At 35.8% G+C, this 51,012-nt stretch carries 42 protein-coding genes, 2 tRNA genes and 1 pseudogene; 23 read left to right on the top strand and 22 right to left on the bottom strand.

Features of this window, described 5'->3' with window-relative positions; all coding sequences use genetic code 11:
- Nucleotides 1-47 precede the first annotated feature (47 nt).
- From RV17_RS11285 to gor, 7 genes are all read left to right on the top strand, one after another.
- Nucleotides 48-121: transfer RNA gene (locus RV17_RS11285), tRNA-Pro, on the top strand.
- Nucleotides 122-176: 55 nt separating this feature from the next.
- Nucleotides 177-250, top strand: a tRNA-Arg gene (locus tag RV17_RS11280).
- A gap of 145 nt (nt 251-395) precedes the next feature.
- Entirely contained in the window at nt 396-863 is a 468-nt protein-coding gene (locus RV17_RS11275; RefSeq protein WP_067484428.1) for a CtsR family transcriptional regulator, read from the top strand.
- A 6-nt stretch (nt 864-869) separates the two neighbouring features.
- The gene (locus tag RV17_RS11270) at nt 870-3,356 is read left to right on the top strand and encodes an ATP-dependent Clp protease ATP-binding subunit (RefSeq protein ID WP_071869258.1); all 2,487 of its coding nucleotides are present in this window, start codon (nt 870-872) and stop codon (nt 3,354-3,356) included.
- A 172-nt stretch (nt 3,357-3,528) separates the two neighbouring features.
- Nucleotides 3,529-4,452 (top strand): peptidase U32 family protein, encoded by a 924-nt coding sequence (locus RV17_RS11265; protein WP_067484434.1) that lies wholly within the window; start codon nt 3,529-3,531, stop codon nt 4,450-4,452.
- A gap of 19 nt (nt 4,453-4,471) precedes the next feature.
- Entirely contained in the window at nt 4,472-5,716 is a 1,245-nt protein-coding gene (locus RV17_RS11260; protein ID WP_071869257.1) for a peptidase U32 family protein, read from the top strand.
- Nucleotides 5,717-5,752: 36 nt separating this feature from the next.
- Nucleotides 5,753-7,099 (top strand): glutathione-disulfide reductase, encoded by a 1,347-nt coding sequence (gor, locus tag RV17_RS11255; RefSeq protein WP_071869256.1) that lies wholly within the window; start codon nt 5,753-5,755, stop codon nt 7,097-7,099.
- Between the two features lie 64 nt (nt 7,100-7,163).
- Here gor and RV17_RS11250 read toward each other — a convergent pair whose 3' ends face one another.
- From RV17_RS11250 to RV17_RS11235, 4 genes are all read right to left on the bottom strand, one after another.
- Nucleotides 7,164-8,150, bottom strand: a complete 987-nt coding sequence (locus tag RV17_RS11250) for a polyprenyl synthetase family protein (protein ID WP_071869255.1) — start codon at nt 8,148-8,150, stop codon at nt 7,164-7,166.
- A 21-nt stretch (nt 8,151-8,171) separates the two neighbouring features.
- Entirely contained in the window at nt 8,172-8,738 is a 567-nt protein-coding gene (locus RV17_RS11245; RefSeq protein WP_071869254.1) for a Gx transporter family protein, read from the bottom strand.
- 11 nt (nt 8,739-8,749) lie between these two features.
- Complete coding sequence (locus RV17_RS11240) at nt 8,750-9,160, bottom strand: NusG domain II-containing protein (protein ID WP_067484449.1); 411 nt, start codon at nt 9,158-9,160, stop codon at nt 8,750-8,752.
- A gap of 99 nt (nt 9,161-9,259) precedes the next feature.
- Nucleotides 9,260-11,194 carry an NAD(P)/FAD-dependent oxidoreductase gene (locus RV17_RS11235; RefSeq protein ID WP_067484452.1) on the bottom strand — a complete coding sequence of 645 codons (1,935 nt, stop codon included), beginning with the start codon at nt 11,192-11,194 and terminating at the stop codon, nt 9,260-9,262.
- A 276-nt stretch (nt 11,195-11,470) separates the two neighbouring features.
- Between RV17_RS11235 and pplA the strand changes: the two genes are divergently transcribed.
- The 3 genes from pplA (at nt 11,471) to menA (ending at nt 14,591) form a co-directional block, all read left to right on the top strand.
- Nucleotides 11,471-12,403: an extracellular electron transfer flavoprotein PplA gene (gene pplA, locus RV17_RS11230; RefSeq protein ID WP_067484454.1), complete on the top strand. Its 933-nt coding sequence runs from the start codon at nt 11,471-11,473 to the stop codon at nt 12,401-12,403.
- A gap of 126 nt (nt 12,404-12,529) precedes the next feature.
- Nucleotides 12,530-13,627, top strand: a complete 1,098-nt coding sequence (locus RV17_RS11225) for an FAD:protein FMN transferase (protein WP_067484456.1) — start codon at nt 12,530-12,532, stop codon at nt 13,625-13,627.
- Nucleotides 13,628-13,637: 10 nt separating this feature from the next.
- Entirely contained in the window at nt 13,638-14,591 is a 954-nt protein-coding gene (gene menA / locus RV17_RS11220; RefSeq protein ID WP_071869253.1) for a 1,4-dihydroxy-2-naphthoate polyprenyltransferase, read from the top strand.
- Between the two features lie 53 nt (nt 14,592-14,644).
- Here menA and RV17_RS11215 read toward each other — a convergent pair whose 3' ends face one another.
- The 4 genes from RV17_RS11215 to RV17_RS11200 all read right to left on the bottom strand — a co-directional run bounded on the left by RV17_RS11215 (nt 14,645) and on the right by RV17_RS11200 (nt 18,411).
- Nucleotides 14,645-15,613 carry a biotin--[acetyl-CoA-carboxylase] ligase gene (locus tag RV17_RS11215; RefSeq protein ID WP_067484461.1) on the bottom strand — a complete coding sequence of 323 codons (969 nt, stop codon included), beginning with the start codon at nt 15,611-15,613 and terminating at the stop codon, nt 14,645-14,647.
- A gap of 98 nt (nt 15,614-15,711) precedes the next feature.
- Nucleotides 15,712-16,515 (bottom strand): ABC transporter ATP-binding protein, encoded by an 804-nt coding sequence (locus RV17_RS11210; RefSeq protein WP_067484464.1) that lies wholly within the window; start codon nt 16,513-16,515, stop codon nt 15,712-15,714.
- The gene (locus tag RV17_RS11205; protein WP_067484466.1) at nt 16,512-17,417 is read right to left on the bottom strand and encodes an ABC transporter permease; all 906 of its coding nucleotides are present in this window, start codon (nt 17,415-17,417) and stop codon (nt 16,512-16,514) included. The genes RV17_RS11210 and RV17_RS11205 overlap by 4 nt, the downstream gene beginning before the upstream one ends.
- Nucleotides 17,418-17,439: 22 nt before the next feature.
- Nucleotides 17,440-18,411 (bottom strand): ABC transporter substrate-binding protein, encoded by a 972-nt coding sequence (locus tag RV17_RS11200; protein ID WP_071869252.1) that lies wholly within the window; start codon nt 18,409-18,411, stop codon nt 17,440-17,442.
- A gap of 718 nt (nt 18,412-19,129) precedes the next feature.
- Here RV17_RS11200 and rpoB point away from each other — a divergent pair.
- The 3 genes from rpoB (at nt 19,130) to msrA (ending at nt 27,345) form a co-directional block, all read left to right on the top strand.
- On the top strand, nt 19,130-22,747 hold the full coding sequence (gene rpoB / locus RV17_RS11190) for a DNA-directed RNA polymerase subunit beta (RefSeq protein WP_082904101.1): 3,618 nt from the start codon (nt 19,130-19,132) through the stop codon (nt 22,745-22,747).
- Nucleotides 22,748-22,826: 79 nt separating this feature from the next.
- Entirely contained in the window at nt 22,827-26,483 is a 3,657-nt protein-coding gene (gene rpoC / locus RV17_RS11185; RefSeq protein WP_067484475.1) for a DNA-directed RNA polymerase subunit beta', read from the top strand.
- Nucleotides 26,484-26,799: 316 nt separating this feature from the next.
- A complete protein-coding gene (gene msrA / locus RV17_RS11180) occupies nt 26,800-27,345 on the top strand; it encodes a peptide-methionine (S)-S-oxide reductase MsrA (RefSeq protein ID WP_071869251.1) in 546 nt (181 codons plus the stop codon).
- Between the two features lie 65 nt (nt 27,346-27,410).
- Here msrA and RV17_RS13700 read toward each other — a convergent pair whose 3' ends face one another.
- Together RV17_RS13700 and RV17_RS13695 are read right to left on the bottom strand one after the other, a co-directional pair.
- Nucleotides 27,411-27,590 carry a hypothetical protein gene (locus tag RV17_RS13700; RefSeq protein WP_231885459.1) on the bottom strand — a complete coding sequence of 60 codons (180 nt, stop codon included), beginning with the start codon at nt 27,588-27,590 and terminating at the stop codon, nt 27,411-27,413.
- A gap of 252 nt (nt 27,591-27,842) precedes the next feature.
- A pseudogene (locus RV17_RS13695) lies at nt 27,843-28,091 on the bottom strand (prepilin peptidase); the annotation flags it as partial.
- A gap of 234 nt (nt 28,092-28,325) precedes the next feature.
- On the opposite strand from RV17_RS13695, the gene RV17_RS11170 reads away from it, so the two are divergent.
- Nucleotides 28,326-28,793 carry a Dps family protein gene (locus RV17_RS11170; protein ID WP_067484481.1) on the top strand — a complete coding sequence of 156 codons (468 nt, stop codon included), beginning with the start codon at nt 28,326-28,328 and terminating at the stop codon, nt 28,791-28,793.
- Nucleotides 28,794-28,909: 116 nt separating this feature from the next.
- Here RV17_RS11170 and argH read toward each other — a convergent pair whose 3' ends face one another.
- Both argH and RV17_RS11160 read right to left on the bottom strand, forming a co-directional pair.
- Entirely contained in the window at nt 28,910-30,304 is a 1,395-nt protein-coding gene (gene argH / locus RV17_RS11165; RefSeq protein ID WP_067484484.1) for an argininosuccinate lyase, read from the bottom strand.
- An 86-nt stretch (nt 30,305-30,390) separates the two neighbouring features.
- Complete coding sequence (locus tag RV17_RS11160) at nt 30,391-31,605, bottom strand: argininosuccinate synthase (RefSeq protein WP_067484487.1); 1,215 nt, start codon at nt 31,603-31,605, stop codon at nt 30,391-30,393.
- 378 nt (nt 31,606-31,983) lie between these two features.
- On the opposite strand from RV17_RS11160, the gene rplM reads away from it, so the two are divergent.
- Nucleotides 31,984-32,412, top strand: a complete 429-nt coding sequence (rplM, locus tag RV17_RS11155) for a 50S ribosomal protein L13 (RefSeq protein WP_306294856.1) — start codon at nt 31,984-31,986, stop codon at nt 32,410-32,412.
- Between the two features lie 15 nt (nt 32,413-32,427).
- Complete coding sequence (rpsI, locus tag RV17_RS11150; RefSeq protein WP_067484493.1) at nt 32,428-32,820, top strand: 30S ribosomal protein S9; 393 nt, start codon at nt 32,428-32,430, stop codon at nt 32,818-32,820.
- A gap of 174 nt (nt 32,821-32,994) precedes the next feature.
- On the opposite strand, the gene RV17_RS11140 is transcribed toward rpsI, so the two are convergent.
- The 6 genes from RV17_RS11140 to RV17_RS11115 all read right to left on the bottom strand — a co-directional run bounded on the left by RV17_RS11140 (nt 32,995) and on the right by RV17_RS11115 (nt 38,629).
- Entirely contained in the window at nt 32,995-34,230 is a 1,236-nt protein-coding gene (locus RV17_RS11140; RefSeq protein ID WP_071869248.1) for a tyrosine-type recombinase/integrase, read from the bottom strand.
- Between the two features lie 68 nt (nt 34,231-34,298).
- On the bottom strand, nt 34,299-34,574 hold the full coding sequence (locus tag RV17_RS11135; protein WP_048603186.1) for a helix-turn-helix domain-containing protein: 276 nt from the start codon (nt 34,572-34,574) through the stop codon (nt 34,299-34,301).
- 16 nt (nt 34,575-34,590) lie between these two features.
- Nucleotides 34,591-35,622 (bottom strand): replication initiation factor domain-containing protein, encoded by a 1,032-nt coding sequence (locus RV17_RS11130; protein ID WP_071869247.1) that lies wholly within the window; start codon nt 35,620-35,622, stop codon nt 34,591-34,593.
- Nucleotides 35,597-36,109: a hypothetical protein gene (locus tag RV17_RS11125; RefSeq protein ID WP_071869246.1), complete on the bottom strand. Its 513-nt coding sequence runs from the start codon at nt 36,107-36,109 to the stop codon at nt 35,597-35,599. Before RV17_RS11125 ends, RV17_RS11130 begins: the two co-directional genes overlap by 26 nt.
- A 532-nt stretch (nt 36,110-36,641) precedes the next feature.
- Nucleotides 36,642-37,892 carry a sensor histidine kinase gene (locus tag RV17_RS11120; protein ID WP_071869245.1) on the bottom strand — a complete coding sequence of 417 codons (1,251 nt, stop codon included), beginning with the start codon at nt 37,890-37,892 and terminating at the stop codon, nt 36,642-36,644.
- Complete coding sequence (locus RV17_RS11115; RefSeq protein WP_071869244.1) at nt 37,889-38,629, bottom strand: LytR/AlgR family response regulator transcription factor; 741 nt, start codon at nt 38,627-38,629, stop codon at nt 37,889-37,891. Before RV17_RS11115 ends, RV17_RS11120 begins: the two co-directional genes overlap by 4 nt.
- A 172-nt stretch (nt 38,630-38,801) precedes the next feature.
- On the opposite strand from RV17_RS11115, the gene RV17_RS11110 reads away from it, so the two are divergent.
- The 5 genes from RV17_RS11110 to RV17_RS11090 all read left to right on the top strand — a co-directional run bounded on the left by RV17_RS11110 (nt 38,802) and on the right by RV17_RS11090 (nt 45,138).
- Nucleotides 38,802-40,214 carry a radical SAM protein gene (locus RV17_RS11110; protein ID WP_083571990.1) on the top strand — a complete coding sequence of 471 codons (1,413 nt, stop codon included), beginning with the start codon at nt 38,802-38,804 and terminating at the stop codon, nt 40,212-40,214.
- Nucleotides 40,215-41,894: an ABC transporter ATP-binding protein gene (locus tag RV17_RS11105; RefSeq protein ID WP_071869243.1), complete on the top strand. Its 1,680-nt coding sequence runs from the start codon at nt 40,215-40,217 to the stop codon at nt 41,892-41,894.
- A 554-nt stretch (nt 41,895-42,448) separates the two neighbouring features.
- Nucleotides 42,449-43,153 (top strand): hypothetical protein, encoded by a 705-nt coding sequence (locus tag RV17_RS11100; RefSeq protein ID WP_071869242.1) that lies wholly within the window; start codon nt 42,449-42,451, stop codon nt 43,151-43,153.
- 42 nt (nt 43,154-43,195) lie between these two features.
- Complete coding sequence (locus RV17_RS11095) at nt 43,196-43,876, top strand: ABC transporter ATP-binding protein (RefSeq protein WP_071869241.1); 681 nt, start codon at nt 43,196-43,198, stop codon at nt 43,874-43,876.
- Nucleotides 43,876-45,138 (top strand): ABC transporter permease, encoded by a 1,263-nt coding sequence (locus tag RV17_RS11090; protein WP_071869240.1) that lies wholly within the window; start codon nt 43,876-43,878, stop codon nt 45,136-45,138. Before RV17_RS11095 ends, RV17_RS11090 begins: the two co-directional genes overlap by 1 nt.
- Nucleotides 45,139-45,601: 463 nt before the next feature.
- Here the strand turns inward: RV17_RS11090 and RV17_RS11085 are convergent, their stop codons facing one another.
- A complete protein-coding gene (locus tag RV17_RS11085; RefSeq protein ID WP_071869239.1) occupies nt 45,602-47,245 on the bottom strand; it encodes a reverse transcriptase domain-containing protein in 1,644 nt (547 codons plus the stop codon).
- A gap of 550 nt (nt 47,246-47,795) precedes the next feature.
- On the opposite strand from RV17_RS11085, the gene RV17_RS11080 reads away from it, so the two are divergent.
- Together RV17_RS11080 and RV17_RS11075 are read left to right on the top strand one after the other, a co-directional pair.
- Nucleotides 47,796-48,011 carry a hypothetical protein gene (locus RV17_RS11080; protein ID WP_083571989.1) on the top strand — a complete coding sequence of 72 codons (216 nt, stop codon included), beginning with the start codon at nt 47,796-47,798 and terminating at the stop codon, nt 48,009-48,011.
- Nucleotides 48,004-48,612, top strand: a complete 609-nt coding sequence (locus RV17_RS11075) for a Fic/DOC family protein (protein ID WP_071869238.1) — start codon at nt 48,004-48,006, stop codon at nt 48,610-48,612. The genes RV17_RS11080 and RV17_RS11075 overlap by 8 nt, the downstream gene beginning before the upstream one ends.
- A 287-nt stretch (nt 48,613-48,899) precedes the next feature.
- On the opposite strand, the gene RV17_RS11070 is transcribed toward RV17_RS11075, so the two are convergent.
- The 3 genes from RV17_RS11070 to RV17_RS11060 form a co-directional block, all read right to left on the bottom strand.
- Complete coding sequence (locus RV17_RS11070) at nt 48,900-49,949, bottom strand: tyrosine-type recombinase/integrase (protein WP_002406008.1); 1,050 nt, start codon at nt 49,947-49,949, stop codon at nt 48,900-48,902.
- Between the two features lie 105 nt (nt 49,950-50,054).
- A complete protein-coding gene (locus tag RV17_RS13690) occupies nt 50,055-50,252 on the bottom strand; it encodes a hypothetical protein (RefSeq protein ID WP_002372025.1) in 198 nt (65 codons plus the stop codon).
- Nucleotides 50,253-50,341: 89 nt separating this feature from the next.
- Nucleotides 50,342-51,012: replication initiation factor domain-containing protein (locus RV17_RS11060; RefSeq protein WP_143139941.1), on the bottom strand; the 671-nt coding region annotated here is incomplete at its 5' end.

Raw genomic sequence — 51,012 nt, 5'->3', positions numbered from 1 at the left:
AGGTTAGGGGTTCGACTCCTCTTGGGCGCGTAGTCTTTTTATTTTTTCGGGAAGTAGCTCAGCTTGGTAGAGCACTTGGTTTGGGACCAAGGGGTCGCAGGTTCGAATCCTGTCTTCCCGATTTTTTTTATTGATTTTTTATTAAATTTGTTTTATAATTTTTATTAATTGAATATGCGCCCATAGCTCAACTGGATAGAGTGTTTGACTACGGATCAAAAGGTTAGGGGTTCGACTCCTCTTGGGCGCGTTAATACGGAATAGATTATTCCGTATTTTTTTTGTTCTAAAATAGTATTTTATTGAAACTTTTATTAACTAAAGGCATTCTCCTTTCATTCTTTGTTTAAATTAGCTATAATTAAGGTCAATATTAGTCAAAGGGAATGAAGAAGATGGCACATCAAAATACCTCGGATTTAATTGAGTCATATATAAAAAAAATTCTAGAAGAAAATGAAATGATTGAGATTCGAAGGATTGAAATGGCAGACCTCTTTAACTGCGTTCCTTCGCAAATAAATTATGTTATAAATACTCGTTTTACTATCCAACGCGGTTATTTAGTAGAAAGTAAACGCGGCGGTGGAGGCTATATTAGAATTGCAAAAGTTCGAATTTCTGATAAGAGACATATGTTGGACCAAATTAATCAGCTATTCGATGAAACGATTAGTGAAAAAGATTCATTTTCAATTATCCAAAAACTATATGAAGATAAGATGATTACAAAAAAAGAAGGAAACTTAATGCTTAGTGCTATTGCAAAAAGTACTCTAAATTACAGTGACTTAGAAGGTCATATTCGTGCTAGAATTCTACGATCTTTTTTAGAACGGTTAAGTTATGAAGATGGGAAGTGAAGATTGATGGAAGAACTTTTTAATGAACGGGCCCAAGTAGTTTTAGAAATTGCGCAAGATGAAGCAAAAAGATTAAAACACCAATCTGTTAGTTCTGAACATATTTTGTTAGCTTTAGTTTTAGAACCTAATGGAATTGCTGGAAAAGTGTTACGTGAATTAGGTGTAAATGAAACAGATATTTATGAAGAAATCGAACATTTAATTGGTTATGGTGGCGTAAATAAGTATGCAGAAGGAATTTATCTCCCATACTCACCACGAATGAAACAAATTTTTGCATTAGCTAATAGCGAAGCAAAAAAAATGAATATTCAAAAAATCGGAACAGAACAGATTTTAGCTAGCTTACTAAAAGATGAGAGTATTATGGCTACACGCATTCTTATTAATCTAGGGGTCGATGTTTCTACTGTTCGCCAAATGCTTAAACGAAAAATGGGTATGAATGAAGGACCTAAAAATAATGCTAGTCGTCGGAGAAGTCCGCAAGACAAACGTCAGACCGTTAAAGGAACACCGACCTTAGATTCATTAGCACGTGATTTAACTAAATTAGCGAAAGAAAATAAATTAGACCCTGTTGTAGGTCGTTCAAAAGAAGTGAAAAGAGTAATCCAAGTATTAAGTCGACGAACAAAAAACAATCCTGTTCTTGTTGGAGAACCAGGCGTTGGTAAAACAGCCATTGCTGAAGGATTGGCTCAGAAAATTATTTTAGGTGAAGTACCTGAAGAAATGCGTTCAAAACGCTTGATGATGCTAGATATGGGTTCTTTAGTGGCAGGAACAAAATATCGTGGCGAATTTGAAGATCGTATGAAGAAAGTAATTGACGAAATTTATAATGATGGCCAAGTTATTTTGTTTATTGATGAGCTACATACATTGATTGGCGCTGGTGGTGCTGAAGGCGCGATTGATGCATCAAATATTCTAAAGCCGGCATTGGCGCGCGGTGAACTTCAAACAATTGGTGCGACAACCTTAGATGAATATCAAAAGTACATCGAAAAGGATTCTGCTTTAGAAAGACGTTTCGCACGTATTCAGGTAGAGGAACCTTCAGCTGAAGAAGCAGAAGAAATCTTGCGTGGGTTACGTTCACGTTATGAAGAACATCATGGTGTAGCAATTACTGATGAAGCTTTACGCGCTGCAGTTATCCTTTCTATTCGCTACATCAATTCTAGACAGCTTCCAGATAAAGCAATTGATTTGATTGATGAATCGGCAGCAAAAGTTCGATTAGATCAAACGAGTGATGTAAGCGAGTCAGTTGTAGTTAAAGCTGAGATTGACCGTTTAATTAGTGAGAAAGAAAGAGCAATTCAAAAACAGGATTTTGAAACTGCAGCTCATTTGCGCAACCAAGAAAAGAAAGCTACACAAAAGCTTGAAAAACTTTTGTTGATAGAAGAAAAAAATACAAGTGGTTACGCTAATCGAGTAACGGATGAAGATGTTGCAACAGTTGTGTCTGAATGGACAGGTGTCCCATTACAACAACTGGAGAAAAAAGAAAGCGACCGTTTGTTAGAGTTAGAAACATTATTACATGAACGAGTAGTAGGACAAGACGAAGCGGTTAAAGCAGTATCTAGAGCAATTCGTCGAGCACGGAGTGGGTTGAAAGATCCACAGCGTCCAATTGGTTCATTCATGTTTCTTGGCCCAACAGGTGTTGGAAAAACAGAACTTGCAAAAGCTTTATCCGAAGTAATGTTTGGTAGTGAAGAATCATTAATTCGTGTAGATATGTCTGAATTTATGGAAAAATATAGTACTAGTCGATTGATTGGTTCGCCTCCAGGCTATGTTGGTTATGATGAAGGTGGACAATTAACAGAAAAAATTCGCCAAAAACCGTATTCAGTTATCTTGTTAGATGAAGTTGAAAAAGCACATCCAGATGTTTTTAACTTATTATTACAAGTACTTGATGATGGTCATTTGACGGATTCAAAGGGTAGAAAAGTTGATTTTAGAAATACAATTCTAATTATGACATCGAACATTGGAGCGACACAAATTCGAGAAGAAAAAAATGTTGGATTTAACGTTCAAGATTTAACAAAAGATCATAAAGCAATGCAAAAAAGAATTTTGGAAGAATTAAAGAAAGCCTTTCGTCCCGAATTCTTGAACAGAATTGATGAAACAGTAGTCTTCCATTCTCTGAACAAAGAAGAAATTCGTGAAATTGTTCAAATTATGAGTAAAGCGATTGTAAAACGTTTAGCAGACCAAGATATTGAAGTGAAAATTACCCAAGCTGCAATTGATATCATTGGTAAAGCTGGATTTGATCCAGAGTATGGCGCTCGTCCAATCCGTCGTGCTCTTCAAAAAGAAGTCGAAGATCGATTGAGTGAAGCTTTGCTTAGTGGGGAGATTCATCTAGGTGATCGAGTAACTATTGGTGGTTCGAAAGGGAAAATCACTTTGAATGTTAGAGAACCGAAAGTTAAAAAGGAAATCGTTTCTGTCTGAATTTACATTGGATAAATGACACAAAAATCAATTTTGATTTTTGTGTCATTTTTTTTACTTTCTAACTAAGAAAACCAAAATATATTTTCGAAAATCCAACTTTAAATATAACGGACTATTGGAAAGTTTTTAGACCTATGCTACTATTATGAGGTTGTAGAAGGAGGTAACTATGATCGAAATCATAACTACTGTTGAATCATTTAACCAAGCAGAAGAATTACTAAAAGCAGGTGTTGATACTTTATATTTTGGTGAAGAACAATTCGGGTTACGTTTGCCGGCTTCATTTACTAGAAAAGAACAGCGCGAATTAGTTGAATTAGCACATAAATATGGAAAAAAAGCGAATATCGCTGTTAACGGTATTATTCATCCAGAAAAAATGAAAAAGGTACCAGAATATCTTCAATTTTTAAAAGAAATTGGAACAGATGTCATTACGGTAGGCGACACTGGAATTATTTATACAATGAAGAAAAATCCAGAATTACGTTTGCCGTTTATTTATGATGGTGAAACACTGGTAACGAGCTCACGCCAAATTAATTTTTGGAGTAAAAAAGGAGCTGTTGGTGCTGTTTTATCGAGAGAAGTTCCTTTTGATGAGATGAAAGCAATGGCAGAATCACTAGCAGTTCCAACAGAAATTTTAGTATACGGTGCTACTTGTATCCATCAATCAAAACGACCACTATTACAAAATTATTATAACTATACACAACAAACAGAAGAAGTTGGACGTGAAAGAGGTCTTTTTATTTCTGAACCTAAGAAAGAAGAAACTCACTATTCGATTTACGAAGATAGTCATGGCACACATATTTTTGCAAGTAATGATTTGAATTTAATGAACGAGTTGGAACAATTAAATACTTATCATTATCAAACTTGGAAACTAGATGGTTTATTCACTTCAGGAGAAGCTTTTGTTGAAATTGCTAAGTTATTTGTCGAAGCAAAAAATAATATTTTAGCAGGAAATTGGAACGAAGGAATAGCAAACGAATTAACAGAGAAAGTTCGCAAGTTACATCCAGAAAATCGAGAATTGGATACAGGATTCTTTTATATTGATCCTACTTCAATCAAATAAGGAGTATGACGAAAGAAAAATGACAACCAAAAAGAAATTAAAACGTCCGGAAGTCTTAGCTCCGGCTGGAACATTAGAAAAATTAAAAACGGCTATTCATTATGGTGCTGATGCTGTTTATATCGGTGGAAATGCTTATGGTTTACGAAGCCGCGCGGGTAATTTTACTTATGAAGAAATGGCTGAAGGTGTTGCTTTTGCAAAAGAACATCAAGCAAAAGTTTATGTAGCTGCAAATATGGTTACGCATGAAGGAAACGAAGAAGGAGCGGGAGAATTTTTCCGTAGTTTACGTGATGTTGGTATTTCTGCTGTGATTGTCTCTGATCCAGCATTAATTGAAATTTGTGCAACAGAAGCACCCGGGTTACCAATTCATTTGTCAACACAAGCTTCTGCTACCAATTTTGAAACTTTGGAATTTTGGAAAGAGGAAGGCTTGGAACGAGTTGTTTTGGCTCGTGAAGTATCAATGGAAGAAGTTGCAGCTATTCGTGAAAATACGGACATTGAGATAGAAGCATTCATCCATGGAGCTATGTGTATTTCGTATTCTGGTCGTTGTACGCTATCTAATCACATGTCGATGCGTGATGCAAACCGTGGTGGATGTTCACAATCATGTCGTTGGAAATATGGCTTGTTTGATATGCCGTTTGGTCAAGAACGTAATAGTTTAACAGATTCTGGAGAAATCGAAGAAGAATTTTCAATGAGTGCTGTAGATATGTCAATGATCGAACATATTCCTGAACTAATCGAAAACGGCGTAGACAGCTTTAAAATCGAAGGTAGAATGAAATCAATTCATTATGTTTCTACGGTTTCAAATGTTTATAAAGCTGCGGTAGATAGTTATATGGCTGATCCAGAAAATTATGTATGTAAACAAGAGTGGGTTGATGAATTGTGGAAAGTTGCACAAAGAGAACTGGCAACTGGATTTTATTATGATACGCCGAGTGAGAACGAGCAATTATTTGGTGCGCGACGTAAAATCCCTGTTTATAAATTCGTTGGAGAAGTTTTAGCTTATGATACTGAAACGAAAATGGCGACAATTCGTCAAAGAAACTTATTTTCTATTGGGGATGAAATTGAGTTTTATGGTCCTGGGTTCAATCATTTTTATCAAACGGTAGAAGTTATGTATAATGAGGACGGCGAATCAATTGACCGTGCACCAAATCCAATGATGATTTTAACAATGCCGGTTGAGCAACCAGTTAAACCAGGTGATATGATTCGTAAAAAGAAAGAATAATGACCGAGGCAACTCGTCTTTTCTAGGAGGAACAAAATGAAAACCTATGATTATATCGTGATTGGTGGAGGATCCGGCGGGATTGCTTCTGCGAACCGTGCGGGTATGTATGGCGCGAAAGTTTTATTGATTGAAAGTAATGAACTTGGCGGAACTTGCGTAAATGTCGGTTGTGTACCTAAAAAAGTGATGTGGCAAGCAAGCACGATTTTAGAAACAATTGAGCGAGATGCATCAAGCTATGGAATTCAAGCAGATGTAACGAAGGTTGACTTTTCCGAATTAGTAGAAAAACGTCAAAAATATATCGACTTTTTACATGGAGCTTATCAACGAGGATTAGACAGTAATCAAGTAGATGCAATTAAGGGATATGCAACATTTATTGATAGTCAAACAGTTGAAGTAAATGGTGAACAATACCAAGCACCTAAAATTTTAATTGCGACAGGGGGTCGTGCAAGTCAAATGAAAATCCCTGGTGGTGAATACGCAATTGATTCTAACGGTTTCTTTGAATTAACTGAGTTACCAGCTCGAACAGTTGTACTAGGTGCAGGATATATTGCTGCAGAACTTTCTGGCGTGTTGCAAGGGTTTGGTAGTGAAGTGATGTGGGCATATCGAAAAGAAAGACCCTTACGCACATTTGATAAGATGCTATCAGATAACCTGATTGAAATATACCAATCAGCAGGAATGAAGACTTTTGCTAATCATACAGCGGTTGAGATTATCAAAAATGAAGAAGACTATACAGTTGTTTTTGAGAACGGTAATACGTTAACGGGTGATTGTGTGCTTTTTGCGGGTGGTCGTGTACCTAATACTGAAAATCTTGGACTAGAAAATACAAATGTAACACTTACAAAAAAAGGTTTTGTTCAAGTTGATAAGTATCAAAATACAACAGATGAACATATTTTTGCTGTGGGTGACGTCATTGGGAAAATCGATCTAACACCAGTGGCAATTGCTGCTGGACGCCGGTTATCAGAGCGTTTATTTAATGACAAGAAAGATGAACATTTGGATTATAACTTAGTTCCGACTGTGATCTTTACACATCCACCAATTGCTACGATTGGTTTGACAGAAGAAGAGGCATTGAAAAAATATGGTGAAAAAGAAATCAAAGTTTATCGCTCACGTTTTACTCCAATGTACTTTGCACTGAGTGACTATCGTCAAAAATGTGAAATGAAACTGATTTGTGTTGGAAAAGAAGAAAAAATCGTTGGGCTACATGCTATTGGTGTAGGTGTAGATGAAATGTTACAAGGTTTTGCTGTTGCCATCAAAATGGGTGCAACAAAAGCAGATTTTGATGACACAGTGGCTATTCATCCAACTGGTGCAGAAGAATTCGTAACTATGCGCTAGAAAATTCATAAAATAAAAAACGTTCAAGCAAAAAATCACTATTGATTTTTTTGCTTGAACGTTTTTAATTTGTTCTAGTCAAAATTGTTTGTGTTAAAGTTAATAAATTTTCTTTGGTTTGTTCAGTTGTTTGAGGTAATTTTTGAATATCTTTCAAAGCAGCATCGGTATATTTAGCAGCTAATCGTTGTGCGTGTTTAACACCACCAAATTCATGAACTAATTGTCGGACTGTGTTGACGTCTTCAAGAGTCATATCTCCTCTTTTTTCTAAATAAGGAAGTAAGGCAGCCTGTTCCTTTTGCAAAGAATAAATCAATGGTAGTGAGTAGACACCTTGACGCATGTCTTCCAAAACCGGTTTACCAATTTCCTCACTGTCTTGTGTGTAATCTAAGATATCATCAATGATTTGAAAAGCAAGTCCGATATTTTTGCCAATTTCACCTGCTTTTTTAGCAAAATATTCAGATGTACCACTTTCATAGGCACCAATAAAACAACTCAATTGGAAGAGTTCAGCGGTTTTTCCTGAGATATTTTCTAAATATTCTTTTACAGATAAATTGTAGTGATAACGGTCATCCATTTGTCCAAGTTCACCATCGAGTACTTTTTCCATACTTCTTGAGTTTAGTTGTAAACTTTTAAGTGATGTTGAGTAGTCTGATAATAACTTGAAACAACAAACAAATAAATAATCGCCCGCGTATACGGCAACGGTGTTCCCAAATTGATTACGTAAAGTGGGCTTTCCGCGGCGTAAATCTGACTCATCAACGATATCATCGTGGATGAGTGTTGCTGTGTGTAACATTTCAATTGACGCAGCAAGCGAAATTGCTTTGTCACGATCACGTTCTGATCCAAATTGTGAAAAAAGTAATTGATAAGCTGGTCGTAATAACTTCCCACCAGCATGAATTGTTTCACGAATTGCTTGCTCGACAGGTTTATTTTTAAGATTGATGATTTGTTCCATTTTGGTTAACGTAGCTTCTAGTTCTAAAGCTAAAGTTGGGTAATTTTTCCACATTGGATGTAGATTCATAAAAAACTCCTCGTATAACGATTATTTTTTTAAAAACACTGGGCTCCATTTTTGTTTGGTTTCCCGTTCATAATCCAGTTGGAATCGTTGAAGTGTTTGGACATGCTGTAATAAATAATTTGCGGCAATACCAATTGCGATTCCAGATAAAATGCCAAAAATTGAAAGGACAGGTAGGTACAGCATAACTGTCCAAGATTGAGCAATAAAGGATGCAGTGACTAATTGACCTACATTATGCATAAAACCACCTGTAGCACTGATTCCAATAATGCTGACGCGTTTTGGCCCTAATTGTTTTATCAAAAGCATTCCAAAGTAACTCAATAAAGCACCGCTCATACTATAAAGAAAAGTTGAAATCGTTCCGCCAAGTAAAGTTGTTAAAAATAAGCGCAACCAAATCAAGAGGAAACTATCTCTTTTTTTCATTGTAAAAATGGCTACAATGGTAATTAAATTTGCTAATCCTAATTTTGCACCAGGAGCAAAAGCAAACGGGTAAGGAATCATATTCTCTAATAAACCAATAATGACTCCTTGAGCCACGAGTAAGGAGATATAAATTAATTTTTGTAGTTTGCTCATAATTTTTCCAGCTAGTAAATCAAGCTGTCTGCCTCACTCCCGTCTGTTGATCGAACTTCAATCACTAATTTATGAGGTAAACAAACAATTGTCTCGCCGTTTTTCGTTACCCATCCACGACGAACACAAATTTGATCCCCACAATCTGCTTCTTTCATTCGTATTTTATCACCGGCAATCTCAATAATATTGTAGTCGCCATCTGCATCTGTATATGTGTAAGTATAGCTCTTATTTCCACTGATTAAAGGAAACGTTTTGATTTCTGTTCCATCTACGCGTAAAACAGCTTCTTTTTCTGCAACAGACTGACTTTGTTGACTCCCAAAAATAATAATTGGTAGAAAAGAAAGGACAATCAAAAGCATAATGATGAAAATATCCCATGGTTTGAGTAAACTTTTCTTGATAAAATCTTTCATTCTGTAATTGACCCCCTTGTTCCAGAATAACTGCTCCAATTTTAGCATAGGAACAAAAGAAAGTCCTAGGTTCCCCTAGAACTTTCTTCTAAAATCATTTTATTTTTCACCGTAGCGAGCTTTTGGTCTACCATACCACCAACTACCTAGTGTACGTTGTAACCATGGGATAACCCAACGATCTAAACCAATTGCGCGACCAGAACCATTCATAAGTGCGAATGCTACAAAGATAAACCAAATGTTTACCCAATAGAACATACCTGATAGACAGAAAGTAATGACAAGAACGATTGTTGTTGCACTACATAACCATGTAAATAATCCTGCAATCAATGCTAATGCTAAAGCAATTTCGAAGAAGACCATGAATTTTTGGAAGAACATTGCAACGTCATTATTGGGCATAATAAATTGCATGATTTTTGTAAACCAATTTGGTGATTTTTCGATAACTGCCATTGGTTGTTCGCCATAAGCGTAACTTAAACCAAAGTGTGCAGCTTGTGTAGCTGTTTCTGCTGTTGCTTCACCAGCACCACTCGCAGCTGTTGTTGCATCACCGGCTGCTGATGCGCCACTTGCAACATCTGCAACGTTGTATTCCCATGTCCAAGGGAATACGCTATTTCCTTGGAACCATGAACCTTCACCAAACCAAGTGCTAGGTTTTAGTACTTCACCATCACCAACAATTTTCTTACCAGCTTCTATAAACCATACCAGTCCGTAGAAAACACGAAGAGGAACACTCCACAAAACATTTCCGTAACGTGAAGAATGTCCGCGGGCAACATTACGATCATCTTTAATGTGGAAGAACTCATGCATCAAGTATTGGAACATATAGTAACCAGAACGAATATCGAAGAAATATTTTAAGTTAACGATATGTTTCATAATGATAGCTAAAAATCCGCTTAAATGAATTTTATCAAATAAGTTTGCAACGCCCCATTTGGCTCCAATTGAAACCATAAATCCTTGATAATTTCCTTTGAATTTATGTTTCTCGCCGCCTTTAATAGAAGCGACGATGTTTGCAGCAGCAGTATGACCTGTTTGTTCAGCCGCTTGAACGATTTGAGGAGTTGGTGTATTTGGAAATTCTTCGTAGAATACTAAATCACCAATGATATAAATGTTTTTATCTTCATATCCTTTAGCTTGCATGTATTCATTAGCAACTAGACGTTGGCCACGTGCTGTTTCAAGACCAAAGTCAGCAGCATCCGTTGTACCTTTGACACCAGCAGTCCAAATTAATGTGTGTGTTGGAATTTGACGTCCGTCTTTTAATTTAATGTGATCCGCATCCACTTCAACGATTGGTGAATTTAACAATAGTTCAACGTTGTGCTTTTGTAAGTAACGTTCTGCTTTAGCAGCGTCGTTACGATCAAGCATATTTAAAATTGTTGGCATTGCTTCAACAACCATTAAAGTAATTTCGTTTGGATCTAATTTATAGTCTTTTGCTAAACGAGCTTTCCAATCGATTAACTCACCAATCATTTCAATCCCAGTGAATCCAGAACCACAGACAACGAATGTTAGCATTGCTTTTCGTAAGGCATCATCTGGTTCAATTGCTGCTTTAGCAACAGTTGTTTCAATGTGTTCACGAATTTTTACTGAGTCTTCAAATGACCAAAGTGTGAATCCATGTTCCTTCACTCCAGGAGTTCCGAAATCATTTGGTTCACCACCCATACCTAAAATCAATTGATCAAATGGATAAGTACCTAGTTTTGTTTTAACAATTTTCTTTTCTTTGTCGATACCAATTACTGTATCGGTAACTAATTGCACATTTTTTTGGCGAGAGAATAAGTGTTGTAAGTCATATTGAATGGCTTCTGGTTCAACACGTCCTCCGGCAACTTCATGTAGTTCTGTCATCATAGTGTGATAAGAATGGCGATCAATCAAAGTGATCGTTACGTCTTCTTTTTTAAGTTTTTTTGCCAGTAATTTTGTTGCTGACACACCGGCATACCCTGCACCTACAACGACAATGTTTTGCTTTGTCATTGATAATCCGCTCCTTAGTAAACATTTCAGTTTGATAATTATTACACAATCATTTTACATTATATATACGTTATGTAAATTTGTCTAACTCCTTTTCCATTTTTTAATCAAAAGATTATTAAGCGCTTTTTTAACGAAAGTTACTGAAAGAAAACGATTTACATATTCATGTTATTTTTTTAAGAAAACGGTTGACTTATTGGTGTGATTCATTAGAATGTATAATGAATCACAAATTATTTATAAGAATTATAAAAAGGGATTGGTGGGTTAATAATGAAAAAGAATCGTTTTGTAACTGGATTTGCTGTTTTAGCGTTTTCAGCCTTGGTATTAGGAGCTTGTGGAGCAGACAACAACAGTAGTTCAGAAAGTTCAACTTCAGAATCTTCAGTTGCACAATCTTCACAAAGTTCAACAACTGAATCAACTGCAACTGTAATCGCAGGTGGAGAATTACAAGATGGCACATATAAATTAGAAGAAAAAAATTATTCAAATGGTTATCGTACCGTGTTCACAATCGTTGTTAAAGATGGAAAGATCACTGAGTCAAACTATGACAATGTAAATGAAGATGGAAAATCAAAACAAGAAGATGCTGATTACAATAAAAATATGAAAGCAAAATCTGGTACAAATCCAGAAGCATTTATTCCTGAATTAAATGAAAAATTTGTTGAAGCACAAAACCCAGGTGATGTAGAAGTAGTAACAGGAGCAACTCATTCATCAGAAAGCTTCCAAAATTACGCTCAACAATTAGTCCAAGCTGCTCAAGCTGGAAACACAGAAACAATTGAAATTGATAATGGTGCTGACTTGAAAGATGGTACTTATACTTTAGAAGAAAAAAATGAAAAAAATGGTTACCGTACAACATTTGAATTAACTGTAGCTGATGGTAAAGTTACAAAATCAAACTTTGATTACATCAATGCAGATGGAAAATCAAAACAAGATGACGCTGAATACAACAAATCAATGAAAGAAAAAAGCGGAACTGCTCCAGAAACATACATCCCAGAACTAAACGAAGAATTAGTTAAAGTGATGAGTGAAGAAGACGGTTCACCAGCTGATGTAGAAGTAGTAACAGGTGCTACACATAGCTCACATTCATTTATTATGTATGGTCAACAATTGATCAATGCTGCTGAAAAAGGCGATACAACGACAATTGAAGTTGACAACATCGTAACTAAATAATTAAACAAGAAATGATGACGGGCTGATCACTTAATTGGGATCAGCCTCTTTCTTTTTGGTGTCGACCTTTTCATTTAGAAAAAAAGAAGGTATGATAACTTGAGAATAAGTAAAAAGGGGAAAATTATGCGTAAAAAATTACTACTTTCCTTAATAGCCGTATGTACCTTAGTTGCACTGGTTGGTTGTGGTTCATCATCTGAAAAGACAGCTGATAGCGATAAACCAGCCAAAGGAATTTTGAGTGAACCATATGCACAAGAAAAATTCTTGTTAGGAACTTATGTACGAATACGAGTGTATGATGAAGGAAAAAAATCTGTATTAACACCAGCCTTTGATCGAGTAAAAGAATTAGGCGACAAAATTACAATCAATCAATCAGGTTCCGAGATTGATGAGGTCAATGCACAAGCAGGTATTAAACCTGTTAAAGTTTCTGATGATGTTTATTCACTTGTGAAGAAAGCATATGAATATAGTGAAGATTCTCGTGGCGGTTTTGACATGGCAATTGGTTCAGTAACACAACTGTGGCGCATTGGTTTTGATGATGCCAGAAAACCATCACAAGAAGAAATTGATCAAGCTTTAAAATTAGTTGACTATCATAAAATTGAATTGAATGATGAAGAAAAAACTGTTTACTTAAAAGAAAAAGGAATGATTATTGACTTAGGGGCAATTGCTAAAGGATACATTACGGATGAAGTTGTCAAGGTACTAAAAGATAACGGCGTAACAACAGCAATTGTTGATTTAGGCGGAAATGTATATGTTTTAGGACACAGTCCTCGTGGAGAAAATCAAGATTGGAATGTCGGCATTCAGGATCCTAATCTTGCTCGTGGTTCGGTTTTAGGGACAATCAAAGAAAAAAATAAAACGCTCGTAACCTCTGGAATTTATGAACGCTATTTGGAAGTAGATGGTGTGAAATACCATCATTTATTTGATCCTCAAACAGGATATCCTTTTGACAATGATATTGCTAGTGTGACAATCATCACAAATAAATCAATTGATGGTGACGGCCTTTCAACAGCAGTTTTCTCAATGGGTGTGAAAAAAGGGTTATCTTATGTTGAAGAATTAGACAATGGAACAAATGCTATTTTTGTTACCAAAGAAGGAAAAGTCTATGTGACTGATCCAATCAAAGATGAATTCAAATTAGCGGAAGACTCAGATTACTCAATGGGTGATCGTTCGAAGCTAGAATAGGAGTAAGCAGATGTCACTGAACATTTTTTTAGAAGTCGTTGAGATTCGAACAAAAGTGGCAAGTGTATTTCCTTTTGCGATAGGGGTCTTATTCTCTATCGCTTTTTTTCATGAAGTACACTGGTTAAGTACACTTTTATTTTTTATAGGAATGTTAGTTTTTGATTTAGCAACGACAGCAATCAATAATTATATGGATTATCAAAAAGCGCATTCGGAAGTCTATAAATATCAAGAAAACGTAATTGGTCGAACAAATACTTCACCAAAAATTATTCGAAATATGATTTTGGGGATGATTGCATTTGTTTTTATTATCGGTATCATTTTGACAATCCAAACGGGCTGGTTACTGTTAGTGATGGGAGCGGTTTGCTGTTTTATTGGTGTGTTTTATACTTTTGGTCCCATTCCTTTATCACGTATGCCATTAGGAGAAATTTTTAGTGGATTTACGATGGGGCTGGGGATTTTTGCAATGGTTGTTTATGTCAATACTCATAATACGAATGTCTATGATTTAATGATTGATTTCCAAACTGGTAATTTTGCGTTGGAAGGAAATTTTTGGGCAGTTGCGGCTATTGTTCTCGCTTCTTTACCATTAGTTTTTACAATTGCCAATATCATGCTAGCCAATAATTTAAGAGATCTTGATCGAGACATTGAAAATCATCGTTATACGTTAGTGTTTTATATTGGTCGCCCAGTGGGAACAGTTCTTTTTCAAAGCTTGATGTATGCTAGTTATGTAGCGATATTATTAGGATTGTTGACGGGCGTATTTGAATGGCCAATCTTGATTATCTTAGCAACTTTTCCGAAAATTCACGGGAACTTGCAAGCATTCAAAAAAAGTTTGCCACAACCAATTAGTTTTAGTTATTCCATCAAAAACATGATTTTGTTTAATGGTAGCTATGTTTTAGGATTATTGTTAACTATTCTTTGTCAAAACATCTAATAAAAAATACGCATATCTTATGATAGAAAATTTGTCATAAGGTATGCGTATTTTTAATTGATTGATGAAAGACTGATTTCCCCAGAAGATAATATTTTAAGTTCTTGAGGGGTTTGAACTACTAATTCACCTGTATCCGTAATTGATTTAGCAACGCCATGATACGTGATACCTTTTTGAGTAAAAGAAACTTGTTTACCCAAAACAAATGATTTTTTTCGATAGAAGGATAAGTATTCTTTATTTGCTGGCTCACGTAAGTAAGCAAATAATTCTTTCCAAATTTCAATGATTAATTGATTACGAGTAATCGTTGCATGACCATCAGGAAATATAGAAGTTGCTTTTTGCTGTATTTCTTGGGGAAATTCATTTTGTGGTAATGAAAAATTAATACCCATCCCAATAATTACGTGGCTGATTCTGCCAGATTCCATATCGCTAATCGCTTCTGATAAAATACCACAAACTTTTTTACCATTGATATAAATATCATTGACCCATTTGATTTGAGTTGATGCCCCCGTAAGTTTTTCGATTGCTTTAGCACAAGCGCTGGCTGCAACTAAAGTGTATTGAGGTAATTCATCAAACTCTTGGTTGGGATGCAAAAGTAAACTCATGTAAATGCCACGTTCTGGTTCGGCAAAAAATGGTCGGCCGAAACGACCACGTGCATTTTCTTGCATGTCTGCCACAAATAATGCAGGGTAGTCTGCTCCTTTTGCGGCAATTAGTTTTGCATCTTGCATCGTTGATTCAGAAGTAGCCATTGTCTGCACGTGCAAATGTGGCTGGTCGTTCTGAAGTTCCTGTTTGATTTCTGTTGCGTCTAGTACATCAGAGGGTAAGTACCGATAGCCGGTTGGCCCATGTTCAAATTGATAGCCAGCTTTTTCTAATTCTTTGATTGCTTTCCAAACACTGGTACGAGAAAGTTGTAGTTCTTGGGCAATTTTTTCTCCAGAAAGAAATGTCGTTGAATTTTTTAGTAAACGAAGTACAGTATCTTTTGTAGCCATCTGATTATCCAACTCCTTTTTTGTTATTGTATCAAATTCTGGCTTTCTTCGTATACAATAGTAAAAAGTTAATTTCAGCTGCTTTTCTTTTTATTGAATTAAGCTAAAAGAACAGTATCTTCTTTCAGTGTTGTACCGCTATTCTTTTTGAAAAGATCAAGTAATTTAGTAACAGTTAATTGTTGTTTTTCTTCATTTGCAATATCAACAACGATTTGTCCTTGATGCAACATGATTAAGCGATTGCCGTAACGAATGGCATCTTCCATATCATGTGTAACCATGAAAGCTGTTAATTTTTGTTCCTGAATTAATTTCTGAGTCAATTCCATTACAGTAGCAGAAGTTGCCGGATCCAGTGCAGCAGTATGTTCATCTAATAAAATCAATTCGGGGCGTTGTAACGTCGCCATTAATAATGTGATTGCTTGTCGTTGCCCGCCAGATAATAAACCAATTTCTGTAGTCAGACGATTTTCTAATCCTAAATTTAGGCTTGCTAGTTGTTCTTTAAAAAATTGGCGGTCCTGAGGCTTTACGCCACGAAAGAAACCACGTTTTTTGCCTCGTTTCATTGCAAGAGCTAAATTCTCTTCAACAGTTAAACGAACAGCTGTCCCTAGCTTGGGATCTTGGAATACACGGCTGATATTTTTGGAACGTTCTACTACAGATTTTTTGGTAATGTCTTGTTCACGTAAGAGAATTTGCCCTTGATCGACAGTAAAAGTTCCCGCAATACTATTAAGTAAGGTAGATTTTCCAGCACCATTTCCTCCAATAATTGTTACAAAATCTTCCGGTTGGAGTGCGAGGTTGATTCCTTTTAGTACATGATTTTCGTTTGTTGTTCCTTTTTCAAAAGTATGATGTAAATCTTTAATTGTCAATACAGGACTCATTTGTTGTTCCCTCCTCGATTGAATTTAGGAATGCGCAATTTTTCTTGAATTTGTGGGAAAGATAAACAGATAACTAAAACTAATGCAGAAGCTAATTTAGAGTCACTAGGTTCGACATTCAATTCGAAAACGAGTGCCAAAATGAAGCGATAAATCACTGCACCAAGAATGACTGTTAAGAAACGTGAAAGTAGAGGTTGGTTACGGAATAAAACTTCCGCAATAATAATCGAAGCTAAGCCAATAACAATTGTGCCAATTCCAGAATTTAAGTCAGCAAAGCCATTGTTTTGTGCAAGCAATGAGCCAGCTAAAGCAATACAACCATTGGAGATCATATAGCCAATGATTTTCATGTTATCCGTGTTGATTCCATTTGCTTCACTCATCGCTAGGTTGTCTCCCGTTGCTCGAATTGCAAGCCCTGTTTCTGTTCTTAAGAAAAACACTAGTAGAAAAACAATCAGTAAAGCGATACATAAACCGACAATTAAAACGGCAGTTGTTTTTGAAACACCCAATGATTCGACCCATTCAAAAATAGTGGGCTGTCCAAGCAATGAGATATTAGGTGCGCCCATCACTCGTGAGGTCACAGAATACAAACCTGTCATGGTAATGATCCCTGCAAGTAATGCAGGGATTTTTAGTTTGGTATGAAGCAAGCCAGAAACTAATCCAGCTAACGCACCGCCTAAAAAACCTAGCAGGCAGGCAAGCAAAGGGTGAATTCCTTGTGTAATACTCATTGCTGCAATTCCAGCACCTAAAGGAAAACTTCCTTCAGCAGTTAAATCAGCAATATCTAAAATACGAAACGTAATATAAACACCAATTGCTAATAATGCCCAAAGAACACCTTGTGAGGCAGATGATAAGAAAATTGAAAGTAGATTTAACATGTTTTGTTCCTCCTATTGTCTGCTATTCGGCTACTTTGATGCTGGAAGGATCAATCCCTAAAGCATCTGCCATTTTTTCATTCACAACTAGTTCTAAATCGTCTGCAGATTCGACAGGAAGTGAGTCGGGTGTTGCTTTTCCATCAAGAATTTTTGCAGCCATGATTCCAGTTTGTTTTCCAAGTTTTTCATAATCAATGCCGACAGTTGCAAGTCCGCCTTCTTTTACTTGTGCAGCTGAACCAGCGACGACAGGGGTCTGCGTTTCTTTTGCGACTTCACCAACGACACTTGCGGCACTAGCAAATGTATTGTCTGTTGGAATATAAATACCATCAACATCTTTGGCTAAACTTTTCGTTACTTGTTGAACATCGTTGGTGGAGTTGGCAGTTAAGACTTTTACTTTGATTCCCGCTTTTTCTAATTCTTTTTGAGCAAGATCGCCTTGAAGCTTAGAGTTTGCTTCACCGTTGTTGTACATGATTCCGATTTTTTTAGCGCTAGGAACGATGCTTAGTAATAAATCAATTTGTTTTTTGATTGGAACCATATCAGAAGTTCCAGTGACGTTCCCGCCAGGTTCTTTGTTGGAAGAAACTAGTTTTGCTTCTTTTAAATCAGTCACCGCAGTAACAGTAATTGGAATAGTTGTTGTTTCATTTAGTAATGATTGGGCAGCAGGTGTTGCAATCCCCAATAATAAATCAGGTTTTTCTTTGACTAATTTTTCGCTCATGCTTTTCAAGTTATCCTGATTGTTTTGAGCGTTTTGATAGTCAATCGTTAAATTTTTACCTTCAACGTAGCCACCTTCTGACAAGCCTTCTTTGAATCCTTTATAGGAATCGTCGAGTGAATTATGCTGTACAAGTTGAAGTACGCCAACGGTTTTCATTTCTTCATCGCCATTTTTTGCTTCGCTTTTTTGAGCACAGCCGCCTAGTGCAAGTAATACTGTTAGTCCAAGTCCAATTAATACATTCTTTTTCATTTGATTTCCCCCTTAGTTTTAAGAAACAAAAAAATCCATTCAGACATGACGTCTAAATGGATTCGAAAAAGCGAGAAAATAAATAGAAAAGTATGGTACCAGAAATACTTTGTATTTTCTTTGCTTAGCCACTTAGCGTAATGTCTACGTGGCTTTTTGCGTAATACAAAGTTCTTTAGCCATCATAGATACAAACAAGTTGTTTAACGTTTGTATCCATCATGATGAATACAAACCTATCTAAAGTAGCTAAAGTAAAAGTTATTCAGTTGTGTTGGTGTTATTCGATTAGTAATCATAGTAGTTCCTCCACAAAATGAATTTTCTCAATCTTAGCAAAGGAGGTTTGGTCTGTCAACACAAAAGTGAACAATGAAAAAAATTGGTAGTAGATGAAAAATTAAGAAAAGGTTGCGAAAGCAAGTGAGGTAAGCGATGAGAGGTTGACTTTTGTACGAAATACGTGTATTATATGAAGTTGCAAAAACTATCTGATGAATGAAAGGCAGAAACGAAATATTGTCCGTTTCGGCTTTATAAGAGAAACAAAAGTAGGAGCTCACGAAAGTAAGTTTTCAAGAGATTGTTCTATTTTTGGTTTTTTTTTGCCTAAAAGCCGCAAAAAATGTCTGTTGTTACCTAAAAAAAATATTTGAAATATTTTTGTAACAATTAGTCGGGTAGTCTTTTTGAATGACATTTTAGAGGGGTGAAGAGCTTGGCTGGACACGTAGTAAAATACGGAAAACATCGCGAACGTAGAAGTTTCGCACGCATCAGTGAAGTGTTGGAATTACCAAATTTGATTGAAATTCAAACAGACTCTTACCAATGGTTCTTAGATGAAGGACTTAGAGAAATGTTTGAAGACATTTTGCCAATCGATGATTTTAATGGCAATTTATCTTTGGAATTTGTGGATTATGAACTTAAGGAACCTAAGTATACAGTAGCAGAAGCTCGCGCACATGACGCTAACTATTCTGCACCATTACATGTTACTTTGCGTTTAACAAATCGTGAAACAGGTGAAATCAAAGCACAAGAAGTATTCTTTGGCGATTTCCCACTAATGACTGAACAAGGTACATTTATTATCAATGGTGCTGAACGTGTAATTGTTTCTCAATTAGTTCGTTCACCAGGTGTTTACTTCCATGGGAAAGTAGATAAAAATGGAAAAGAAGGCTTTGGCTCAACAGTTATTCCTAACCGTGGTGCTTGGTTGGAAATGGAAACTGATGCAAAAGATATTTCTTATGTACGTATCGACCGTACACGTAAAATTCCTTTGACTGTTTTGGTTCGTGCATTAGGATTTGGTTCTGATGATACGATTTTTGAAATCTTCGGCGATAGCGAAACATTGCGTAACACTATTGAAAAAGACTTGCACAAAAATGCAAGTGATTCACGTACAGAAGAAGGTTTGAAAGATGTTTACGAACGTTTACGTCCAGGAGAACCAAAAACAGCAGATAGTTCTCGTAACTTATTAAATGCTCGTTTCTTCGATCCGAAACGTTACGACTTAGCAAATGTTGGTCGTTACAAAGTAAATAAGAAATTAGACTTAAAAACACGTCTATTAAACTTAACATTAGCTGAAACATTAGTTGATCCAGAAACTGGTGAAATCATCGTTGAAAAAGGAACTGTGTTGACTCACCAAGTGATGGAAACATTAGCTCCATTTATTGACAATGGCTTAAACTCAGTTACTTATTACCCATCTGAAGACGGTGTAGTAACTGATCCAATGACTGTTCAAGTGATCAAAGTCTTTTCACCAAAAGATCCAGAACGTGAAGTTAACGTAATCGGTAATGGTTACCCAGAAGCAGCTGTTAAGACAATTCGTCCTGCAGATATTATTGCTTCAATGAGTTACTTCTTGAACTTAATGGAAGATATCGGGAATGTTGATGATATCGACCACTTAGGTAATCGTCGTATCCGTTCAGTTGGTGAATTATTACAAAATCAATTCCGTATTGGTTTAGCTCGTATGGAACGTGTGGTACGTGAAAGAATGTCTATTCAAGACACAGAGACTTTAACACCACAACAATTGATTAATATTCGTCCGGTTGTAGCAAGTATCAAAGAATTCTTTGGTTCTTCACAGCTATCACAGTTCATGGACCAAACAAATCCATTGGGTGAGTTAACACACAAACGTCGTCTATCAGCCTTAGGGCCTGGTGGTTTGACTCGTGACCGTGCTGGTTATGAAGTTCGTGACGTTCACTATTCTCACTATGGTCGTATGTGTCCGATTGAAACCCCTGAAGGTCCGAATATCGGATTAATTAACAGTTTGTCAAGTTATGCAAAAGTTAATAAGTTTGGTTTTATTGAAACACCATATCGCCGAGTTGATCGCGCGACAGGGCGTGTTACTGATCAAATTGATTACCTAACTGCTGACATTGAAGACCACTATATCGTTGCCCAAGCAAACAGCCTTCTAAATGAAGATGGTACATTTGCTGAAGACGTTGTAATGGCTCGTGCACAAAGTGAAAACTTAGAAGTTTCTATTGATAAAGTTGACTACATGGACGTTTCTCCTAAGCAAGTAGTTGCTGTTGCGACAGCATGTATTCCTTTCTTGGAAAACGATGACTCCAACCGTGCCTTGATGGGTGCCAACATGCAGCGTCAAGCTGTTCCATTGATCAATCCGCAATCACCATGGGTTGGTACTGGTATGGAATATAAATCTGCGCATGACTCAGGTGCTGCATTATTGTGTAAACATGACGGTGTCGTTGAGTATGTAGATGCTTCAGAAATCCGTGTTCGTCGTGATAACGGAGCATTAGATAAATATGTTGTAACAAAATTCCGTCGTTCAAACTCTGGAACAAGTTATAACCAACGCCCAATCGCCCTTTTAGGTGAACGCGTTGAAAAAGGTGATACTTTAGCAGATGGACCTTCTATGGAACAAGGTGAAATGGCGCTAGGACAAAACGTTTTAGTTGGTTTCATGACTTGGGAAGGTTACAACTATGAAGATGCGATTATCATGAGCCGTCGTCTTGTAAAAGATGATGTTTATACTTCAATTCATATTGAAGAGTACGAATCAGAAGCTCGTGATACAAAATTAGGACCTGAAGAAATTACTCGCGAAATCCCTAACGTTGGGGAAGACGCTTTGAAAGACTTAGATGAAATGGGCATTATCCGCATTGGTGCGGAAGTTCAAGATGGCGATTTACTTGTTGGTAAAGTCACTCCAAAAGGTGTAACTGAATTATCAGCAGAAGAACGCTTGCTACATGCAATCTTTGGCGAAAAAGCTCGTGAAGTTCGTGATACTTCATTACGTGTACCACATGGTGGTGGCGGAATCGTTCACGACGTAAAAATCTTTACTCGTGAAGCTGGCGATGAATTGTCACCAGGTGTTAACATGCTCGTTCGTGTTTATATCGTTCAAAAACGTAAAATTCATGAAGGGGATAAAATGGCCGGTCGTCATGGTAATAAAGGGGTTGTATCCCGTATTATGCCAGAAGAAGATATGCCATTCTTACCTGATGGAACACCAATCGATATCATGTTGAATCCATTAGGGGTACCATCTCGGATGAACATCGGACAAGTATTAGAATTACACTTAGGTATGGCTGCACGTCAATTAGGAATCCACGTAGCGACTCCTGTATTTGATGGCGCGACTGATGAAGATGTTTGGGCAACAGTTCGTGAAGCTGGTATGGCTAGCGATGCTAAAACAGTTCTTTATGATGGACGTACTGGGGAACCTTTTGATGGACGTGTGTCTGTTGGGGTTATGTATATGATTAAACTTGCCCACATGGTCGATGATAAATTACATGCTCGTTCAATTGGACCTTACTCATTGGTTACACAACAACCATTGGGTGGTAAAGCTCAATTTGGTGGACAACGTTTTGGGGAAATGGAAGTTTGGGCACTGGAAGCTTATGGTGCTGCTTATACCCTACAAGAAATCTTGACATACAAATCAGATGATGTTGTTGGTCGTGTGAAAACATACGAGGCAATCGTTAAGGGCGAACCAATTCCAAAACCTGGTGTACCAGAATCATTCCGTGTATTAGTTAAAGAATTACAATCATTAGGTTTAGACATGCGTGTCTTAGATATCCAAGACGAAGAAATCGAATTACGCGACATGGATGACGAAGATGATGATTTGATTACAGTAGATGCTTTAACAAAATTTGCTGAACAACAATCTGCAAAAGAATTAGAAAAACAAGCTGCAGAACAAGTTGAAGAAGTGCATGAAGATGCGATTCAAAACTTTGAAACTGCAGAAGATAAATTAGACTAATCCGGTCTATGGGCTGCGAGGCGGTCGATGATCAGCCGCCTTGTGGTTTTGCCATTAAACGAAATGGAGGGAACCCCTTTTGATCGATGTAAATAAATTCGAAAGTATGCAAATAGGTTTGGCTTCTCCCGAAAAAATCAGAAGCTGGTCTTACGGCGAAGTTAAAAAGCCTGAGACGATTAACTATCGTACCTTAAAACCTGAACGCGAAGGGTTGTTCTGTGAGCGGATTTTTGGTCCTACAAAAGACTGGGAATGTGCCTGCGGAAAATACAAACGTATCCGTTATAAAGGAATTGTTTGTGACCGTTGTGGAGTAGAAGTTACTCGCTCGAAAGTTCGTCGTGAACGTATGGGTCACATTGAATTAGCTGCTCCTGTTTCACATATCTGGTACTTTAAAGGTATTCCTTCACGTATGGGTCTTGTTTTAGACATGAGTCCACGCGCATTAGAAGAAATCATTTACTTTGCCTCTTATGTAGTTATCGAACCAGGTAATACTAATTTAGAGAAGAAACAATTATTGACTGAACGTGAATATCGTGAAAAACGTGAACAGTATGGTCAAGAATTCCAAGCTGCAATGGGTGCGGAAGCAATCAAACAATTACTAGATAATGTTGATTTGGATGCAGAAGTTGCAGAATTAAAAGAAGAATTAAAATCAGCACAAGGACAAAAACGTACACGTGCTATTCGCCGCTTAGATATTTTAGAAGCATTCCGTGCCTCTGGAAATGAACCAAGCTGGATGGTTATGGATGTTATTCCTGTTATTCCTCCAGATTTACGTCCAATGGTTCAATTAGAAGGTGGACGTTTTGCAACAAGTGATTTAAACGATTTGTATCGTCGAGTAATCAACCGTAACAATCGTTTGAAACGTTTATTAGATTTGAACGCACCAGGAATCATTGTTCAAAATGAAAAACGTATGTTGCAAGAAGCAGTTGATGCATTGATTGACAATGGTCGTCGCGGCCGTCCAGTTACTGGACCAGGTAACCGCCCATTGAAATCTCTTTCTCATATGCTAAAAGGGAAACAAGGTCGTTTCCGCCAAAACTTACTAGGTAAACGTGTTGACTATTCAGGTCGTTCAGTTATCGTTGTTGGTCCTTTCTTAAAAATGTATCAATGTGGTCTTCCAAAAGAAATGGCTATCGAATTGTTCAAACCATTTGTAATGCGTGAATTAGTCCAACGTGAACTTGCATCAAACATCAAAAATGCAAAACGTAAAATCGAACGTCAAGAAGATGAAGTTTGGGATGTTTTAGAAGACGTAATCAAAGAACACCCAGTATTACTTAACCGAGCACCTACACTTCACAGACTTGGTATTCAAGCGTTTGAACCAGTATTGGTCCAAGGACGTGCAATTCGTTTGCATCCACTTGTTTGTGAAGCCTACAATGCCGATTTCGATGGAGACCAAATGGCTGTCCATGTTCCATTGAATGAAGAAGCGCAAGCTGAAGCACGTATGTTAATGCTTGCTGCACAAAATATTTTGAATCCAAAAGACGGTAAACCAGTTGTAACACCTTCTCAAGATATGGTTTTAGGTAACTATTACCTAACTATGGAAGAAGAAGGTCGTGAAGGCGAAGGAATGGTCTTCAGAGATCAAAATGAAGCTGTGATTGCATGGCGTAACGGCTACGTTCATTTACACTCACGTATTGGTGTGAACCCTAACACATTAGGTGACAAACCATTTACTGATTGGCAAAAAGAACGCACAATGATTACTACTGTTGGTAAGATTATCTTTAATGAAATCATGCCACAAGAGTTCCCTTACTTGAATGAACCAACTGACTTTAACTTAACTGTTCAAACGCCAGATAAATACTTTGTTGAAGCGGGTACAGATATTCCTGCACACATCAAAGAACAAGAATTGATCTTGCCATTCAAGAAGAAAAACTTAGGAAATATCATTGCTGAAGTCTTCAAACGTTTTAAAGTCACTGAAACATCTAAGATGCTTGACCGTATGAAAGACTTAGGGTACAAACATTCAACTCATGCAGGTATTACTGTAGGGATTGCGGATATCAGTGTTCTTGAAGAAAAACAAGGAATTATCCAAAATGCACACAAACAAGTTGAAACAATTACAAAACAATTCCGTCGTGGTCTAATTACAGATGACGAACGTTATGAACGCGTAATCGCTGTTTGGAATGCTGCCAAAGATGAAATCCAACAAAAACTGATGGAAGGTTTGGAAGCAAAAAATCCAATCTTCATGATGTCTGATTCTGGAGCTCGTGGTAACATCTCCAACTTTACTCAGCTTGCTGGTATGCGTGGATTGATGGCCGCTCCGAATGGTCGAATCATGGAATTGCCAATCATTTCAAACTTCCGTGAAGGACTATCTGTCTTAGAAATGTTTATCTCAACCCATGGGGCTCGTAAAGGGATGACCGATACTGCCTTGAAGACAGCCGATTCAGGTTACTTGACTCGTCGTTTAGTTGACGTAGCGCAAGATGTCATCATCCGTGAAGAAGATTGTGGTACTGATCGTGGTCTTGAAATTCGTGCAATTCGTGAAGGAAATGAAATCATTGAATCATTAGAAGATCGTTTAATTGGACGTTACACTCGTAAAGAAATCCGTAACCCTGAAACAGACGAACTAATTATTGAAGGAAATGAATTAATTTCTGAAGATATCGCAAAACAAATCGTTGATGCTGGCGTTGAAACTGTAACGATTCGCTCAGTATTCACATGTAATACAAAACATGGTGTATGTAAACATTGTTATGGACGTAACCTTGCAACTGGTTCTGATGTTGAAGTAGGTGAAGCAGTTGGTACAATCGCTGCTCAATCAATCGGTGAACCAGGTACACAGTTAACAATGCGTACGTTCCATACAGGTGGGGTTGCCGGAGATGATATTACTCAAGGTCTTCCTCGTGTCCAAGAAATTTTTGAAGCACGTAATCCAAAAGGACAAGCTGTGATTACTGAAGTAACTGGTGATGTTATTGATATCTCAGAAGATCCTGCAACACGTACAAAAGAAGTAACAATTAAAGGTAAAACAGATACTCGTACGTACACTGTACCTTATACAGCACGTATGAAAGTCGCTGAAGGCGATATGATCCATCGTGGTGCTCCATTAACAGAAGGTTCAATCGATCCTAAACAATTGTTGCAAGTTCGTGATGTTTTATCTGTTGAAAATTATCTATTGCGTGAAGTACAACGCGTGTACCGTATGCAAGGGGTAGAAATCGGCGATAAACATATTGAAGTAATGGTACGTCAAATGTTACGTAAAGTTCGCGTAATGGACCCAGGTGACACAGAAATTTTACCAGGTACTTTAATGGATATTGCAGACTTCAAAGATCAAAACTACAATACTTTAGTTGCTGGTGGTGTCCCTGCGACATCTCGTCCAGTCTTGCTAGGTATTACAAAAGCTTCATTGGAAACAAACAGCTTCTTATCTGCTGCGTCATTCCAAGAAACAACTCGTGTCTTGACGGATGCTGCAATTCGCGGTAAGAAAGATCCGCTTCTTGGTTTGAAAGAAAATGTTATCATCGGTAAAATCATCCCAGCTGGTACTGGTATGCAACGTTACCGTGATATGGAACCAAAAGAAGTTGGTGTGGCTAGCGAAAATGTGTACAGTATCTCTGATATTGAAGCACAAATGGCTGCTGAAGATGCAATGAACAATAATCAAACAAAATAAATCATTCACTTGAGAATTTTGGATTGAAATAAAAAGAGGTCGAACGTCTTGACGTTCGACCTCTTTTGTACTTTGTGGATAAAAAAGGAGCTAGAAACAGACAGAAATATCCACAAGAACAATAAATAAAAATAGAAATAGAATTTCCACATGTGGAAAACTTAGTTTCTATTATTTGTGAAGAAGAGTAGCGTACATCTTTTGGAATATACCCCTAGAGGGTAAAACAAATAAGACTTTGTGCGCCATTGTTTCAAGCAAAATAATGTCCCTTTTCTGAGAAATGAGTATGATAAAGAAAAGGAGATGACTTAAAATGACAAGTAAAACGAAAACAGCAATTTTTGCTGGCGGATGTTTTTGGTGCATGGTAAAACCTTTTGATACGCAACCAGGAATTATTTCGGTCACTTCTGGTTATACTGGCGGACACGTTCCAAATCCAACTTATGGACAAGTAACAACGGGTACAACAGGACATACGGAAGCTGTAGAAATTGAATACGATCCTGAAGTAATCAGTTATGAACGATTACTGGACACTTATTGGCAACAGACAGACCCAACGGATGCTTTCGGGCAATTTGCTGATCGAGGAGACTCCTATCGACCAGTTATTTATTATGGGAATGAGGAAGAACAAAAACTAGCAGAGGAGTCTAAGCAGCAATTGGAAGCGAGTGGTCGATTTGAGCAACCAATTGTAACTAAAATTGAACCAAGAGCTCCCTTTTACCCAGCAGAAGAATATCATCAAGATTATTATAAAAAAAATCGTGTACATTATAATTTATATCGTGAAGGTTCAGGCCGTGCTGGTTTTATCCGAAAAAATTGGACAGATAAGATTTCTAAAAAATAATGAAAAGAATTTCTGTTTTGTATAGCTGTAAGTAAAAAGCGATGGCTCTGGGCATCGTTTTTTATTTATGGACTGCTTAAAACAATTATTAATCCCATAGTTAAAAAAGGAATGAAGGGAAGTTGAACGAGTTGTTTCTGGTAACGTAAATAATAGAAAATGAAGAACGTCACGCCTAGTAAGCTCGCAATAAATAATAGTTGAGCCAAAGAGGCAACTGATAATCCGCCGCTCCAACAGATCAACAGTAAGCAATCACCTATTCCTAACGACCTAGGTACAAATGCTAAAAGCAAGCACATAACAAAAACGACGAGGATGACACTCTCCCAGTGAAAACTGGCAGTCAAAAGCCATGAAAACCACAGGACTCCCCAAAAAAGATAAAGAAGTAACGAATCAATCAGTAGATAAAAGACATCCATTAGGCTTAACAGAAAAGCTGTGCTAATCCAAAATAAAGGAAGAAACTCCCACGGATAAAAGTAAAAGTGCCAGCTAAATAAAGCTCCGCAAAGTGTCTCAGCTGAAAAATAACTGATTGACAATTTACAATGGCAATAGCGGCAACGAAACTTTTGCCAAAGTATTGAGAATAAAGGAATCAGTTCATACCAGACCAAGCGTGTTTGACAGTGATTACAATGTGAGCCAGGTGATAGAATGGATTCGTTAACGGGAAGCCGCTGTGCAATTAAACAAAAAAATGATCCGAAACAACTACCGATAATAAAATGAAGTATCATCTGATTTGCCCCTTTCTAAAATGAAATACGTAAAATGAAACGCAGAAAATTATTTAATTAAAATTATCGAAAAAACAAATGATATATCATTTGTTTTTTCGGCAGTTACACAGAAAAATTTTTAGTTGAACATTGATTGGGATGAAAATCATTCTCAGGTAATTGGTTTTAGTGTACATTTAATTGAAAATTGACTATGATTTTATATGTAAATAAATGTAGGGAGGTAACAAAATGAAATTTCCAAAAACAAAAGAAGTATTGAACCAATTAGTTGCAGATTTAAGCCAAATGTCTGTTGTGGTGCATCAAACACATTGGTACATGAGAGGTCCAGGTTTTCTTACTTTGCACCCAATGATGGACGAATTCATGGATGATCTGAATGATCAATTAGATGAAATCTCAGAACGTTTGATCACGCTTGATGGCGCACCTTACTCAACATTACGTGAGTTTGCAGACAATACAAAAATTTCTGACGAAGTGGGACGCTGGGATCGTACTATTCCAGAACGTTTAGAAACGTTAGTGAAAAATTATCGTTATTTAGCTGATCTTTACCAAAAAGGAATTGAAGTTTCTGGTGAAGAAGGCGACGATCCTACACAAGATATCTTTATCGAATTTAAAACAGCAACTGAAAAACGCATCTGGATGATCCAAGCACACCTTGGAAAAGCACCAGAAATCGATGCTTAAATTTTTATTTCTATAATATAGAAGAAAAAAGACACGCAGCTTGAATAAGTCGCGTGTCTTTTTGTGCGAATGAGGTGGGTCGTCCATGTATAATAACAACTTTTCAACAGAACAATTTAAGGTAAGTGAATGGATTCAGATGCTAATTGAGCAAATGCGTGGTTGATTTGTGCTCTTACTTGGTCAAAGCCAGTGCCACCTTCAGAAGTTCGTCTTTTAACGGCTACTTCTGAGCGCAATGTATCATAAATATCATCTTCAATTAATGAACTGATTGCTTGGTATTCAGTTAGCGGAATATCCTGCAAAAAACAGCCCTTTTGTGTGCAGTGGAGTACAAGTTTTCCGACAATCTCATGCGCTTGTCGGAAAGGGATTCCCTTGGTAGCTAAATAATCGGCTAATTCTGTTGCATTAGAAAAATCTTTTTGCGTGGAGGTGTACATACGTGATTGGTTGACTTTCATTGTCGCAATCATGCCATCCATAATCGTTAAACTAGCTAGGACTGTTTCACTTGAGTCAAACATACCTTCTTTATCTTCTTGAAAATCTTTATTATATGCAAGAGGCAGACCTTTCATCAATGTTAGAAGACCAAAAAGATTTCCGTAAACTCTCCCGGTTTTCCCTCGAATGAGCTCAGCCATATCTGGATTTTTCTTTTGGGGCATAATAGAACTTCCCGTAGAGAAAGTATCTGTCAATTCAACAAATTGAAACTCATGACTGCACCATAAAATCAATTCCTCGCAAAAGCGCGAAAGGTGCATCATTAAAAGGGAACAGTTACTTAGGAATTCTAAGATAAAATCACGATCACTTACAGCATCTAAGCTGTTTTGATAAATACCAGAAAAACCTAATTCTTTTGCAGAAAATTGACGGTCGATTGGAAAGGTAGTTCCAGCCAGTGCAGCGCTGCCCAGTGGCGATAAATCAATCCTTTTTAAACTTTCTGTAAAGCGTTCCGTATCTCTGGTCAGCATTTGATAATAGGCGAGCAGATGATGGCCAAAGGAGATTGGTTGTGCATGTTGAAGGTGCGTATATCCAGGGGCAATTGTTTCAACATGTTCTTCTGCTGTCTTGACCAAAGTTGTTCGTAATTGCTGAAGTTTGGTGATTAATTCCAAAACAGTTTCCTTGAGAAAAAGATGCATATCTGTCGCAACTTGATCATTTCGACTGCGAGCGGTATGTAACTTTCCTGCAACCGCACCGATTTCTTGATGAAGCAACGTTTCAATATTTAAGTGGATATCTTCGTTTTCAATGGTAAACTGTAACTCATTTTCTGCTAATTTTTGCTGCAAAGTTTCTAAACCAGAAATAATTGCTGAAGTTTCATCTTTAGTTAAAATTCCTGTATGTCCTAACATTTTGACATGAGCTAAGCTACCAAGAATATCTTGCTCTGCTAACTTCTGATCGAAAGAAATCGATGCTCCAAATTCATCAATCCACTGTTCACTTTTTCCTTGAAAACGACCACCCCAAAGTTTTTCCATGTCTATTCCTCCCAAAAAATTATGTAAAACAATGAAGACTTCTTTTTCCTGTTATAACGTAAAGAAATCTTCATTGGCTAATATATTTAAATTATTTGTGACAAGTTTTCTTGCTGCGATTGTACCTCTGCGTGAACCTTAGAAGGTAGTCCCCAAAGTTTGATGAATCCAATAGCGGCTTGTTGATCAAATGTATCTGCCGATGTATAAGTAGCAAGTTCTTCACTGTAAAGGCTATTGGATGACTTCCGCCCCTCCACAATTATATTTCCTTTAAAGAGCTTGACCCGAACGGTACCATTTACATAAATTTGAGTTGATTTTAGAAATTGTAATAAAGCTTCCGTTAAAGGATTGAACCATAAACCATCATAAATCATTTGACCAAGTTGTTGCTCAATCAGTGGTTTAAAGTGCGCTAGTTCACGAACAAAAGTCAAATCTTCCAATTCTTTGTGCGCTTGCATCAATGTTACCGCACCTGGACATTCATAAACTTCACGAGATTTGATACCAACTAACCGGTTTTCAACATGATCAATCCGACCGATTCCGTGTTTACCAGCGAGCTGATTTAATGTCAAGATTAGTTGTGATAAAGACATCTTTTCTTTATTTAATGCAATTGGGATACCTTGTTCAAACGTTAGCTCAATTACATCTGGCTGGTCTGGTGTGTATTCCAAAGCAGTCGTTAACTCATAAGCTCCTGCTGGTGGTGTTGCCCAAGGATCTTCTAGAATTCCGCATTCACATGCGCGACCCCAAAGGTTTTGATCAATTGAATAGGGGTTATCTAAATTTGCAGGAATCGGAATACCATTTTCTTTTGCATAAGCAATTTCTTCTTCACGAGACCACTGCCATTGACGAACGGGCGCAATGATTTTTAAGTCAGGTGCTAACGCATTGATTGCAACTTCAAATCGAACTTGGTCATTTCCTTTTCCAGTACAGCCATGAGCAATGGTTGTAGCTCCTGTTGTTCGAGCAAGCTCGACTAGTTTCTTCGCAATTAAGGGGCGTGAAAGAGCAGAAACCAATGGATAAGCTTGTTCATAGAAAGTATGTCCTTGAAGCGCGACCAAAGCAAATTCTTGTGCAAATTCCTCTTTAGCATCAATTGCATAAGAAGCACTAGCGCCAACTTGTAAGGCTTTTTCTTTGATAAAGGCAGTATCTTTTCCTTCACCAATATCTAAACAACAAGCAATCACGTCATACCCTTCATCTGTCAGCCATTTAATTGCAACAGATGTATCTAATCCACCGGAATAAGCTAAAATAATTTTCTCTTTCATAAAAAACTCCCCTTACTTTGCATTCTTTTTGAAAATTGATGCTTCAAATAATAGCATTATAAAAATAAAAAAGCAATACTTTTATTTAATAAATATGCATTATATTATAAATAAATTATTTAATATACAAAAAACAATGTAGTTTCTTTCTTTTTTATACAAAAAATAGAATTTTAAATGTAACAGGGAAATGAAAATAGCTAAGAGGTGTAAACTTTTGGAAAATTTTTCATGCGAGCAGAAAAACGTTGACATTATGCAAAGTAGCAGGTAATATGTTAAATGGTATTGTTTGCCCCACAAAGAGCCCCGGAAACTCGAAGTGTATGTCAAACATCAGAACTTAAATTGGAGGAAACTAACGTGCGTACAACATATATGGCCAAACCAGGCGAAGTAGAACGTAAATGGTATGTAGTAGACGCAACTGATGTTCCATTGGGACGTCTTTCAACAGTTGTTGCATCTGTACTACGTGGTAAAAATAAACCAACTTTCACACCTCATGTGGATACTGGCGATTTCGTCATTGTTATCAATGCAGATAAAGTGAAATTAACAGGTAAAAAAGCGACTGACAAAATTTATTACCGTCACAGCAACTACCCAGGTGGATTGAAATCAGTCACAGCTGGCGAATTGCGTGCTAAAAATTCTCGTCGTTTAATCGAAACTTCAGTAAAAGGAATGCTTCCTAAAAACACTTTAGGCCGCAAACAATTTACTAAATTGAACGTATATGGTGGTTCAGAACATCCACATACTGCTCAACAACCAGAAGTTTTAGATATCACAAACTTAATCTAATAGGAGGGAATTTCATTGGCACAAGTTCAATATATCGGCACAGGCCGTCGTAAAAATGCAGTTGCTCGCGTACGTTTAGTACCAGGAACTGGTAAAGTTATTGTAAACAAAAAAGATGTTGAAGAATACATCCCACATGCTGACTTGCGTGAAGTTATCAATCAACCTTTCGCTGTTACTGAAACAAAAGGCGCATATGACGTTTTTGTTAACGTAAACGGTGGAGGCTATGCTGGACAATCAGGAGCTATCCGTCATGGTATTGCTCGTGCATTGCTAGAAGTTGATCCTGACTTCCGTGCAGCTCTTAAACGTGCTGGCTTACTTACTCGTGACGCACGTATGGTCGAACGTAAAAAACCAGGTCTTAAGAAAGCTCGTAAAGCTTCTCAATTCTCTAAGCGTTAATATCCTTTATATATCAACGTTTCAGGCACTTTCCAATTTTTGGGAAGTGTCTTTTTTTGTACGCTTAGGTACGAAAAAATGTACGAGATTTTGAATTGGCTGTTTTTAAGACCTAGGTCAGACACTATATCATCGTTCTTTTTAGGTTGTTTGATTGTTATTTTAATTAGTTGTTTATTTTGCTTGTCGCGCTTCATCTAGGCGTTTCTCGAATTTCTCATAAGTGGAAAGATCGACAACATTTGGAGTATTAACATATATTTCTGTCGTTTTGATATCCGAGTGGGTTAAGGCTTGAGAAATTTGCGCCATTGTTGCACCACCTTCACGAGCCAACGTGCTAAAGGTATGTCGTAGCTTGTGTGGATTTGTCTGGGTTAGTTCCTCATGTCTTCGGCGAATGGATTTTAGCCGATAATTTAAGTAATCCACATGAACCGGAATATTTACTTCGCCACTTCGATTGGCATAAGTGAAAAGAAATTGTTCTTTTGTCTGCTTAATCCCAAGTTGTAAAAGTTCTTCCTTTTGTTTTTGCTTCCATTCTTTCAATAGTTTAATAAGGAATGTCGGAATCTTGAACTTCGTGGCTTTTCGACCTTTTGTGGATTTTAAATTACCAAATTTATCCTTACTTTGAATCAAACTGACATAACCATTTTCAAAATCAATATGCTTCCACTGAAGGGCATAGGATTCGCTCTTGCGGTCCCCTAGGTTCAACGTTAGCATCAAGAGAACATAGTCTTGCATGATTAGTAAACCTTTGCTGTAATCCTCATTGGCTGCGTCTAACCAAGCAATCAATTCTTCGGCTGTCAGTGCTTCACCGTTTAGCTGACGTTCCGCCTTTAGTTGTTGTTTCTTGGGATCACCCACATACCGAATCACTTTTTCAATCCGATTGTATTCGATATACTCTAATAACTCCGCAATATCAAAAATCTGGTTGACGTAACTTTTGATGATTTTGATATTGGCATAAGTTTGGGACTTTTTCATCAAAGCACGAAGCACAAAGTCTTTATTGTCGTTTAAGAACTTGATGGAATATTCACCAAACATCGGTAGAATATGAAGACGGAAGACATCTTTCGTATTGCTAATGGTTGTGGCAGTTGGTATTTGCCTAGATCGTCCAGTAGAACCAGCGATATACATATCCAACCAAACTGTTTCATAAAACTCTTTGAATTTGATATGCCCGCTTAATTCAAATGAACGACCACTCTTTTCATTAAGCACACGTTGAATTTTTTGAGACACGTCTTTTTCAGCCTGTTCCGCTTCTTTTTTCGTCCTAAATGTTTTGCGGTAGCGCTCGGTAGTGACACCGAGAATTTGTCGCACCTCCTTGGGGTAAAACACCTCCAATTTGTAGTGGTTGTTTTTCAGTTTAGTAATTGCCATGTTACTTCCTACTTTCTTATACGCAAACCAGAACGTAGGAATGACTACGTTCTGATTATAAACCGCTTCTAGCGAGTATAGCAATGGAGCCATTCATCTATAGCTTGCCGATCAAAACGCACAACACCTTGAATCGTGATTTTTGGCAGTCCTTGTTCAACCCATTTATCCAAAGTGTTGTTCGCAATATGGAGATATTGGCAAGTTTCTTTCTTGGTTAAATAGCGTTTGTCGATCGCAGTATCTTGTCGTACTTGATTCACATTGTTTAGAAGAAGTGTGTAAACACTATTTCCTAGCTGTTTCATCTGCTCATCGTTCAGTAAAAATTGAACTTCGTGCATAGGCAACCTCCTTTCTCTAGTAAGAATCTTCATTTTCCAATTCCAGTATTTTTTGTTCGATAAAGGTCTGATCTGTTTCCGTGAATTTTTCTTTTCCTGTGGCTAGTAATTCTCTCAAATAAACTTCTGCTTGTTCTGGGCCATAAGCTTGTAGAAAAGCTTCGTAAATCATGGCGAGCGATTTCGAAGTGGCATTTTCTAACCATGCTTTCTTCTTGGAAAAGGTTGGCTTTTCACGAACTACACGTAAGGGGATTTTGGGAATACCCCCCACAAATTTATCCCACCATTTCATGTTCGGCCAACGAGCTTTGTTGTGATAATTGACGGGGCCTTTGGGTTTGGTCTTAAAGCTGTAGTGGGAAGCTAAAATGCCACGAATTACCGTATTGAGTGGTATTCCTTTCGCAAGCTTTTCTACGGCTTGCCGAGCTTTCTGATCGGTTAATTCCAGTTCCCAGCGAACCCACTCGTGGACTTGGGCAATTTCCCCCGTTTTATCGCGGATTTCTTGCTTTTTGTCATAAATCCGCAGTAGTTGTGGCTGAGCGCCAATATAAAGCGTATGACCAGTCAGAATGCCTTCCTGTAGTTGACCACTGTTTACTTCCCGAAAGTGGCGACTTTGAGAGCTGAGTTGGCCGTTCTTCACGTATTTTTGCAAAGTAGACACAGGAGGGGAAGAGCCATCAAATAAATCCATTGCCAAGTCGGCACGAGTAATGGTTCCTTTGGCTTTTAAAATGGTGGCTAAGAATTTCTGCCAATGCCAACCCTCCACACTAGACATATATTCTTCATATTGGCGACACCCTTGACCCGATAAGTTTACTAACAGATTGTTGTGGTGGTCACTTTGGTGAATGATAATATCTGCAAAGGAATAGTGAGAATCGTAAGTGGGAAAAGGGCTCCCTTTCTTTTCCGAAGTGAAGTCAGAAAGGGCAATTCCCAATAAGTCCGCAACTTTTTCCATTGAAGCATCCGGTAATGAAAAACGTAGAAAATCGATCAGACATTCGTTACTTTGCCGGGGTATTTGGTTCATTCACATCTCCTAGTTGATAGGAGGTGGCACTGATTTTCAATGCTGCAAATTGCCAGGTGTCAATCATTGGTTGACCTTCTCCCACAAATGATTTTTTCTGAATTTTTCGGGGATAGACATTTAAACCATTAAAACGAATGGGAATCAACTCGCCGTCTTCATAGTTATCTAAAATGGGCAGTTCTTCTTGATGCTCGACCACAATGGTAATTGGGGAGCCGAGTTCTGTTCCGCCGTTATTCAGAACCAGTTCGACAAAAGCCTGATCATAGACTTTGAAGGTGAGGGTCATTAGCCCGGTTTCTACACGTTCGCCAACATGGTTCTGTTCACGTTCCATCCGCATTTGAATATCACTTTTGGCGACAACAAAACGTTGCGGGAGTTTGAATTGTTTGAGATCGAAACGTAGACTGGCTAGATTGACAGTTTCTGAATCGTTTAGTGAGATACTGGTTCCTTTTTGGATCATTAATTTTTTTGACATGTGTATTTCTCCTTTGGTTTTGAATTTAGTCTTTGTTTTAATTGGTTGAAACAAAGTAGAGTGGGTGCACGAATCAGTTGCATAAAATTTCCTCCTTTCACTAACAAGAACAATTTGGAACCCCCTATTTTCCAAAAAATGTGGAATTTCTCATAATTTTCTTTATGGATGATTTCCCTTCCATTACTACTACAATCTGAGTAGGGCAATTTTTCGAAACAACAGGCAATTGAATTAACTTGTAAGAGATTCTTAAACTATTTGCTTTTCAATCGCCTCATTTCGAAAAAGTTTCTTTTTTGAGAAAACACAAAAAAGACGTGTAAACGAACTCGGCTCTGCCGCTGGCAGCCGGTCCGTTCACACGTCTTTTGCTTTTCTATTTAGCTAATTTTGACAAAAATCGAATCTTTGAAGAATGCTCGTGAGGCCTTTCGTAGCAACCCTTAGAGGGATTTCCAATGAGTTTGGTACCCCCGTGTTACTAGCGGGGAGGAGGTAGTATGCTCCAAAAAATTTTTTTTAACTAACGCTATAAAAAAGATAGTTGAACTTCAAATATTCCTTGTTTTTTATTATCATCTATAGTTAAATTCGCTTGGTATTTTCTGGCGACATCTTGTACGTTATGTAACCCTAATCCCATGTGATTTTTATTGTTTTTATGATTATCAGGGTCATATGAGTTCGAAATATTAACTATTTTAAAATCATTAATTGTACATATGGTTATTGAAACAAATTTATTTGATGAAGTGACTATTGCTGCTTCTTCAAAAGCATTATCTAAAATATTAGAAAACAGAGTTGTCTGATCAATTTCCTCCATAAAATCAAAAGAGATATTTTCACTTCTAGTTGTATAATTAATTTCATTTTCTTTCGCTATATTTTTTTTGTTGTTTATCAATAGATTAACAATAGGACTGTCTGTATAGTTGGTGATCTCAACTGAGTCGATACTGAGATTAATTTGATTTATATAATTAGAAATATATTCAGGTGAGTCTTGAGTATCTTTAAGGGTTGAAAGAACAGCTAAATGTCGTTTTATGTCATGAAGAATTTTTTTTGTTTCTAAATTCTTAGATTCAAGATCCTTTACATATTGATATTGTAATTTAGATTGTTGACTCTTCATACGATAAAGATTTTCTCTCTCTGAGTAAACTTGAAGTTGTTTAAATAAGTAGAACATGAAAATATTACTAAAAAGCAATCCCGTACCTACGATGGTAGAGATAACTACTAGATGAAAATCTTGGGATTGAATTGTAAATAACGTACTAAGATTTATAATTATTAAACTAAGTAGAGGCAAAATAAAAATAGCAAAATTTCTTTTTGGTAATGAAAAGTTTTGTTTTTTATTCTTTATGTAAAGCATGATGAATTGGTATAAGAAAAAAATGATTAGGTTTCGAAGGAGGTTGCTAGGCATAATTAAAAACCCACCTCCAAAGATGAAATCTGTTAGAGATTCAATTGTAATTTCACAAAACTCAATAGCAATAAGCAGAAACAAGGTAAGTGGAAAAGAAAAATTTGAATATAAAAAAGCTCCAAAAATAAAGGGGAATACCGCTGGAAAGAAAATTCGAATAATTGGAGTTGGGATGAGCATAGACACTAGAAATCCAATATAAAAAAGGAAATAGCAGATAAAATAGAAAAAATTATTTTCGTATTTTTTTTTAAACAACTCGTTGAAAAAATCAAAAACTACAATAGTCATAGTGAGACCTGTTATAAGAAATGAAAAAATTTGTAATATAGAATTCATTTATTTTCCCCCTTATGGCTATGAATAATATGACGTAAATGTTGGCTTATTACTTTACGAAAAATAGATGATTTTTTTTGAGAAAGTGGGATTTCACAATCGTTAGTCATATAGACAGTATAGTTTTTTATTCTTCTTACATAATCAAGATTGACAAGAAAGCTAACATGGGGACTGTGAAATCCAAATTCTTTTAGATCATTTCCCAATTTACTTATTTTTCCAGTTATGGGATAGGAACCTGAAAAGCAAACTAGTATTAGTTTGCGATTCCGGTTCTCGATATATAAAATATCATTTTTATCCACCAAAAAATCTCCATTATTTCCACTTAACTTTATGAGTGTTTTTTCTTCATCTATGGAATATTGAATAAATTCCGTGATAATTGTCTCAATATCAATTTGATGAAATGGTTTTTCAATATAACCAAAAGCATGTACTGAAAATGCTTCATCCTTGTAATTTCTATAATTTGTAGCAAAGACAATTTTTACAGATTTATCAAGTTGTCTTATTTTTCTGGAAACATCTATGCCAGAATTATTACCAAGTTCAATATCTAAAAATATTAAGTCAGCTCTTTTACCTAATTGATAGTATTGTGCAAGTGTTTCTCCATCATTGTAAACTTCGATTTCATAATCGGGTTGATTGAGATTACAGAGGATAGTTTCACAGATTGATTGTAATTTTAACGAAATATCTTTTTCGTCCTCACAAATAAAAATTCTCATATATGTACTCCTCATGTTCGAATCATTTAACTGAGATTCATTCCTTTTTATAGAATATCAGTATAGATTGCTCGTCGTAAACTGTAAATAGTGCAAAAAAAATGTACATATTGCATAGTCCCTTTTTTTTATTGGAATGATGAATTATATTTTCGTCATGAGGTGATAAATAATGAAAGAAAATAATTTTAGAAATGATTTCTATTTTTTGGAAAACGAAGATTCAGATATTTTACTTCATATTCCTAGTAGTTCAATTTTTCAGATTACTGATAATGAATTATCAAAAAAGATGAGAGACTTCTTTATCTCCCAAAATTCTCAAAGTGCGGTTAACCAAATACTGAGGGATATCTCCAATGAAAAAGAAGAAAAATTCAACTGTTTAGATTGCAATAGCTTGAAACAGATTAGCACAGAGGCTAAAGACTTTTCTATTGGTAAATTAAGCCTTGTCTTAACAAGTGATTGTAATCTGCGTTGCGAATATTGTTATGCCAACTTTGGCATGTATGATTATGAAAAAAGAAGTAATTTTACTAAAGAAAAATTATACGACGGATTAAATTATTTAGTATCCAATTTCAAAGAAATTAAGGTAATTCAATTTTTTGGAGGGGAACCCTCTCTTTGTACAAAGCAAATTGAGTTTGTAGTAAATTTTTTTGCTCAAAAAAAGAAGGAGGGGAATATATCAAAACTTCCTATATTTGGAATTGTAACGAATTGCGTTATCCTACCACAAAAACTTTTACAAATATACAAACAGTATGATTTTGCTATTACTATTAGTCTTGATGGACCTCAAGAGATAAATGATCGACTGAGATATGATATACGCGAAAAAGGTCATTACAAAGACATTGTAAATAATTATCAACTACTCATTGAATCTGGTATTAAAAATATTGGGTTTGAATGTACTTATACTAATGAACATATTAATCGAGGAATATCATATTCAGATTTAGCCCGTTTCTTTTTTGAAACTTTTGGCTCACAGGCGACGCATATCGTTCCCGTTAATATCGATATTGATAATGAACTAAGTGTTTTAAAGAATGTTGATAAATATAGAGAATATGTAAGAGATATTGTGAATCTTACATTTGCACAAGTTACTACTGGTGAAAAAGTGACTTCAATAAGTCTTGTACTGGGAATACTTTTTAGATTAATCAATCAAATACAAGAACCCAGAATCTGTCCGGCCGGTATTCAAACGTTTTCCCTAAGTCATGATAACCAACTATCCCCATGTTTTATGTATACCTCTCAAGATGAAACAGCTTATGGATATGTGGGTGAAGATCCAAACGAAATTGTTAAAAAAGCAATCTCATTCGACAACCAAGTTAATAATAAATTGAAATCGAACGATTGCATGATTTGTCCTGCTAGAACTGTATGTTCATCCTGTCTAGGTGGATTTGTAATCAATAAAGATAATATTGAATTAACGAATCCTGTTTTTTGCCAAACGATAAATGAAATTTTGAAACAGTCGTTAATAAATATTGGATTATTAAAATCTAATCCCGAGGCATGGTCAAGCTTTCAGTCAAATCTAAGGAGAGCAATTTAATTGAAGAAAGATGGAAAAAGGAATCCGAAGGGTCAATTAGTTATTAGCTTTTGTAGATACTTGAAAAACTATAAATTACACTGTTGTATGCTTTCTATGTGTATATTACTGACACTATCTACACTAGCAATTCAACCGATTATTTGGTCTAGTCTATTATCAACACTTTATAGAAAAAATTTTGAACAGTTTAAGTTTACGTTGATTATAGCTGTGATATTTTATCTTTTAAAATTACTTATTTCCTATTTTCAGTCAAGAGTAACAATCTATCTAAAGGTAAACTTAGTTAGAGATATACAGAACAATCTATTTCAAAAATTATTACACAAACAAATGAAGTATTTTGATAGTACACCCATAGGAAAGACAATATCCGTACTATCTACAGATATTGAGCAGGCAGTTGAGATTTTATTTGGAAAGTTACTTCCAGCTAGCGTTTCCTGTTTACAAGTACTTTTATTTTTGATTCTTATGTTAAAACTAAGTTTCTTACTGACCGTATTTAGCTTATTATCGTTACCGATAATTATTATTTATTATAACAAGAAAATGAGACAAGTTAGGGTACAACAGGTAAATGTGAAAGAGTCAAACGATTCAGTCCTATCTTTTATACAACAATCAATTTTAGGAATGAAAATTGTTAAAACACTTGGAGTTAAGGAATCACAAAATATCCAGTTTACTAATTTGGTGAATTTAAAAAAGAAAAATTCATACTCGTTACAAACGTTTATAGTAATTTTTCAAACGCTCATATCTATGCTAGGTGTATTAGGGGAGATAGCTAATTATTTGCTTGGCGGTTATTTTGTCTTTGTTGGAAGTCTTACTGTTGAAGGGTTTATTCAGTTTTCTTCCTATAGTCAACAATTTAATTCATCTAGCTTGTCTGTTACCAATATCGCTGGAAATTATCAACAACTTTTAGTGAGTTTGGATAGGATTGAGTCTATAAAAAATAATAAAACTGACGATGAGAATTTTGGAGATAGTCTTGTTAATCACTGGAAAAGTCCATCTCTTAAGTTGATCGATGTTAAGTGTGAAAAAATGGGAAGAATTATTTTGGATGATGTAAATTTAGAAATTAATAGTATTGGATTGTACGTATTCATGGGAGACAGTGGTAGTGGGAAAACAACACTTATTAATCATATTCTCAAATTATACGATGTTAAATCGGGAGAAATATTAATAAACGGAAAAAGTATTAATATGATCTCTGAAAAATCATTAAGAGATGAAATCTCATTAGTTAATCAACAAATTTTTTCATTTAGTGGTTCGATTATTGACAATTTCCGATATGTTAACCCTAAAATCAAACTTTCTGAAATCAGAGAATATTGTTCAGAATGTGGTATTGATAGTGAGATTATGGATTTATCTAAACAGTATGAAACAAAAATTTTAGAAAACGGAAATAATTTTTCTGTAGGACAACTTCAACGATTATCCATAGCTATTGCATTAGCCAAGGATACATCAATAATTGTTTTTGATGAACCAACATCAGCATTAGATTCAAGTAATAGTTCAAAAGTTAAGGCAATCATTGATAGATTGAGTCTTTCAAAAATGGTGATTCTAATTACACATGATACTAATATTGCTAAAAATGCAGTTGCGAAATTTTTGATTAAGGAGAAACAAATCTATCAAATGAATTAGGATAATAGTCGCAATTTATTGCGTTATTAAAAATCTTTAATTAGGGGGGACTAATGATGGAAGAAGTATATGTTTCAGCTTACTTGGATGAAGACATCCAAACTCCAGAACCTTATGGTTTTCTTTGTGGAGTACTTTGTTTCAGTGGGATTTTTTGTTGATGTTGTCGTTGTTCGAGTTAAGGAGGTGTGATAATGGAAGAAATACAAATTTTTATGTCTGATAACAATGATTATGAACAAGTAGAACCCATGGGCTTCTTGTGTGGAGTACTTTGTGCTAGTGGAATCTTTTGTTCATAGTAAAAATCAACTGGAGGGATTTTTTATGGAAGAAGTTCAAATGGTAACAGAAATTGATCCAACTGTTGGAGTTGGAATTATTGGAGTGCTTTGTGGTGCGGTTTGTCTCGGTGGGGTTTGTGGAGTACTTTGTGCAAGCTAAAGCTTCATAACGATATATAGCTTACATTGTTGATTATGACAGTGTAAGCTATATATTTTATAAATAACCAATACTAGTAAGTAACAGTAATGTGAGATGGGTGATATCTTATGGATAAGAAGAAAGAACAGTGGTCTATTTTTTTGATATGTGAGTTGTTGCTTTACCTATTTTTAGTATTGAAAATATTGCGTTGGAACCTTTCGTCGCAAAATATTGGAGTTTCATTAACTGCTTGCTTTTTAACTTTGATGCTAATAATGATTTCTTTTGTTGTTGGGGTAATAGTAGTGAAGATGGAGATAAGTGAGAATAATAAAAATGCTGTAGTTTGGGGTATATTATCCAGTATTGTTCCAATTATAGGAATTTATCGAACAGTCATTTTGAAAAGATGGAAAAATTTAGGATTATTAATAATCATCTCGTTAATAGGGGGAGTTTTATTCTTTGGTTCTCTGATTAGAGAAATCGAAAAAAATGATGTAGTAAATACTGGTACAATCTTTTTGAATTATGAAAATAAAATTGGCAATCAGCTAACCCTTGATTTTAAATCCGCAACTGATGGATTCGTTGAAAAGAAAAGATTTAAATTATCAAGCAAAAAGGAAATGATTTATATTAATGGTAAATGTAGCAAAGGTTCCTTTTTAATTGAAATTGTTCAGGGAAATAAATCAAGAAAACAAAAGGTTGAGCAAGGTCGATTTAAAGAAAAAATATCCTTGGATTTTTTGAATAAAGGATATTTTAATATGAAAATTCATATACAGAATGCAAAGGATACAAGTTTAAAGGTCGAGGTTAAATAATAAAAGTAACTAAAAAACAATCTAAAGGAGAAACAATAAAGAATGAAGGTTTTGGAGGCAAGAAACATTGTGCGAACTTACGGAACAGGAAATTCTCTATTTAACGCATTAAATGGAGTAAGTCTTTCAGTTGAAAAAGGGGAATCCATTGCAATAGTGGGAAAGAGTGGGTCAGGTAAATCTACATTGATGCATATTTTGGCATTATTGGATAAGCCAACAAATGGTAAAGTCGTTTTATTAGGGCAGGATACTCAATTAATAAAAAAAAGTGAACTCAATCGACTTCGTAATAAGACATTTGGCTTTGTTTTTCAGCAGTTTTTTTTGAATTCTAAAGACACAGTAATGGATAATGTTTTGCTTCCTTTGAAGATAGCTGGTATTTCTGGAAAAGAAAGGAAGAAGCTGGCAATGAGTGCTTTGCAATCTGTTGAGCTTGAGGACAAAGCTAAAAATAAGGCCAATAACTTATCAGGTGGTCAGAAACAAAGAGTTTGCATTGCCAGAGCATTAATTAATAATCCAGAAATTATATTTGCGGATGAACCAACAGGAAATTTGGATTCTAGTACTGGGCAAAAAGTTGAGGATTTATTATTCGAATTAAACCATGAAAGAGGCATCACACTAATTATTGTTACTCATGATTTAGAGTTGGCTGCTCGTTGTGATCGTCAAGTCCAAATAAAAGATGGCTTAATTGTTAAGGAGGCAGTCTGATGAATTTAAAGGACTCTATTCTTTCAGCTAGTGCCAATCTTTGGCGAAACAAAGGTAGAACTATTTTAACAATAATTGCTATTTTTATTGGCGCGTTCACAATTTCAATTACAACTGGAATCAATACTGGTATAAATGAGTATCTTGATAAACAAGTGGCAAATGTTGGTCGAAAAGATCAGTTGAGTATTGTCAAAAAAGTTGAGCAATCGCAGAGTAAAGATACTCCTGATACTTATGATTCTAGTAAAAGTGCGGGTGATGAGTATCTAATGAAGGATTCAGATACAAAGAAAGTTACCACCGTATCTGGTCTTAGTGAAGTAATTGAAAATAAATCTTTTCAAATTGACTACATTCAAGGAAAAGGTAAAAAATATGTTCTTTCAGCTAGTTCAGCTGCTGGAATGAATGTCGATTTAAAAGCAGGAAAACAGGTGTCTGAGAGTGGAAGTCAATATGAAATCAATATTGCACCGGAGTATGTTAAAAGTTTAGGATTCTCAACTGCTAAGCAAGCGTTAAACAAAAAAATTGAAATTGCTGCGACTTCTCAAGCTACTAACAAACAAAAGATTTTAGAAGTCACAATTGTAGGTGTTCGGAACAAAAGTATTATTAATAATGGACAATCGGTAGTGAGTAATGCATTAGCAGATAAAATTGTAGAGATAAATCAAGAAGGAATGCCACCAACCGTGCAAGGCGAGTTTTATAATTTAACTGCTACAGTAGTTGATCCCACCAATAAGAATATCACTAGAATTAAAGAAGAACTGAATAAACAGGGATTTGTTGCAACAACATTTGAAGATGAGTTGGGAACAATTCATTCGACAATTAATGGAATTACTGGAGTTTTGACTTTATTTGGAGCTATCGCATTGTTAGCTGCTAGTTTTGGTATTATTAATACATTGTATATGTCTGTTCAAGATCGAACTAGAGAAATTGGATTAATGAAAGCCATGGGAATGGGAAGAGGAAAGGTATTTTTATCGTTTAGCGTTGAAGCATTATTAATAGGTTTTTGGGGAGCTGTATTGGGAGTGCTTGCATCAATAGGTGCCAGTCTAATTATTAATAAGATAGCTGTAGATTCCTTTCTTAATGGCTTAGATGGATTAAAGCTAATTCAATTCTCGGCTCCATCAATAGTAGTAATCATTTTGGTTATCATAGGTATAGCATTTCTAGCAGGGACATTTCCAGCTAATCGTGCAGCACGTCTGAATCCAATAGAAGCCCTGAGGTATGAATAAAATTTAAGAATAGCTATGAAAGAATCGTTGCTGATACTCTGATTGTTAGTAACGATTTTTTAGTAACTGGAAAAAGCTAATTTCCTTATGATATTTCATAAATTTTAGAAAATATCTTTTTCTATACTTTTGTATGCGGAAATACTTTTTTTGAATCTGCCTATAAAAATTGTGCTAAACAGGACTCAAATCAAAAATCCCGTCAGATTTCTCTAGCGGGATTTTGGCGGAAAGTATAGTTAAAACAGTCCTTTTTATCCATTCTAAGTGAATTAAGAAACTGTTAAATCAATATTTCGCAATCAAGTGAGGTACTACTTTATTCACCCCCTAGTTATAAATACTGGAGGTAGCAGTGGTCGGTGCTCGGATTATTTTAGAATGACTTGTTGCTGCATATTCTGATGTAAACAGAGATTTGATTTGTATATTCTTTTTGTGATAAGCATCAATTAGTATTATTTCAGATTTTTTTCAAATCATTCAAATATTCAATAGGAATAATTCTGTTTGTGGAAGTTCTTTTTCCTTCTGTAGCTACACCTATGACCCTGTTTTCCCTATCTAATACTGGTCCCCCGCTATTCCCACCAAAAATAATCTGACTTATTTCGTATTTTCGCATTTTGTCGCTGTTAATAGTTCGAAGGTAATGCCCTTTCTCAAATTTCATTTGGTCTCCGTCTTCAAAATCAGGATAGCCTAACAAATAAACTTCGGCATTTTGTTCCAATACGCCTTGGAATTTTTCAAATCCAGAATCTAGTAATGATAAGTTCTCTGGAACCAATAATACTAAATCTTTTTCTTTACTATATTTTTCAATCTTAGCTTTCACATGTTTTGAAGTTTTTTCGCCAAAAAACATTTCTATAAAGAACTCGTTTTTTATTGGAGAAAATCCGTTCAAAATTTCTTCAATAAGAAATTCGAACACATGATAATTAGATATGATTCCGTGATTCTTCAAAAGAAAACCGGTTCCTTGACCGTAATCTATAGTTAACATATCTTTTTTATCCTTAGAGAATAAAGTTAATTCGGTTTGTTTTATTACACATACTGATTCTTCAAGGCAAATTTTAGGGGGTATAAAAATCGGTTTTACATTTTCTATCGCAAGATCTTCTAAAATAGCATTATGACGTTTTGCTAGTTGTTCAAATACGGAATCATACTTTCCTTTTACCATGCTGACATAATTTATCATACCCTTGATTACTCTCAATATATTTTCTATACTATCCCCTTCGTAGCCTGCTTCAGCAAATTTTTTCAAGGGAATAGACAGATTTTTTTTGTTTTCTTCTATTGAGTAGAGCATTGCTCTAATTTTTCTGATGTATCGCCTATCAACATTAAGTTTTTGATTCACAATTATTCCAGTAACTTCTTGATGCTGATTGGCTTTTTGTAATCTTGTTTTATCTGAATTTATTTTGAACCCATTTCTTATGATTATATCTGCTAGACTAGATCCTAAAATTATCTCGCCATTCTTCTCAATAACAATATTTTCTTTAAAGCTGGTTTTAGTTGAAAATGTTATATCGTCAGCATATCTAGAGTAAGTAGCACCAAATGAATTTTTTGCTAATCTATCTAAATCTTTATCTAGAGTTTTACATAAAATATTTGATATTACTGGGGACGTAGGTGATCCTTGAGGTAAAAAACCGTCAGGATGACAACATATGTTTGCTAAAGTAGTCGCAACATTTTTATCTAGCTTGAAATAATTCATGAACATGCTTCTTACTCGTCCAAAAGAAATACTTGGGAAAAAATTTTCTAAATCAATATTAAGTAAGACCTTTTTTTTTAAATGTAGCTGAGCATTGTCTACGATACTTCTCTCGTGGATAAAACCGTAAGCCTTATTATGAAGTTTTACGCTACTGTTTAAAATCTCGCTTAATCTTTTTTGAATGAACAATAAACTATCATTAGGGGCGTATATTTTTCTCAATGTGCCATTTTTCTTTGGAATTTCAAATTCGAAGTACAGATTATTTTTTTCTTCAAAAAGCAAGCGTCTTAAGTGTCCCGTTGTAACATTAAGCGAACTTGCGATATCAGCAAATGATTTAAATTCCTGTAGTCGCATTTTCAAAAAGTCCTTATTTTATTGAGGGAAGCTCTACCGTTTTCGAGACATAGTAGGGAACAGTTCACAAAGCAGCCTACTTTAATACTAGTATATATATATCGAAATTGCTGCAGAAGACGTATCTCCAACATTAATTTATTAAGTCGCAGTTACACAACTCATATTCAACTTCCCTCAGGATAAATTATAACAGAACAGGGAAAATAATAAATAAAAATCTAGGCATCTATAGTAGTAGAAGATAAGCCTTTCATTAATCGACTTTGTTTTTCTAAAGTCTCTGGCGGGATTTTAGCGGATAACTTTACCAGTTTGTATGATTCCACCAAGTGATAAAATTCCGTTAAATCAATGTTTTAACATCAAACGATACATGTGCCTTATGTCCACACAATATTTTTGTGCATGTTTTTGTAAGACGGTGATTGAGTATTTGGATATTATAGTTATAGCATTAGTTTTCCGATAGAACGGATTCTAGCGCGTATGGAAGCTAGGGACTCATGGTATAATAGTAACTAGCATATTGGATAAGGAGTTGAAATATATGTCTGATTACAAATATTCAATAAAAAACACCACAAAAATTGAGCGGGAAAAATTGCGAAATGTCGCTTTGAGTTACTCAACATTAGATGCAGCAGCACCTTCAGAAGATACGATGAAATTAGTAGAAGAATACGTAGCTGGAAATATTGAAATTGCGGATGCTTTAGAAACGGTTATTGAGAAATACCGTAATATGGGCCTACAAAATGTTTGATCCTTATGTAATTCCAGGTACAGATGTTTTGAAGAATCATTTAGGGATAACTGATAAAGTCCTTCTTGATAAGGCAGAGGCAGATATTACCTACTTAAAGTTACTAGATATTGACGCTTGGTTTGAGGATAAGCCGCTTAACTACGAAACGCTCCTTGCGATTCACGAGTATATATTTGGTGATTTATATCCTTGGGCTGGGCAGCTAAGAACGATTGATATTTTTAAGGAAGAAGAGGTTTTAGGTGGTGTATCTTTACGATATGGGGAAACTTCTTCGTTAGCTGAACAGATTGTGGCTATTCTTGATGAATTGAATCAGGTATCCTGGTCAGAGATTAGTCTGGAGGAAACGATACCGCTGTTTTCTGATCTGATTGCTAAGTTATGGTTGATTCATCCTTTTCGAGAAGGGAACACGCGGACGATTATTCGGTTTGCTGGCTTGTTTGCAAATGCAAAAGGCTTTCCGCTAAACTCCAAATTTTTACGAGACCATGCAAATTATGTAAGAAAATCGTTGGTTCTATACTGTGTGGAAGAGGCGCCTGAAAAAGGTTATTTCTTAAAAATCATGGGTGAAGCGATTAATAATTTCTAGAATGTTTCTATGTTATTTATAAATAGTAGCCGTGTTCTGGTTTGCGTATTTTTTTGGTGTACGTTTTGATGTACGAATTGTTTAAAATAGGTTGAAATCTCTTGATATTTAGATTTTTAGAAAATCTATAAAATCCTTGATATTGAACGGAAATCAATCTATTTTCGTTATTTATAAGCAAAACCAGGTCTTAAAAAAGCTCGTAAAGCATCTCAATTTTCAAAACGTTAATCAATTCCTTATTGTATCAACGTTTACAAGAATTTTTTGGTTCAAGTTGGTTCAAATTATAAATTTGACAAAGAATTTAAGAGGTTTAAAGCATCAGCATCTTGCTGGTGCTTTTTTTCTGGCATCAATTCAAGATAATAGTTCTGCGTTGTTTGAATATTGATATGACCTAAGCGTTTTGATACATAGGCAATATCAATATCTTGTGAAAATAGAAAAGAAGCATGAGTATCTCTTAGGCCGTGGAAGGTAGTTTTTGGAATATCTAGTTTTTTCAGTAATCTGGCGAGCTTAGCAGATTGTTGAAAGCCGTCAGGATCAAAAAAATATCCATTATCTTTAATCGGGACAGATTTTAGAATATCGTAGACTTCTTGATTAATGGAAATATCTCGTCTTGAATTTTTTGTTTTTAACGAGGTATCTTCAGAAGTTGGACTAAGGGAACGTCTGACATGGATACCATATTCAAAGAGGTCTTCGGGACGTATACCTAAAAGCTCTCCGCGTCTCATGCCAGTTTCTAAGGCAAGGAGTACAAGAATGTTAAACTCATTTTCTCGATGATTAATGACATAAGTACGCAGTTTCTTTAATTCGGTAATAGAAAGTGCACGGTTTCTCTTATCTAAAACTTTCCCTCGTGTTTTGACTAAATTTGCAAAATCGGTAGCAAGATAGCCACGAGCATAAGCATCACGTAATGCCGTTTTGATTTTCAATAGTACTTCATGAGTGGTTTTACGAGAATGAGTTTCTGCATACTTATCTATTTTTCGTTGTACTACAATATCGTTCAAATCCTTTAACTGTATATCGCCAAATAATTTCTTCACCACTTGAGAAGTCCTTTGATAATTTTGAAAAGTCGTTTCTTTTACATCGTTTTTCTTTATGATATGAATCCAGTTTTCAAAGAAGTCAGCAAATGTTGTTGTACGCTCTGCTAATTGTTTTCCATTTCCTTTCTCCAATTCATTTTCCAAAGCCCAACGAGTTGCTTCCTTTTTAGAGCTAAATGATTTTGTCAATTTCTTATGTTGACCATGATTGTAAAGTGAGATCTGAGCTCTATATGAGTTACCACGTTTAATTATACTAGGCATTTATAACAAATCCTTTCACTGAAAGATGGTTGATAAATGCTAGTTGAATACACCGTCATTCTACATGGCGAAAAGCATCTAATCAACCATCCTACGATATTTTAGCTAGATAGAGTGCGTCTTAATAAAATTAATGAGGGAAGTGACAGTGTATCGTTCTTGTCTTCCTATCATAAAACGCTCTAACTCATCGTTTGCGCGAACGAATTTATCAAAAGATTTTGGATCGATCCCTAAAAAATGAGAAGCTTGTTCTCTAGTAAGTAGATAGGGCAATTCATAAGTAGTTATTGTATTTTTCATAGTTTATTTCCTTTCCAAAAATGTTTTTTGGCTGACACAAGGAAATGTGCTATACTCAACTTGTCTAGGGCGGAGTACGTTTATACATTTTAATGTGTAAGCTGTGCTTTGCTTTTTTTGTGTATTTTTTCTGCCTTCATATTTTGAAGACACTGGATATAAAATTCTACTTCTTCCTGATAATAATCAGGCTCAGCAATCAAATTTTCTAATATTTTTTGCTGCCTTGAACTAAGTTCCCCACAGCTAATAATCTCGTTAATCAAATTTGAATCAAAATGATTATCTACCTCTTGAATAAATGCGAGGGTGGGAGAAACGCTGTGAATTAACCAATTCATACTTTTCTCAAAGCTTTGAGGAATTGTTTCTAAAGAAATGGTGGTTGCGCCATGATTGCCAATAAAGGCTGCCCATTTGGCATCGACTTTTGCACCTGGATCATTTGGAGCACGGTCATAAAAACAAATTGCCCCATTAAGTAACTCAAAGAATAGTTTGGTTAAATCATGGGTTTTTGAAATAATCTTTGCCAAGCTTTGCGCTTTCTCTTTTCGATACCGTAGTTCAAAGCGATTTTTTACTTCTGCTTCTTCTAAAGAAATTCCTCGTCGCTTTCGTTGTTCATAATCCTTCTGATAAAAGCAAAAGCGACACTGACTCTTCTTTGAGCCTAAATACAAGGTCTCACCATTTGATTCATTGTTTATGATATCCGTACCGCCATGAGATTCACTCACTTGAAAAGTGGTCCACACAT

This window comes from Enterococcus thailandicus (assembly GCF_001886265.1).
GTDB lineage: Bacteria > Bacillota > Bacilli > Lactobacillales > Enterococcaceae > Enterococcus_B > Enterococcus_B thailandicus.
Note: the sequence above shows the minus strand (reverse complement) of the source record. Positions and strands in the feature narration are given on the sequence as shown.

Excerpts from the sequence above, each read along its gene's own strand:
- RV17_RS11275 (WP_067484428.1), top strand. The coding sequence starts at position 396 with ATGGCACATCAAAATACCTCGGATTTAATTGAGTCATATATAAAAAAA.
- RV17_RS11270 (WP_071869258.1), top strand. The coding sequence starts at position 870 with ATGGAAGAACTTTTTAATGAACGGGCCCAAGTAGTTTTAGAAATTGCG.
- RV17_RS11210 (WP_067484464.1), bottom strand. The coding sequence starts at position 16,515 with ATGAGTCCTGTATTGACAATTAAAGATTTACATCATACTTTTGAAAAA.
- RV17_RS11090 (WP_071869240.1), top strand. The coding sequence starts at position 43,876 with ATGAATTTAAAGGACTCTATTCTTTCAGCTAGTGCCAATCTTTGGCGA.
- RV17_RS11250 (WP_071869255.1), bottom strand. The coding sequence starts at position 8,150 with ATGAATCTACATCCAATGTGGAAAAATTACCCAACTTTAGCTTTAGAA.
- RV17_RS11235 (WP_067484452.1), bottom strand. The coding sequence starts at position 11,194 with ATGACAAAGCAAAACATTGTCGTTGTAGGTGCAGGGTATGCCGGTGTG.
- RV17_RS11160 (WP_067484487.1), bottom strand. The coding sequence starts at position 31,605 with ATGAAAGAGAAAATTATTTTAGCTTATTCCGGTGGATTAGATACATCT.
- pplA (WP_067484454.1), top strand. The coding sequence starts at position 11,471 with ATGAAAAAGAATCGTTTTGTAACTGGATTTGCTGTTTTAGCGTTTTCA.
- RV17_RS11265 (WP_067484434.1), top strand. The coding sequence starts at position 3,529 with ATGATCGAAATCATAACTACTGTTGAATCATTTAACCAAGCAGAAGAA.
- RV17_RS11080 (WP_083571989.1), top strand. The coding sequence starts at position 47,796 with ATGTCTGATTACAAATATTCAATAAAAAACACCACAAAAATTGAGCGG.
- RV17_RS11205 (WP_067484466.1), bottom strand. The coding sequence starts at position 17,417 with ATGTTAAATCTACTTTCAATTTTCTTATCATCTGCCTCACAAGGTGTT.
- RV17_RS11170 (WP_067484481.1), top strand. The coding sequence starts at position 28,326 with ATGAAATTTCCAAAAACAAAAGAAGTATTGAACCAATTAGTTGCAGAT.
- RV17_RS11225 (WP_067484456.1), top strand. The coding sequence starts at position 12,530 with ATGCGTAAAAAATTACTACTTTCCTTAATAGCCGTATGTACCTTAGTT.
- RV17_RS11100 (WP_071869242.1), top strand. The coding sequence starts at position 42,449 with ATGGATAAGAAGAAAGAACAGTGGTCTATTTTTTTGATATGTGAGTTG.
- gor (WP_071869256.1), top strand. The coding sequence starts at position 5,753 with ATGAAAACCTATGATTATATCGTGATTGGTGGAGGATCCGGCGGGATT.
- RV17_RS11140 (WP_071869248.1), bottom strand. The coding sequence starts at position 34,230 with ATGGCAATTACTAAACTGAAAAACAACCACTACAAATTGGAGGTGTTT.
- argH (WP_067484484.1), bottom strand. The coding sequence starts at position 30,304 with ATGGAAAAACTTTGGGGTGGTCGTTTTCAAGGAAAAAGTGAACAGTGG.
- RV17_RS11125 (WP_071869246.1), bottom strand. The coding sequence starts at position 36,109 with ATGTCAAAAAAATTAATGATCCAAAAAGGAACCAGTATCTCACTAAAC.
- RV17_RS11115 (WP_071869244.1), bottom strand. The coding sequence starts at position 38,629 with ATGAGAATTTTTATTTGTGAGGACGAAAAAGATATTTCGTTAAAATTA.
- RV17_RS11095 (WP_071869241.1), top strand. The coding sequence starts at position 43,196 with ATGAAGGTTTTGGAGGCAAGAAACATTGTGCGAACTTACGGAACAGGA.
- RV17_RS11215 (WP_067484461.1), bottom strand. The coding sequence starts at position 15,613 with ATGGCTACAAAAGATACTGTACTTCGTTTACTAAAAAATTCAACGACA.
- RV17_RS11070 (WP_002406008.1), bottom strand. The coding sequence starts at position 49,949 with ATGCCTAGTATAATTAAACGTGGTAACTCATATAGAGCTCAGATCTCA.
- RV17_RS11240 (WP_067484449.1), bottom strand. The coding sequence starts at position 9,160 with ATGAAAGATTTTATCAAGAAAAGTTTACTCAAACCATGGGATATTTTC.
- RV17_RS11135 (WP_048603186.1), bottom strand. The coding sequence starts at position 34,574 with ATGCACGAAGTTCAATTTTTACTGAACGATGAGCAGATGAAACAGCTA.
- RV17_RS11085 (WP_071869239.1), bottom strand. The coding sequence starts at position 47,245 with ATGCGACTACAGGAATTTAAATCATTTGCTGATATCGCAAGTTCGCTT.
- RV17_RS11110 (WP_083571990.1), top strand. The coding sequence starts at position 38,802 with ATGAAAGAAAATAATTTTAGAAATGATTTCTATTTTTTGGAAAACGAA.
- RV17_RS11120 (WP_071869245.1), bottom strand. The coding sequence starts at position 37,892 with ATGAATTCTATATTACAAATTTTTTCATTTCTTATAACAGGTCTCACT.
- RV17_RS11200 (WP_071869252.1), bottom strand. The coding sequence starts at position 18,411 with ATGAAAAAGAATGTATTAATTGGACTTGGACTAACAGTATTACTTGCA.
- RV17_RS11130 (WP_071869247.1), bottom strand. The coding sequence starts at position 35,622 with ATGAACCAAATACCCCGGCAAAGTAACGAATGTCTGATCGATTTTCTA.
- RV17_RS11075 (WP_071869238.1), top strand. The coding sequence starts at position 48,004 with ATGTTTGATCCTTATGTAATTCCAGGTACAGATGTTTTGAAGAATCAT.
- RV17_RS11260 (WP_071869257.1), top strand. The coding sequence starts at position 4,472 with ATGACAACCAAAAAGAAATTAAAACGTCCGGAAGTCTTAGCTCCGGCT.
- rplM (WP_306294856.1), top strand. The coding sequence starts at position 31,984 with ATGGCCAAACCAGGCGAAGTAGAACGTAAATGGTATGTAGTAGACGCA.
- menA (WP_071869253.1), top strand. The coding sequence starts at position 13,638 with ATGTCACTGAACATTTTTTTAGAAGTCGTTGAGATTCGAACAAAAGTG.
- RV17_RS11245 (WP_071869254.1), bottom strand. The coding sequence starts at position 8,738 with ATGAGCAAACTACAAAAATTAATTTATATCTCCTTACTCGTGGCTCAA.
- msrA (WP_071869251.1), top strand. The coding sequence starts at position 26,800 with ATGACAAGTAAAACGAAAACAGCAATTTTTGCTGGCGGATGTTTTTGG.
- RV17_RS13690 (WP_002372025.1), bottom strand. The coding sequence starts at position 50,252 with ATGAAAAATACAATAACTACTTATGAATTGCCCTATCTACTTACTAGA.